The organism is Arthrobacter sp. 260 (assembly GCF_013116745.1).
Lineage (GTDB): Bacteria > Actinomycetota > Actinomycetes > Actinomycetales > Micrococcaceae > Arthrobacter_D.
This window is the reverse complement of sequence record NZ_JABFOE010000001.1, coordinates 1-54,987: the sequence shown is the minus strand read 5'-3', so window position 1 is coordinate 54,987 and position 54,987 is coordinate 1. Positions and strand designations below refer to the sequence as shown.

At 62.3% G+C, this 54,987-nt stretch carries 64 protein-coding genes and 1 tRNA gene (1 of these 65 only partly in view); 11 read left to right on the top strand and 54 right to left on the bottom strand.

Annotated features, from left to right (window positions below; genetic code table 11):
* The 3 genes from HMI57_RS00325 to HMI57_RS00315 form a co-directional block, all read left to right on the top strand.
* Positions 1-796, top strand: partial view of an ABC transporter ATP-binding protein gene (locus HMI57_RS00325; protein WP_171583921.1) — the 3' portion only. Its footprint begins 110 nt before the window's first position; 796 of the gene's 906 nt are visible here — the last part of the coding sequence; the start codon falls outside the window, past its left edge; its stop codon occupies positions 794-796.
* Positions 793-1,509 carry an ABC transporter ATP-binding protein gene (locus HMI57_RS00320; RefSeq protein WP_171583920.1) on the top strand — a complete coding sequence of 239 codons (717 nt, stop codon included), beginning with the start codon at positions 793-795 and terminating at the stop codon, positions 1,507-1,509. The genes HMI57_RS00325 and HMI57_RS00320 overlap by 4 nt, the downstream gene beginning before the upstream one ends.
* A gap of 181 nt (positions 1,510-1,690) precedes the next feature.
* Complete coding sequence (locus tag HMI57_RS00315) at positions 1,691-2,092, top strand: hypothetical protein (RefSeq protein WP_171583919.1); 402 nt, start codon at positions 1,691-1,693, stop codon at positions 2,090-2,092.
* Between the two features lie 32 nt (positions 2,093-2,124).
* Here HMI57_RS00315 and HMI57_RS00310 read toward each other — a convergent pair whose 3' ends face one another.
* Entirely contained in the window at positions 2,125-2,880 is a 756-nt protein-coding gene (locus HMI57_RS00310) for a response regulator transcription factor (RefSeq protein WP_171583918.1), read from the bottom strand.
* Positions 2,881-3,051: 171 nt separating this feature from the next.
* Between HMI57_RS00310 and HMI57_RS00305 the strand changes: the two genes are divergently transcribed.
* Positions 3,052-4,806 carry a PAS domain-containing sensor histidine kinase gene (locus HMI57_RS00305; protein ID WP_216607026.1) on the top strand — a complete coding sequence of 585 codons (1,755 nt, stop codon included), beginning with the start codon at positions 3,052-3,054 and terminating at the stop codon, positions 4,804-4,806.
* A gap of 14 nt (positions 4,807-4,820) precedes the next feature.
* Here the strand turns inward: HMI57_RS00305 and HMI57_RS00300 are convergent, their stop codons facing one another.
* The 42 genes from HMI57_RS00300 to HMI57_RS00095 all read right to left on the bottom strand — a co-directional run bounded on the left by HMI57_RS00300 (position 4,821) and on the right by HMI57_RS00095 (position 40,601).
* A complete protein-coding gene (locus HMI57_RS00300; protein ID WP_171583917.1) occupies positions 4,821-5,753 on the bottom strand; it encodes a tRNA pseudouridine(38-40) synthase TruA in 933 nt (310 codons plus the stop codon).
* A 24-nt stretch (positions 5,754-5,777) separates the two neighbouring features.
* A complete protein-coding gene (gene rplQ, locus HMI57_RS00295; protein WP_171583916.1) occupies positions 5,778-6,386 on the bottom strand; it encodes a 50S ribosomal protein L17 in 609 nt (202 codons plus the stop codon).
* A 64-nt stretch (positions 6,387-6,450) separates the two neighbouring features.
* On the bottom strand, positions 6,451-7,461 hold the full coding sequence (locus HMI57_RS00290; protein ID WP_171583915.1) for a DNA-directed RNA polymerase subunit alpha: 1,011 nt from the start codon (positions 7,459-7,461) through the stop codon (positions 6,451-6,453).
* A 169-nt stretch (positions 7,462-7,630) separates the two neighbouring features.
* Positions 7,631-8,032 carry a 30S ribosomal protein S11 gene (gene rpsK / locus HMI57_RS00285; RefSeq protein ID WP_019481517.1) on the bottom strand — a complete coding sequence of 134 codons (402 nt, stop codon included), beginning with the start codon at positions 8,030-8,032 and terminating at the stop codon, positions 7,631-7,633.
* Between the two features lie 167 nt (positions 8,033-8,199).
* Positions 8,200-8,577, bottom strand: a complete 378-nt coding sequence (gene rpsM, locus HMI57_RS00280) for a 30S ribosomal protein S13 (protein WP_171583914.1) — start codon at positions 8,575-8,577, stop codon at positions 8,200-8,202.
* Between the two features lie 172 nt (positions 8,578-8,749).
* Positions 8,750-8,863, bottom strand: coding sequence for a 50S ribosomal protein L36 (rpmJ, locus tag HMI57_RS00275; protein WP_024475611.1), 114 nt, complete (start codon positions 8,861-8,863; stop codon positions 8,750-8,752).
* 73 nt (positions 8,864-8,936) lie between these two features.
* On the bottom strand, positions 8,937-9,158 hold the full coding sequence (gene infA, locus HMI57_RS00270) for a translation initiation factor IF-1 (RefSeq protein ID WP_019481515.1): 222 nt from the start codon (positions 9,156-9,158) through the stop codon (positions 8,937-8,939).
* 206 nt (positions 9,159-9,364) lie between these two features.
* Positions 9,365-10,189 carry a type I methionyl aminopeptidase gene (gene map, locus HMI57_RS00265; protein ID WP_171583913.1) on the bottom strand — a complete coding sequence of 275 codons (825 nt, stop codon included), beginning with the start codon at positions 10,187-10,189 and terminating at the stop codon, positions 9,365-9,367.
* Positions 10,190-10,196: 7 nt separating this feature from the next.
* Positions 10,197-10,769 (bottom strand): adenylate kinase, encoded by a 573-nt coding sequence (locus tag HMI57_RS00260; protein WP_171583912.1) that lies wholly within the window; start codon positions 10,767-10,769, stop codon positions 10,197-10,199.
* Positions 10,766-12,079, bottom strand: a complete 1,314-nt coding sequence (gene secY / locus HMI57_RS00255; protein WP_171583911.1) for a preprotein translocase subunit SecY — start codon at positions 12,077-12,079, stop codon at positions 10,766-10,768. Before secY ends, HMI57_RS00260 begins: the two co-directional genes overlap by 4 nt.
* Before the next feature lie 194 nt (positions 12,080-12,273).
* On the bottom strand, positions 12,274-12,768 hold the full coding sequence (gene rplO, locus HMI57_RS00250) for a 50S ribosomal protein L15 (protein WP_171583910.1): 495 nt from the start codon (positions 12,766-12,768) through the stop codon (positions 12,274-12,276).
* Positions 12,768-12,980 (bottom strand): 50S ribosomal protein L30, encoded by a 213-nt coding sequence (gene rpmD, locus HMI57_RS00245; protein WP_171583909.1) that lies wholly within the window; start codon positions 12,978-12,980, stop codon positions 12,768-12,770. The genes rplO and rpmD overlap by 1 nt, the downstream gene beginning before the upstream one ends.
* Positions 12,980-13,696: a 30S ribosomal protein S5 gene (gene rpsE, locus HMI57_RS00240; RefSeq protein WP_171583908.1), complete on the bottom strand. Its 717-nt coding sequence runs from the start codon at positions 13,694-13,696 to the stop codon at positions 12,980-12,982. The genes rpmD and rpsE overlap by 1 nt, the downstream gene beginning before the upstream one ends.
* 29 nt (positions 13,697-13,725) lie before the next feature.
* On the bottom strand, positions 13,726-14,109 hold the full coding sequence (gene rplR, locus HMI57_RS00235) for a 50S ribosomal protein L18 (RefSeq protein WP_019481508.1): 384 nt from the start codon (positions 14,107-14,109) through the stop codon (positions 13,726-13,728).
* 2 nt (positions 14,110-14,111) lie between these two features.
* Entirely contained in the window at positions 14,112-14,648 is a 537-nt protein-coding gene (gene rplF, locus HMI57_RS00230; RefSeq protein ID WP_171583907.1) for a 50S ribosomal protein L6, read from the bottom strand.
* Between the two features lie 24 nt (positions 14,649-14,672).
* Complete coding sequence (rpsH, locus tag HMI57_RS00225; RefSeq protein WP_019481506.1) at positions 14,673-15,071, bottom strand: 30S ribosomal protein S8; 399 nt, start codon at positions 15,069-15,071, stop codon at positions 14,673-14,675.
* Between the two features lie 99 nt (positions 15,072-15,170).
* Positions 15,171-15,746: a 50S ribosomal protein L5 gene (rplE, locus tag HMI57_RS00220; protein WP_019481505.1), complete on the bottom strand. Its 576-nt coding sequence runs from the start codon at positions 15,744-15,746 to the stop codon at positions 15,171-15,173.
* The gene (rplX, locus tag HMI57_RS00215; RefSeq protein ID WP_171583906.1) at positions 15,746-16,126 is read right to left on the bottom strand and encodes a 50S ribosomal protein L24; all 381 of its coding nucleotides are present in this window, start codon (positions 16,124-16,126) and stop codon (positions 15,746-15,748) included. The genes rplE and rplX overlap by 1 nt, the downstream gene beginning before the upstream one ends.
* Before the next feature lie 3 nt (positions 16,127-16,129).
* Positions 16,130-16,498, bottom strand: coding sequence for a 50S ribosomal protein L14 (gene rplN / locus HMI57_RS00210; RefSeq protein WP_019481503.1), 369 nt, complete (start codon positions 16,496-16,498; stop codon positions 16,130-16,132).
* A gap of 289 nt (positions 16,499-16,787) precedes the next feature.
* Positions 16,788-17,081, bottom strand: coding sequence for a 30S ribosomal protein S17 (gene rpsQ, locus HMI57_RS00205; protein ID WP_318779119.1), 294 nt, complete (start codon positions 17,079-17,081; stop codon positions 16,788-16,790).
* Entirely contained in the window at positions 17,078-17,413 is a 336-nt protein-coding gene (gene rpmC / locus HMI57_RS19450) for a 50S ribosomal protein L29 (RefSeq protein WP_171583905.1), read from the bottom strand. The genes rpsQ and rpmC overlap by 4 nt, the downstream gene beginning before the upstream one ends.
* A gap of 2 nt (positions 17,414-17,415) precedes the next feature.
* Positions 17,416-17,832, bottom strand: coding sequence for a 50S ribosomal protein L16 (rplP, locus tag HMI57_RS00195; protein WP_019481500.1), 417 nt, complete (start codon positions 17,830-17,832; stop codon positions 17,416-17,418).
* Complete coding sequence (gene rpsC, locus HMI57_RS00190; protein WP_171583904.1) at positions 17,833-18,690, bottom strand: 30S ribosomal protein S3; 858 nt, start codon at positions 18,688-18,690, stop codon at positions 17,833-17,835.
* On the bottom strand, positions 18,690-19,055 hold the full coding sequence (gene rplV, locus HMI57_RS00185) for a 50S ribosomal protein L22 (protein ID WP_024475619.1): 366 nt from the start codon (positions 19,053-19,055) through the stop codon (positions 18,690-18,692). Before rplV ends, rpsC begins: the two co-directional genes overlap by 1 nt.
* Positions 19,056-19,094: 39 nt before the next feature.
* Positions 19,095-19,376: a 30S ribosomal protein S19 gene (gene rpsS, locus HMI57_RS00180; protein WP_019481497.1), complete on the bottom strand. Its 282-nt coding sequence runs from the start codon at positions 19,374-19,376 to the stop codon at positions 19,095-19,097.
* A 12-nt stretch (positions 19,377-19,388) separates the two neighbouring features.
* Positions 19,389-20,228, bottom strand: coding sequence for a 50S ribosomal protein L2 (rplB, locus tag HMI57_RS00175; protein WP_171583903.1), 840 nt, complete (start codon positions 20,226-20,228; stop codon positions 19,389-19,391).
* 31 nt (positions 20,229-20,259) lie between these two features.
* Positions 20,260-20,565: a 50S ribosomal protein L23 gene (rplW, locus tag HMI57_RS00170; RefSeq protein ID WP_019481495.1), complete on the bottom strand. Its 306-nt coding sequence runs from the start codon at positions 20,563-20,565 to the stop codon at positions 20,260-20,262.
* Positions 20,562-21,209, bottom strand: a complete 648-nt coding sequence (gene rplD / locus HMI57_RS00165) for a 50S ribosomal protein L4 (RefSeq protein WP_171583902.1) — start codon at positions 21,207-21,209, stop codon at positions 20,562-20,564. The genes rplW and rplD overlap by 4 nt, the downstream gene beginning before the upstream one ends.
* A gap of 4 nt (positions 21,210-21,213) precedes the next feature.
* Positions 21,214-21,870 (bottom strand): 50S ribosomal protein L3, encoded by a 657-nt coding sequence (rplC, locus tag HMI57_RS00160; RefSeq protein WP_171583901.1) that lies wholly within the window; start codon positions 21,868-21,870, stop codon positions 21,214-21,216.
* A 16-nt stretch (positions 21,871-21,886) separates the two neighbouring features.
* The gene (gene rpsJ / locus HMI57_RS00155) at positions 21,887-22,195 is read right to left on the bottom strand and encodes a 30S ribosomal protein S10 (protein WP_003803825.1); all 309 of its coding nucleotides are present in this window, start codon (positions 22,193-22,195) and stop codon (positions 21,887-21,889) included.
* A 613-nt stretch (positions 22,196-22,808) separates the two neighbouring features.
* On the bottom strand, positions 22,809-23,999 hold the full coding sequence (gene tuf, locus HMI57_RS00150; RefSeq protein WP_171583900.1) for an elongation factor Tu: 1,191 nt from the start codon (positions 23,997-23,999) through the stop codon (positions 22,809-22,811).
* A gap of 151 nt (positions 24,000-24,150) precedes the next feature.
* Positions 24,151-26,265 carry an elongation factor G gene (gene fusA / locus HMI57_RS00145; RefSeq protein WP_171583899.1) on the bottom strand — a complete coding sequence of 705 codons (2,115 nt, stop codon included), beginning with the start codon at positions 26,263-26,265 and terminating at the stop codon, positions 24,151-24,153.
* 42 nt (positions 26,266-26,307) lie between these two features.
* Entirely contained in the window at positions 26,308-26,778 is a 471-nt protein-coding gene (gene rpsG, locus HMI57_RS00140; protein WP_019481489.1) for a 30S ribosomal protein S7, read from the bottom strand.
* Positions 26,778-27,152, bottom strand: a complete 375-nt coding sequence (gene rpsL, locus HMI57_RS00135) for a 30S ribosomal protein S12 (protein WP_019481488.1) — start codon at positions 27,150-27,152, stop codon at positions 26,778-26,780. The genes rpsG and rpsL overlap by 1 nt, the downstream gene beginning before the upstream one ends.
* Before the next feature lie 335 nt (positions 27,153-27,487).
* Positions 27,488-31,378, bottom strand: a complete 3,891-nt coding sequence (locus tag HMI57_RS00130; protein WP_171583898.1) for a DNA-directed RNA polymerase subunit beta' — start codon at positions 31,376-31,378, stop codon at positions 27,488-27,490.
* Between the two features lie 209 nt (positions 31,379-31,587).
* Positions 31,588-35,097 carry a DNA-directed RNA polymerase subunit beta gene (gene rpoB / locus HMI57_RS00125; protein ID WP_171583897.1) on the bottom strand — a complete coding sequence of 1,170 codons (3,510 nt, stop codon included), beginning with the start codon at positions 35,095-35,097 and terminating at the stop codon, positions 31,588-31,590.
* A gap of 272 nt (positions 35,098-35,369) precedes the next feature.
* Positions 35,370-36,260 (bottom strand): prenyltransferase, encoded by an 891-nt coding sequence (locus tag HMI57_RS00120; protein WP_171583896.1) that lies wholly within the window; start codon positions 36,258-36,260, stop codon positions 35,370-35,372.
* On the bottom strand, positions 36,257-36,634 hold the full coding sequence (locus tag HMI57_RS00115) for a lycopene cyclase domain-containing protein (protein WP_171583895.1): 378 nt from the start codon (positions 36,632-36,634) through the stop codon (positions 36,257-36,259). The genes HMI57_RS00120 and HMI57_RS00115 overlap by 4 nt, the downstream gene beginning before the upstream one ends.
* On the bottom strand, positions 36,631-36,963 hold the full coding sequence (locus HMI57_RS00110) for a lycopene cyclase domain-containing protein (RefSeq protein WP_171583894.1): 333 nt from the start codon (positions 36,961-36,963) through the stop codon (positions 36,631-36,633). Before HMI57_RS00110 ends, HMI57_RS00115 begins: the two co-directional genes overlap by 4 nt.
* Positions 36,960-38,618, bottom strand: coding sequence for a phytoene desaturase family protein (gene crtI, locus HMI57_RS00105; protein ID WP_171584297.1), 1,659 nt, complete (start codon positions 38,616-38,618; stop codon positions 36,960-36,962). Before crtI ends, HMI57_RS00110 begins: the two co-directional genes overlap by 4 nt.
* A gap of 19 nt (positions 38,619-38,637) precedes the next feature.
* The gene (locus HMI57_RS00100; RefSeq protein ID WP_171583893.1) at positions 38,638-39,531 is read right to left on the bottom strand and encodes a phytoene/squalene synthase family protein; all 894 of its coding nucleotides are present in this window, start codon (positions 39,529-39,531) and stop codon (positions 38,638-38,640) included.
* A 5-nt stretch (positions 39,532-39,536) separates the two neighbouring features.
* On the bottom strand, positions 39,537-40,601 hold the full coding sequence (locus HMI57_RS00095; RefSeq protein WP_171583892.1) for a polyprenyl synthetase family protein: 1,065 nt from the start codon (positions 40,599-40,601) through the stop codon (positions 39,537-39,539).
* 65 nt (positions 40,602-40,666) lie between these two features.
* Between HMI57_RS00095 and idi the strand changes: the two genes are divergently transcribed.
* Positions 40,667-41,215 carry an isopentenyl-diphosphate Delta-isomerase gene (idi, locus tag HMI57_RS00090; protein ID WP_171583891.1) on the top strand — a complete coding sequence of 183 codons (549 nt, stop codon included), beginning with the start codon at positions 40,667-40,669 and terminating at the stop codon, positions 41,213-41,215.
* 22 nt (positions 41,216-41,237) lie between these two features.
* Here the strand turns inward: idi and HMI57_RS00085 are convergent, their stop codons facing one another.
* Positions 41,238-41,975 (bottom strand): glycosyltransferase family 2 protein, encoded by a 738-nt coding sequence (locus tag HMI57_RS00085; protein ID WP_171583890.1) that lies wholly within the window; start codon positions 41,973-41,975, stop codon positions 41,238-41,240.
* Positions 41,976-41,999: 24 nt separating this feature from the next.
* Here HMI57_RS00085 and HMI57_RS00080 point away from each other — a divergent pair, with 24 nt between their 5' ends.
* A complete protein-coding gene (locus HMI57_RS00080) occupies positions 42,000-42,596 on the top strand; it encodes a hypothetical protein (RefSeq protein WP_171583889.1) in 597 nt (198 codons plus the stop codon).
* A 67-nt stretch (positions 42,597-42,663) separates the two neighbouring features.
* The gene (locus HMI57_RS00075) at positions 42,664-43,866 is read left to right on the top strand and encodes an acetyl-CoA C-acetyltransferase (RefSeq protein ID WP_171583888.1); all 1,203 of its coding nucleotides are present in this window, start codon (positions 42,664-42,666) and stop codon (positions 43,864-43,866) included.
* A gap of 111 nt (positions 43,867-43,977) precedes the next feature.
* Here the strand turns inward: HMI57_RS00075 and rplL are convergent, their stop codons facing one another.
* The 8 genes from rplL to HMI57_RS00035 all read right to left on the bottom strand — a co-directional run bounded on the left by rplL (position 43,978) and on the right by HMI57_RS00035 (position 49,394).
* Positions 43,978-44,355, bottom strand: a complete 378-nt coding sequence (rplL, locus tag HMI57_RS00070; protein WP_171583887.1) for a 50S ribosomal protein L7/L12 — start codon at positions 44,353-44,355, stop codon at positions 43,978-43,980.
* Positions 44,356-44,433: 78 nt separating this feature from the next.
* Positions 44,434-45,042 carry a 50S ribosomal protein L10 gene (gene rplJ, locus HMI57_RS00065; RefSeq protein WP_171583886.1) on the bottom strand — a complete coding sequence of 203 codons (609 nt, stop codon included), beginning with the start codon at positions 45,040-45,042 and terminating at the stop codon, positions 44,434-44,436.
* Between the two features lie 313 nt (positions 45,043-45,355).
* On the bottom strand, positions 45,356-46,471 hold the full coding sequence (locus HMI57_RS00060) for a GNAT family N-acetyltransferase (RefSeq protein ID WP_171583885.1): 1,116 nt from the start codon (positions 46,469-46,471) through the stop codon (positions 45,356-45,358).
* Positions 46,472-46,620: 149 nt separating this feature from the next.
* Entirely contained in the window at positions 46,621-47,328 is a 708-nt protein-coding gene (gene rplA, locus HMI57_RS00055) for a 50S ribosomal protein L1 (protein ID WP_171583884.1), read from the bottom strand.
* Between the two features lie 154 nt (positions 47,329-47,482).
* Entirely contained in the window at positions 47,483-47,914 is a 432-nt protein-coding gene (gene rplK / locus HMI57_RS00050) for a 50S ribosomal protein L11 (RefSeq protein WP_171583883.1), read from the bottom strand.
* Positions 47,915-48,036: 122 nt separating this feature from the next.
* Complete coding sequence (gene nusG, locus HMI57_RS00045) at positions 48,037-48,936, bottom strand: transcription termination/antitermination protein NusG (protein ID WP_171583882.1); 900 nt, start codon at positions 48,934-48,936, stop codon at positions 48,037-48,039.
* 60 nt (positions 48,937-48,996) lie between these two features.
* Positions 48,997-49,254, bottom strand: coding sequence for a preprotein translocase subunit SecE (gene secE / locus HMI57_RS00040; RefSeq protein WP_171583881.1), 258 nt, complete (start codon positions 49,252-49,254; stop codon positions 48,997-48,999).
* A 67-nt stretch (positions 49,255-49,321) separates the two neighbouring features.
* Positions 49,322-49,394: transfer RNA gene (locus HMI57_RS00035), tRNA-Trp, on the bottom strand.
* A 202-nt stretch (positions 49,395-49,596) separates the two neighbouring features.
* Between HMI57_RS00035 and HMI57_RS00030 the strand changes: the two genes are divergently transcribed.
* Entirely contained in the window at positions 49,597-50,844 is a 1,248-nt protein-coding gene (locus HMI57_RS00030; protein WP_171583880.1) for a pyridoxal phosphate-dependent aminotransferase, read from the top strand.
* A 25-nt stretch (positions 50,845-50,869) separates the two neighbouring features.
* Here the strand turns inward: HMI57_RS00030 and HMI57_RS00025 are convergent, their stop codons facing one another.
* Both HMI57_RS00025 and HMI57_RS00020 read right to left on the bottom strand, forming a co-directional pair.
* Complete coding sequence (locus tag HMI57_RS00025) at positions 50,870-51,529, bottom strand: response regulator transcription factor (protein WP_171583879.1); 660 nt, start codon at positions 51,527-51,529, stop codon at positions 50,870-50,872.
* Positions 51,526-52,803: an ATP-binding protein gene (locus HMI57_RS00020; RefSeq protein WP_171583878.1), complete on the bottom strand. Its 1,278-nt coding sequence runs from the start codon at positions 52,801-52,803 to the stop codon at positions 51,526-51,528. Before HMI57_RS00020 ends, HMI57_RS00025 begins: the two co-directional genes overlap by 4 nt.
* Positions 52,804-52,928: 125 nt before the next feature.
* Here HMI57_RS00020 and HMI57_RS00015 point away from each other — a divergent pair, with 125 nt between their 5' ends.
* From HMI57_RS00015 to HMI57_RS00005, 3 genes are read left to right on the top strand one after another with little or no spacing between them, the layout of a single operon-like run.
* Positions 52,929-54,413 carry a PspC domain-containing protein gene (locus tag HMI57_RS00015; RefSeq protein WP_171583877.1) on the top strand — a complete coding sequence of 495 codons (1,485 nt, stop codon included), beginning with the start codon at positions 52,929-52,931 and terminating at the stop codon, positions 54,411-54,413.
* Entirely contained in the window at positions 54,410-54,637 is a 228-nt protein-coding gene (locus HMI57_RS00010) for a hypothetical protein (protein WP_171583876.1), read from the top strand. The genes HMI57_RS00015 and HMI57_RS00010 overlap by 4 nt, the downstream gene beginning before the upstream one ends.
* Positions 54,638-54,694: 57 nt before the next feature.
* Positions 54,695-54,937 (top strand): PspC domain-containing protein, encoded by a 243-nt coding sequence (locus HMI57_RS00005; protein ID WP_171583875.1) that lies wholly within the window; start codon positions 54,695-54,697, stop codon positions 54,935-54,937.
* Positions 54,938-54,987 lie beyond the last annotated feature (50 nt).

The following is a 54,987-nucleotide window of genomic DNA, read 5'->3' as shown; positions in this document are numbered from 1 at the left end:
GACGGCGCTCATTGGGGCCTCCGGGTCTGGAAAGTCGACCCTGCTCACCATCCTGTCTGGCCTGGACACGCCCACCGCCGGGACCGCACGGGTTGCGGGGGTGGACCTGTCGGACCTGACGAGGACCGCCCGCTCGGCGTACCAGCGGGACACTGTTGGCTTCGTCTGGCAGCAAACCCCCCGGAACCTGCTGCCCTACCTGACCGCCGCGGAGAACGTGGCTCTGCCCATGACCATCTCGGGGCGGAAGGACCGGAAACTGAGGGTCGCCGAGCTGCTGGAACTGACGGGCGTCGGGTACTGCGGCGATCGCACACCGGCACAGCTTTCCGGAGGCGAGCAGCAGCGGGTGGCGATCGCCGTCGCGATAGCCAACTCGCCCCGCGTCATCCTTGCCGACGAGCCCACCGGTGAACTCGACGAACAGACCTCAGCCGATGTGCTCGAGGCCATGCGGTCCGTCAATGAAGGGCTGGGAACCACCACCCTAATCGTTACCCACGATCCGGCAGTTTCGGAGCATGTGAAACGGACGGTCCAGATCCGCGACGGGCGTTGTTCCACCGAGACCCTGCGCCGTTCAGGTACCGCTGACAACGGTGATCATCATCTAATCGCTGAAGAGTTCGCGGTCATCGACCGGGTGGGGAGGCTCCAGCTGCCCCAGGACTTCATGCGGTCCCTGGATATTCGGGATCGGGTCCGTCTCGGTCTGGAGGACGACCATGTGCGGGTGGCCCCGGCGACCCCTGACAATGCCATCCCTGCTGTGACCACCACCAAGGACACCCCATGACCGTCCTCCCGAACGACTCAGTTCCCGCCCTGCGCGCCTCATCGCTGCACCGCACCTACGGCGTGGGGAGTGCTGCGGTCCATGCCTGTCGCGACGTGAGCCTGAGCGTCTTTCCCGGTGAGCTGCTGGTGGTCCGTGGCCGCTCCGGCTCGGGCAAGACCACCCTGCTGAACTGTCTCGGTGGGCTGGATGAACCCGACAGCGGCACGGTGTTCCTCGGTGACCGTGACCTAACCATTCTCAGCGAGGACGAACGGGTGGCGCTGCGCCAGACCAAGGTGGGATTTGTTTTCCAGTCCTTCGGGCTGATCTCCATCCTGTCGGCGGCGGAAAACGTCGAGGTCCCGATGCGGCTGATCGGGCTTCCCGTCGCTGAACGGCGGGCCCGGGTGGACGAACTCCTGGATCTGGTTGGCCTCGCCGATCACCACCACCAACGTCCCGCCGAACTCTCGGGGGGTCAACAGCAACGCGTTGGGCTGGCACGGGCGCTGGCCAATCGTCCCCGGGTGCTGATCGCTGATGAGCCCACCGGTCAGCTGGACAGTGTCACTGCCGGAACGATGATGGACCTCATCAGTGACCTCGTCCACACCCAACAGGTCGCTGCGGTGGTCTCGACCCACGATCCGCTCATGATCCAGCGGGCCGATCGACTGGTAGAGCTCCATGACGGCGAACTGGTCCGCGATCTGGACCTGTCGTTGCGGTAAAACCGGCGCTTGATCCGCTCCATTTGTAGGAATGACGAAGCTTTTCCGCAGGGTCTCGGCGGAGGCACCCCAACCGGGTATTTCGAACGTATCCTTGGGAAATGTTGAAGATAGGCTACGCCGGGCGTGAGGCGGTGATCATGGCAATTTCGGTGGCTGCGTCTGCGGCGGATTCCGCGAAATGCGAGCCGTGACCGTCCCGGAACGCAGACGACTTCCCCTTGTTGACCGCGAAACGCTTGACCGCCTGCAGGACCACCTCGACCATCCGACAGCCGTGAGATCGTTTGTCCTCGAGTTCGTTCAGGCCTGGGATGAAAGGTACCTGCGGCTGTCCACCGACATTGAGCAGTGCAACAGTGTCAGCGCACTGGATGCCATTCTCAGCATCAAGACCACTTCGACGATGGTGGGCGCGGTCAGGCTCGCCCAGCTGGCTTCCGGCGTGGAGGACCTGATCAGGGTCGACGAGTTTTCAGCGGCCGCAGAGCTGCTGCCCCGTCTGAACTCCTGCGCTCTGGAGACTACCGAAGAACTGTTGCTCGGCGGGGAAGCGGCCAGCGACGAGGAGACTCCCGGGTGACGATCGGGGCACAACGACACAGTTCGGGCGGTTCAGTCCTGGCGGGGCGCCAGCCGGTAGCCGACGCCGCGGACCGTGAGCAGCCACTTCGGTTCCCGCGAGTCCTCACCCAGTTTTCTTCGCAGATTGCCCATGTGGACTTCGACCGCCCGTTCGTCGGCGTCACTGATGAAGGCATCGTCCCGGTAATGGTGCCCGCGCACCACTCTTACCAGGTTGGCCTTCGTGCGAACCGCCCCTCCGCTGCGCAGCAAGTCATGCAGTAGGTCGAATTCGCTGCGGGTCAGGCTGAGTGTGGTACCTGGAAGGCTGGCCGTCCGAGTCTCGTGGTCGAGCGTCAGCCCGTTGTGCTTCAACAGTCCAGACTCGCTATCGACCGTTTCCAGGGGCGCGGCGCTTGCACCGATCGGGCCCTGGCCTCGCGGGCGGCGAAGCATCGCGGCGATCCGTGCCCTCAGTTCCCGCGGGCGAAACGGTTTGGTGATGAAGTCGTCGGCCCCGGATTGCAGTGCCGTCAAAGTGTCGAGTTCGTCAGTGCGGGCGGTGAGCATCAATACATAACAATCGCTCGTCGAACGAATCCGTCGGAGCACCTCGTAGCCGTCAATGTCAGGGAGCCCCACGTCAAGGGTCACTATCGTGGCGCTGTGCTGGGCGACCAGTTCAACACCCTCGCGTCCCAGACCCGCCGAATGAACCTCGAAGCCGGACTGGGTGAGAACAGCGTCGACCAGGTTCCGCACATCGTCATCGTCCTCAATGACAATTGCTACTCCGGGATCGCTCATATCTCATTCCCTAGTCTTCGCTGGAACCCAACCCGAGGGGGTGGCGCCCTGTCAAGGATGTACCTCTCATTTCACAATACTCACCTTTGGCTCCCAGCATACTCGTTTGGGACCGGGTACTGATCCCCTGCGGTGGCTATCGCTCAGGGAATCCGGGAGGATAATGGACGCATGCATCGCTTACGGCCAGGGGACGCCGACATTGCACCACCAGAGCACACACCTTTCACGGCGCCCACCACCTCGACATCGCAACAGTTCTGGCTGCTCGGGGACAAAGTGTTCGAACGAAAGCTGGGTCTGCGCGGGAAGACGGCACTCTTCCAGCTGCCACTTACCCTCATCATTGTGTTGATCGCCGCATCGGCGCCCTTCCTCAACCCGGAGGTTTTCGACAACGGTGCATTTCTGGTAGGCCTGGGCCTCCTCCTCCTGCTGTTCGTCGCGTGCCTGCTTATGCCGTGGGAGCGGTTCCCGCCGGAGGCCATCCTCGCCATCCCGCTACTGGACTTCATTGCCATCGGTTTTGTCCGTAACGGTGCCTACGAGTCCCTTCCCGGGCTTGGGGCGCTATCTCTGTTCCCGGTGATCTGGCTCGCTGTGTCGGGGCGAATGGTCGTGGTTTCAGCGCTGATCAGCTTTGTTGCGCCCTACCTGATCGTCCACTATCCGCTGCTTTCAACCTTTTCGATGACCGGGCTCAAGGCAGTCGAAACGCTGTTGATCCCCACCGCAATGCTTGCCGTCTTTCTCACAATGCGCCTCTCAAGTACCCGGTTGATGCAGCAGATCGTCGAGCTGGACCGGAAGAATCAGGCTGTGAGCGTCTTGGAGGCTGAGAGCGGGAACCGGGAGCGGTTGCTGGCCGCGATCCTCGACACGGTCGGCGTCGGCGTAGTCGCGGTGGACACGGAGGGAAGGACGCTCCTTTCCAACCGGCAACAACAGCTTTTCCTCCAGGCTGCAGACCAATCGGATGCCAAGGACGAGGATGTGCTGCCGTTCTCCGGCAGCAAGGGCGGGGCGCCCCTGCCCGGCTCCATGCACCCAATCCGCCGCGCGGTCAACGGAGAATGCTTCTCCAACAATTTGCTCTGGCTAGGCGAGGGCGACACCCAGCGCGCCGTCTCCACCGCTGCACGGCCAATGATCGACACCGAGGGGAACTTCGCCGGATCGGTCATCGTGTTCAACGACGTTACCGAACTGGTCGGATTGCTCACCGTGAAGGAGGACTTCGTTGCCAACGTCACGCATGAGATCAACACCCCACTGACCTCTATCGTCGGCCACCTCGACCTTGTCCTGGAATCGCAGGAACCCCTGACACCGGCGGCCCACCAATCACTCATCGTTGCCAGACGGAACGCAAAAAGGCTGTCGGTGTTGGTCTCCGACCTCCTATCCTCCACCACCCAAGCGATGAGCCTGCATCCGCAACCCACCGAATTATCGGAGCTCGTCGCTTCACGGGTGCGTTCCGCCAAGGCACAGGCCGACGTTGCTGGCGTGAACCTGGTATCCGAACTGCCCGACCGCTTGTGGGTGATCGCCGATCCGCTCCGCATCGGCCAGGTCGTGGACAACCTGCTCTCCAACGCCATCAAGTACTCCCCCGGCGGTGGGGATATCGTCGTGCGGGCCCACGCAGGTCAGGACACCGTCCAGATTGAAGTTCAGGACCGCGGGATAGGGATGACCCAGCGGGAGGCCAGCCTGATCTATGGCCGCTTCTTCCGCGCACGGGGCGCACGTGAGGCAGCTATTCCCGGTGTCGGGTTGGGCCTCGCGGTGACCAAGGCCATTGTCGATGGTCATGGCGGGACAATCAGGTGCGCCAGTTCACCCGGCGTCGGGACCACGTTCACCGTCACACTTCCGAGGACTATCGCTGATACTGCGGCAGCCACCAGCGCGGAACCCTGATCCCCCGCAGCGTGTCAACGGAGGGGTGACACTCCCACTGTGCCGTCGCGCCGGGCGCGGGTCTCCTCGGCCCGTCGACCAATAGACGCGTCGTCGGGATAGCGGACCTCCTCGAGGATCAACGGATGAGGGGCGGCAAGCACCGAGCGCGCTTCCTTCGTGCGGGCGTGCAACCGTTCAAGAAGCCAGGACGGCTCCTTCTCCCCGGACCCCACCCGTAGGGTCGACCCGATCAGTCCACGAACCATGTTGTGGCAGAATGCATCGGCCTGGATGGCAACGGTTATGGTCCCGTCCTCCGCTCGTTCGAAATCGAACCGCTGCAGTTCACGGACGGTTGTCGCCCCGGGGCGGGGTTTCACGAAGGAGCGGAAGTCCTGTAACCCGAGGAGCTGCCGTGCGCCGTCGTTCAGGCGGTCGACCTGCTGTTCTTCAGGGTGCCAGAGGGTGACCCCGCGGACCAGCGGATCACGCAACCCGGGCCGGTCGGCGATCCGGTAACTGTAGCGACGCCACAGCGCCGAGAACCGGGCATCGAAGCCGGGAGGGGCAAGCGAAACCTGCCGGACGACGACCGCCGGAACCTGGTGGCGCTGACGGTCCGATCTTCCAAGTTCGCGGCTGATCGTGGCGCCCAGCCTCCGCAACATTGCGGTTTCCGGCGTCATTTCCTTGCCCCTGCTAAGGCCGCGCCACTCCTCGGGTGTGAGGTCCACGTGCGCCACCTGGCCCCGGGCGTGGACGCCGGTATCGGTGCGGCCCGCGACCGTCAGGCGTGCTGGTCTACGAAGCAGGGTCTGAAGACCGGCCTCGATCACCCCCTGAACCGTCGGCAACCCTGGCTGGACAGCCCACCCGGAGAAGTGCGCCCCGTCGTAGGCGAGATCGAGCCGGACACGCAAAAGCCCGCCATCCTCAACAGGGACAGCGGGCTTTTGCTCAATCACAGTGCTTACACAGCGGCAGAAGAATTACTTCTTGCCGTCGTCCTCAGTGGTGCCCTCTTCGATGACGACAACCTCGTCGGCGCCGGCCTCGGCGCTGACGTTCGTGTCTTCAGCGGCTACCTCTTCGGCCGACGGCGCTGATTCGGCTGAATCCACTGAGTCAGCTGACTCGGGCGAGTCCGGCGAATCGGCTGACTCGGCCTGGACCGGCGCGGCAGGAGCTGCGTTGGCCTTGGACTGTTCTGCTTCTGCAACGACTGACTGCTTCGCTGACATTGGCTCGAGAACCAGTTCGATGACGGCCATCGGGGCGTTGTCGCCCTTGCGGTTGCCGATCTTGGTGATGCGGGTGTAGCCACCTTCGCGCTCAGCAACGGCTGGGGCGATGTCCGTGAACAGTTCGTGGACAATGCTCTTGCTGCTGATGACGCCAAGGACGCGACGACGTGAGGCGAGATCGCCCTTCTTCGCGAAGGTGATCAGGCGCTCGGCGTAGGGACGAAGCCTCTTCGCCTTGGTCACCGTGGTGGTGATGCGCTTGTGCTCGAACAGTGAGGCGGCCAAGTTGGCGAGCATCAGGCGTTCGTGCGCCGGACCGCCTCCGAGACGTGGGCCCTTTGTTGGTGTGGGCATGATTGTTTCTCCTCTAAGTGGTCCTGTCCGCCGCTAGGGGCGGCGGACAGGTCGTTCTAAGTTGTTAGAGCTCTTCGTCGCTGTAAGCGGCGTCGTCCTCTTCAATGGCTGCTGCGCGAGCCGCGAGGTCGAACCCTGGAGGGGAATCCTTCAGGGACAGGCCCAGCTCAACGAGCTTGGCCTTGACCTCATCGATGGACTTCGCACCGAAGTTACGGATGTCCATCAGGTCTGCCTCGGAACGGGCAACGAGTTCACCCACGGTGTGGATGCCCTCCCGCTTGAGGCAGTTGTACGAACGAACGGTCAGCTCAAGATCTTCGATCGGAAGCGCCATGTCGGCTGCCAGGGCAGCGTCAGTGGGCGACGGGCCAATCTCGATGCCTTCAGCGGCGGTGTTGAGCTCGCGGGCCAGACCGAACAGTTCCACCAGGGTGGTGCCTGCCGAGGCCACGGCATCGCGGGGGGCGATGGCGTCCTTGGTTTCGACGTCGACAATCAGACGGTCGAAGTCGGTGCGCTGTTCAACACGGGTTGCTTCAACCCGGAAGGTGACTTTCAGGACCGGTGAGTAAATCGAGTCGACCGGGATACGGCCAATTTCGGAGTCACCGGACTTGTTCTGGGAAGCCGATACATAGCCGCGTCCACGCTCGATGGTCAGTTCGAGCTCGAACTTGCCCTTCGAGTTCAGGGTGGCAATGTGCAGATCCGGGTTGTGGAATTCGACGCCTGCTGGAGGCGCGATGTCCGCTGCCGTGACGACGCCGGGCCCCTGCTTGCGCAGGTAGGCGACGACTGGCTCGTCGTGCTCGGAGGACACAGCCAGGTTCTTGATGTTCAGGATGATCTCAGTGACATCTTCCTTGACACCGGGAACCGTGGTGAACTCGTGCAGCACGCCGTCGATGCGGATGCTGGTTACAGCTGCACCCGGGATCGATGACAGCAGGGTGCGGCGGAGTGAGTTTCCGAGGGTGTAGCCGAAACCGGGCTCAAGCGGCTCGATGACAAACCGCGAGCGGTTGTCGGCGACGACTTCTTCAGTCAGGGTGGGGCGCTGTGCAATAAGCACTTACATTTCCTTTCAGGGAGCATCCGCTATATGACGCAACACAAATGGTGGAAAGGGACAGCTAGCAAGCAACGCTTATTAGCTTAAGGATCTGTGTCGAACGCCGCCCTGGAATGATCCCGGAACCCGGAACCACACTCAGGGCGGCATTCGACGCCGGAAAAGCTAATTAGACGCGGCGACGCTTCGGAGGCCGGCAACCGTTGTGGGCGCTGGGAGTGACGTCCTGGATGGAGCCAACCTCCAGGCCGGTAGCCTGCAGCGAGCGGATAGCCGTTTCGCGACCTGAGCCTGGGCCCTTGACGAAAACGTCGACCTTCTTGACGCCGTGCTCCTGTGCACGCTTGGCAGCAGCCTCGGCTGCCATCTGCGCGGCGAACGGCGTCGACTTGCGAGAGCCCTTGAATCCAACTTCACCAGCGGAGGCCCAGGAAATAACTGCGCCTGACGGGTCCGTGATGGACACGATGGTGTTGTTGAAGGTGCTCTTGATGTGCGCCTGTCCAAGCGCGATATTCTTCTTATCCTTGCGACGCGGCTTACGTACCGCTCCACGAGTCTTGGGGGGCATTGCTTCTCCTACGAAAGGTGATGGGTGAGGTGCCGGGACCGGTGAGGGCCCTGATGGCGAGCAAGCGGCTGGCTAGAACCATTAGCCCCAATTCACAGGGGCCTCCGCTGGCGAGGGTTCCCTGGCTTAGCGAGCGAAGCGAGCTAAGTTAGGGAGCCAGTGGGGATCTAGCGCGCGGCCTTCTTCTTGCCGGCTACGGTGCGCTTGGGGCCCTTACGGGTACGCGCGTTGGTCTTAGTACGCTGTCCGCGCACTGGAAGACCGCGGCGGTGCCGGATGCCTTCGTAGCTTCCGATCTCCACCTTCCGGCGGATGTCGGCGGCTACCTCACGGCGGAGGTCACCTTCGACCTTGTAGTTGACTTCAATGTAGTCACGCAGCTGCAGCAGCTCCGCGTCGGTGAGGTCCTTGACGCGCGTATTCGGGCTGATCCCGGTTTCTGCCAGCGTCTGGTCTGCACGGGTCTTGCCCACGCCATAGATATAGGTAAGCGCTATCACTACCCGCTTTTCGCGGGGAATGTCTACGCCAGCGAGACGTGCCATAGTGGCGGTTCTCCTTTGGTGTTACTGGAGGTCTGAAACAGAGCGGCCTGCTGAGGTTTTCAGCTCCCCGGCCTCCGTGCCCGGGGGTGTGCTCCCATCTAAAGAAGGGAACTGCTCTGCCTTTATGGATGTACTGCTGCTGCGTGAGGGGTTTCTCTCGGAAGGAGAAGAACTATCCCTGACGCTGCTTGTGGCGCGGGTTTTCGCAGATCACGAGTACGTTGCCCTTGCGGCGAACCACCTGGCACTTATCGCAGATCCGCTTGACGCTCGGCTGGACCTTCATGGTTTTCCTTTGCGTTGTTTGCAGATTGTGCTGTAACTACACTCCCTACCCTGAGGCAGGATGGGAGAATTCCTTATTTGTAGCGGTAGACAATGCGACCTCGGGTGAGGTCGTAAGGGCTAAGCTCCACTACCACCCGGTCCTCGGGGAGGATCCGGATATAGTGCTGACGCATCTTGCCCGAGATGTGGGCAAGGACAATGTGACCGTTGGCCAGCTCAACGCGGAACATCGCGTTGGGCAGAGCCTCGTTCACAGTGCCTTCAATCTCAATGACACCGTCTTTCTTGGCCATATCCTCCGCTAACGTCTATGCCCACCGCTTGCGCGGCGAACGAATGGGGTGGTAATTGTTGGCTTACTCCCACCGCAGCAACAGATCCGGACATCCCGGATCGTGCACGCGTGGGCGCCCTAAATGGGCACAGGAGTAGAGACAACCAACAGGCAACTCTACGCTAACGAAGGTGAAATGTTAAATCGCGCGGTGCGTCCGAACCACTACGACAGCGGAACGGGTGTGACCCCCAGCGGCTCCAGCTTTGAGGCACCGCCATCGGCTGCACTGAGGACCCAGATGCCGCGGTCATGCACAGCGACTGTGTGCTCCCACTGGCAGGAGCGACGGCCATCTGTGGTGACGACCGTCCAGTCGTCGTCGAGCAGGGTTGTCTCAAGGCTGCCAAGAACCAGCATCGGTTCAATCGCGAGGCATAACCCGGGCCGGATCTTCGGACCGCGGTGTCCGCTCCGGTAGTTCAGGACGTCTGGCGGCTGGTGCATCTGGGTCCCGATACCGTGCCCTACATAGTCCTGCAGGATCCCCAGAGGGGCGCCGTCGAGCCCGGTGACATAGTCGTCGATCGCATTGCCGACGTCGCCAACGTTGCGTCCGCCGGCCAGGGCCGCGATGCCATGCCACATGGCGGATTCGGTGGCGTCAGAGAGGCGCTGATCTTCAGCACGGGGCTGCCCGACGATGACAGATCGTGCGGAATCCGAGTGCCACCCGTCCACCACTGCGCCTCCGTCGATGGAGAGGATATCGCCGTCCTGGAGTACGTAGTCCCCGGGTATGCCGTGAACCACTTCGTGGTTGACGGAAGCGCAGATGGACGCCGGAAAGCCGTGGTACCCCAGAAAGTTCGAGGTTGCCCCGGCCGACTTCAGTACGTCAGCGAATACCGAGTTCAATTCAGCAGTAGTGACACCGATGGCCGCTGCACCAATAGCCTCGTCCAGGGCCGTCGAAAGCACCAACCCTGCCTTGCGCATCGTGAGGATCTGTTGGTTGCTCTTGTACTCAACCTTTGACTGGCGGAACATCGACAAGTTAGCGCGAACCGTTCAGGGCACTGACCACACGCTCGGTCACCGTGTCGATTGCGCCGATGCCGTCGACGCGCTTGACGATGCCGCGCCCTTCGTACTGTGACACCACGCTCTCCGTCTGCTCGTGGTAGAGGTCCAGACGGTGCCGGATGACAGCCTCGTTGTCGTCGCTGCGCCCGTCAAGCTGCGCACGGTTGGTCAAGCGACGGACCAGTTCCTCGTCGGGGGCTGTCAACTGCAAAACCGCATCGAGCGTCAGTTCGTTCTGGTGCAGAATGTCATCAAGCTCGGTCACCTGGGCGGCGGTCCGTGGGTAGCCATCCAGAAGGAAGCCATCGCGGACGTCATCTTCCTTGAGCCGGTCGCGCACCATCGAGTTGGTGACGCTGTCGGGGACGAAATCTCCGGCGTCCATGAACTTTTTGGCTTCCACGCCAAGCGGGGTTTCGCGCTTGACGTTGTCCCGGAAGATGTCCCCGGTGGAGATTGCTACGACGCCGAGCCGTTCGGAGATCCGCGCCGCCTGTGTGCCTTTACCGGATCCGGGAGGACCGATTATGAGCATGCGTGTCATCGCAACAACCCTTCGTAGTGACGCTGCTGTAGCTGAGCGTCGATCTGCTTCACCGTCTCGAGTCCAACGCCCACCATGATGAGGATTGAGACGCCGCCGAAGGGGAAGTTCTGGTTAGCGTTGATCAGCACGAGGGCGATCAACGGGATCAGTGCTACCAAACCGAGGTAGATGGCTCCGGGGAGGGTGATACGGGACAGCACGTACTGGAGGTACTCGGCCGTTGGCCGGCCGGCCCGGATCCCGGGGATGAACCCGCCGTACTTCTTCATGTTCTCTGAGACCTCGTCCGGGTTGAACGTGATCGCTACGTAGAAGTAGGTAAAGAACACGATCATGGCGAAGTACAGGGCCATGTAGAGCGGGTGGTCGCCGTTTGCCAGGTAGGTGGTGATGAAGTTGACCCATTCCGGTGGCGGTGTCTGCCCATCGGTTGGGGTGTTGAACTGCGCGATCAGGCTGGGCAGGTACAGCATCGACGAGGCAAAGATGACCGGGATAACGCCAGCCATATTCACCTTGATCGGGATGTAGGTGCTGCTGCCGCCGAGGGTGCGCCGGCCGACCATCCGCTTCGCGTACTGCACAGGAATTCTTCGCTGCGACTGTTCGACGAAGATCACCAATGCGACAACGACCAGCCCGATGGCGATAACTGCCACGAAGACAGTCCAGCCCTGGGTGCGGAGGATCTCGCCCAGTGAGGTGGGGAAGCCTGCAGCGATGGCGGTGAAGATCAGCAGTGACATGCCATTGCCGACGCCGCGCTCGGTGATGAGCTCGCCCATCCACATGATGAGGCCGGTGCCTGCGGTCAGGGTGAGGATCAGCAGCAGGATGGTGATGATGCTGTCATCAGGGATGATCGGCACCGGGCAGTCACCCAGCAGCGCACCGGATCGCGCCAGGGAGACAAGGGTGGTGGCATTCAACAGGGCGAGTGCGATCGTCAGGTAGCGCGTGTACTGGGTCAGAGTGGACTGGCCCTGCGCGCCTTCCTGGTGCAGTTCCTGGAAGCGCGGGATCACAACGCGCAGCAACTGCGTGATGATGCTCGCGGTGATGTAGGGCATGATCCCCAGGGCAAAGATGGAGACCTGGAGGAGTGCGCCACCACTGAAAAGGTTCACGAACTCGTAGAGCCCGCCCTCGGTGTTACCGAGTTGCAAGCACTGCTGGACGTTGCCGTAGTCAACACCGGGCGCGGGAATGAAGGCACCCAGGCGGAAGATGGTGATGATTCCCAGCGTGAACAACAGCTTGCGCCGTAAGTCTGGCGTCCGGAAAGCCCGGCCAATAGCGCTAAGCAAGCGTCCTCCTGAAGGTCTTGGTGTCCATGGCGGACAGATACTCAACAACCGAGTCTAACGGTTGAAACCCGGTGCATTGGACCCGGGGGCGCGATTGATGCGCTGATAGGGCGTAAAAAAACTCTTGGTGGGCCGGATTGTTCCGGCCCACCAAGAGTCTAGTTGCTAGATCGGGTAGATCACAGCGGATCTATCTAGAGCCCGGTGACCGAACCGCCGGCTGCAGTGATCTTCTCTGCAGCGCTAGCTGAGTAGGCGTGTACCGTGACATCGACCTTGACGGTGATCTCTCCGGTGCCCAGTACCTTCACGGGCTGGTTCTTGCGAACCGCGCCGTTGGCGACCAGGCTGTCAACCGATACCTCGCCACCGTTGGGGTAGAGCTCCGAGATCTTGTCCAGGTTCACAACCTGGAACTCGACCCGGAACGGGTTCTTGAAACCGCGCAGCTTCGGAAGGCGCATGTGCAGGGGAAGCTGTCCACCTGCGAAGCCTGCCTTGACCTGGTAGCGGGCCTTGGTACCCTTCATACCCCGGCCTGCGGTCTTACCCTTGGAGCCTTCGCCACGGCCCACGCGGGTCTTGGCGGTCTTGGCTCCTGGAGCTGGACGCAGGTGGTGGACCTTGAGCGCGTGAACGCGCTCCGAGTCCCCTGTAACCGTGGCTGCTGCCACATTCTTCTCTGCCATTAGTTGGCCTCCTCAACCTTCACGAGGTGCGGAACCGTGTTGACCATGCCAACGGTAACGGCATCGGCGGTACGGACAACTGTGTGTCCGATGCGCTTCAGGCCGAGGGACCGCAGGGTGTCGCGCTGGTTCTGCTTGCCGCCAATGGCGGACTTGGTTTGGGTGATCTGAAGCTTCGCTGAGCTTACTAACACGCGCTTGGGAGTTGCCATTACGCACCTGCCTTTTGTTCCTGCATTGCGCGCAGCATCGACGAGGAAGCGACCTGGTCCAGTGGCAACCCACGACGGGCGGCTACTGCCTGGGGCTCTTCCAACCGCTTCAGGGCGTCAACGGTTGCGTGAACAATGTTGATGGCGTTCGAGGAGCCGAGTGACTTCGACAGCACGTCGTGGATACCGACGCACTCCAGTACGGCGCGCACCGGGCCGCCGGCGATAACACCGGTACCTGGGGAGGCCGGGCGGAGCAGGACTACGCCCGCAGCCGCTTCACCCTGCACCAGGTGGGGAACGGTGCCGCCAATGCGAGGGACCTTGAAGAAGGACTTCTTGGCCTCTTCAACACCCTTGGCGATGGCTGACGGAACTTCCTTGGCCTTGCCGTAACCGACACCGACCATACCGTTACCGTCACCGACGACAACCAGGGCGGTGAAGCTGAAACGCCGCCCACCCTTGACTACCTTGGATACGCGGTTGATGGCGACGACGCGTTCGACGAACTTGTCCTTGTCGTCTCCGCGACCGCCGTCACGGCCACCGCGGCCGCCGTCGCGACCGCCACGGCCGCCGTCGCGGCCACCGGCGCCGCTGTTGCGGCCACCGCGTTCTCCACGGGCACCACCCTTGCGGTCGTCGGCAGCTGCCGTTGCGGGTGCCTCTGCAGCCGGCGCTGTAGCAGCAGGCTGTTCAGTACCTGTACTCAATTCAGGTTCCTTTGCGTTGTTTTCCTCGGTCACAGTGCCAACCCACCTTCGCGGGCGCCATCTGCGATGGCGGCGATGCGGCCGTGGTACTTGTTGCCGCCGCGGTCGAAGACGACTGCTTCGATACCAGCGGCCTTGGCACGCTCTGCGACGAGGTTGCCCACGCGCTTGGCCTTGGCGGTCTTGTCACCGTCGAATGCACGGAGATCCGCTTCGAGGGTGGATGCCGAAGCAACCGTGACGCCCAGTCCGTCGTCGACAACCTGAACGAACATGTGCCGTGCGGACCGGTTGACTACCAGACGCGGGCGAACCGCTGTTCCGGTGATGCGCTTGCGCACACGGAGGTGGCGGCGTCCACGCTGGGCGGACTTGCTCTTGGAGCTTCGCTTCTTATTAATGCTGATAGCCATGATTATTTACCAGACTTTCCGACTTTACGGCGAACAACTTCGCCTGCGTAGCGCACGCCCTTGCCCTTATAGGGGTCCGGCTTCCGCAGCTTGCGGATGTTTGCGGCGACTTCGCCGACCTGCTGCTTGCTGATGCCGGAGACGGAAACCTTGGTAGGTCCCTCAACGGTCAGAGTGATGCCCTCCGGTGCCTTGACGGCTACCGGGTGGCTGAAGCCCAGTGCGAACTCCAGGTCGGAACCCTTAGCCTGCACGCGGTAACCGGTGCCGACAATTTCGAGGTTCTTCTTGTAACCGTCGGTGACACCGATGATCATGTTAGAGATCAGGGTGCGCGTCAGGCCGTGGAGCGAACGCGATTCGCGCTCGTCGTTCGGCCGGGTGACGGTCAGTGTGTTCTCGTCGAGATCAACCAGGATCGGGCTGGGCACGGTGTGGCTCAGCTCCCCCTTGGCTCCCTTGACGGACACCAGGTTACCGGTGACTTTTACCTCAACACCCGCGGGAACGGAGATGGGGAGACGTCCAATACGTGACATGTGTTTACTCCTTCTCTGTTCCGGCTACCAGACGTAGGCGAGGACTTCCCCACCCACGCCCTTCTTGGATGCCTGGCGGTCTGTCAGCAGTCCGGAGGACGTGGACAGGATTGCGATACCAAGGCCACCCAGCACGTGCGGCAGGTTGGTGGACTTCGCGTAAACGCGGAGTCCGGGCTTGGAAATGCGGCGGATGCCGGCGATTGAACGCTGGCGCTCAGGACCGAACTTGAGGTCGATGGTCAGCTTCTTGCCGACCTCCGCTTCCTCTTCCTTCCAGCCCGCGATGTAGCCTTCAGCCTTCAGGATGTCGGCGACGCGAGCTTTGAGCTTGCTGTATGGCATGCTCACGGTGTCGTGGTATGCGGAGTTTGCATTGCGCAGACGTGTCAGCATGTCTGCCACAGGATCTGTCATTGTCATGTGGGCTCTTGCCCTTCCTCGTAACGGTTTCCGGGGCCCGGTTTAGGGTGTCGGACTTGCGTCCTGCCCTGCCCGGTACGGACCTGGAACGTAGTTAGATTAATCTTCGGATTTGAACGGGAAGCCAAGCGCCTTCAGCAGCGCGCGGCCTTCGTCGTCGGTCTTTGCGGTGGTGACAACGGTGATGTCCATGCCACGTACGCGGTCGATCTTGTCCTGGTCGATCTCGTGGAACATTGACTGTTCCGTGAGTCCGAAGGTGTAGTTGCCGTTCCCGTCGAACTGGCGGCCGCTGAGGCCACGGAAGTCGCGGATACGCGGAAGGGCAAGCGAGACCAGGCGGTCAACGAATTCCCACATGCGGTCTCCGCGCAGAGTTGCGTGGCAGCCGATGGGCATTCCCTCGCGCAGCTTGAACTGTGCGATGGACTTGCGGGCCTTCGTGACCTGAGGCTTCTGACCGGTGATCTGGGTCATGTCGCGGACGGCACCATCGATGAGCTTGGAGTCCTTGGCGGCATCTCCAACACCCATGTTGACAACAACCTTGACCAGGCGAGGAACCTGGTTGACGTTGGTGTAACCGAATTCTTCCTGCAGTCCTGACTTGATTTCAGCGGCGTAGCGCGTCTTCAGGCGCGGGGAGATCTTTGTCTCTACGGCTTCGGTAGTCATTAGAGATCCTTCCCTGATGCCTTGGCGACGCGGATCCGGACCGTGCGCTCTTTACCGTCTTTTTCTACGGTATCGATGCGGTAACCGACGCGGGTCGGCTTGTTGGTCTCGGGGTCAACCACTGCAACATTGCTGATATGGATGGGGGCTTCAATGACCTCGATGCCGCCGGTCTTGGAGCCGCGCTGCGACTGTCCAACCTTGGTGTGGCGGGTAACGCGGTTGATTCCTTCGACGAGGACCCGGTTGTTCTCCCGGAATACCTTCAGAACCTTGCCCTGCTTGCCGCGGTCTCCGCCGCGTTCCTGCTTGGCTCCACTGATGACCTGAACCAGGTCACCCTTCTTGATCTTGAACTTCACTGCTTTGTTCGCTCCCATGGGTTAGAGCACCTCCGGCGCCAGCGAGATGATCTTCATGAAGCGCTTGTCGCGGAGTTCGCGACCAACGGGACCGAAGATACGCGTACCGCGTGGGTCGCCGTCTGTCTTCAAGATCACCGCAGCGTTCTCATCAAACTTGATGTAGGAACCGTCCGCACGGCGGCGTTCCTTCTTGGTGCGGACGATAACCGCCTTGACGACGTCGCCCTTCTTGACGTTACCGCCGGGAATTGCGTCCTTGACGGTGGCGACGATCACGTCGCCGATGCCTGCGTAGCGGCGTCCAGATCCACCGAGAACGCGGATGGTCAAGATTTCCTTGGCACCCGTGTTGTCGGCGACCTTAAGCCGCGACTCCTGCTGAATCACTTATTACTCCTGTCGTCGCGCTGGTTCTCTCTGCGAGCCTTGCGGAACGGATATGGGTTGGCCCCGTAATACTGGTCCTCAGCCTGTGCAGGCACGCGAACACGCCGGCACAAAGAAGCTGAACAAGATTATCGGGCTTTTGTCTCAATCGCCGGTGTGGAAGCTCATACCTCTAACCCACCGGACAGACAAGATTTTCATCTTATCGCGAAAGCGCCCCGGACGCGAAATCGCGGCTGCGAGATCACGACCGGGGCGCAGTCGTTTAGTGCGTGGAAATCGAGTGTGCCTACTTGGCGCGCTCGATAACCTCGACCAGGCGCCACCGCTTGGTAGCGGACAGCGGCCGGGTTTCGCTGATGAGAACGTGATCGCCGATGCCGGCGGTGTTCTCTTCGTCGTGGACCTTCACCTTGGTGCTGCGGCGAAGAACCTTGCCGTAGAGCGCGTGCTTCACGCGGTCTTCAACCTGCACCGTAATGGTCTTGTTCATCTTGTCCGAGACTACGTACCCGCGACGGGTTTTGCGGTAGCCGCGAGCAAGATCGTCCGACGTCGTTGCTTCACTCTTCTGTTCACTCACTTGGCGTCCTCCTTAGTTGCCTCGGTGCCCGCATCCGGGGCGTCTTTGGTGGAGGCCTTCTTGGACTTCTTGGCCTTCTCAGGCTTTGCTTCCTCAACGGGAGCAACGTAGTCAGGCCGAATGCCGAGCTCACGCTCACGCATCACCGTGTACAGGCGTGCGATATCGCGCTTCACTGAGCGCAGACGCCCGTGATTTTCCAACTGACCCGTAGCGGACTGGAAGCGGAGGTTGAACAACTCTTCCTTGCCCTTCCGGAGTTCCTCGACCAGGCGATCACGATCGAAGCCGTCCAGCTGCTCGGATGTCAGTTCCTTTGAACCTATAGCCATGTCTATTCACCACCCTCACGACGCACAATGCGTGCCTTCAACGGCAGCTTGTGGATTGCTAGGCGCAGGGCTTCGCGGGCTACCTCTTCTGATACACCGGAGAGTTCGAAGAGAACCCGACCCGGCTTGACGTTCGAAACCCACCACTCGGGCGAACCCTTACCGGAACCCATGCGGGTTTCGGCAGGCTTCTTGGTCAGTGGGCGGTCCGGATAAATGTTGATCCAGACCTTGCCGCCACGCTTGATGTGGCGGGTCATGGCAATACGTGCAGCTTCAATCTGACGGTTGGTGACGTATGCCGGGCTCAGAGCCTGGATACCCCATTCACCGAAGCTGACCTCAGTGCCACCGGTTGCAGCGCCGGAACGACCCGGGTGGTGCTGCTTACGGAACTTGACTCGACGTGGGATAAGCATTTAAGCCTGTCCTCCTTCCGCTGCTGCCGGAGCTGCAGCTTCAGCCGGTGCGGCAGTTGCCTGCGCCTCGGCGGGAGCGGAACCGGCCGGGTTACGACGACGACGGTCTGCACCGCGGTCACCGCCACGGTCAGCTCCTGCTGGTCCACGGCTTGGGCGGTCGCTTCCGCCGCCACGTCCACGCGATGGTGCTGCTGCAGCCTGAGCTGCGAGCTCCTTCGCGGTGATGTCGCCCTTGTAGATCCAGACCTTGACGCCGATGCGGCCGAAGGTGGTCTTCGCTTCGAAGAAGCCGTAGTCGATGTTCGCACGGAGGGTGTGCAGGGGCACACGGCCTTCGCGGTAGAACTCGGAACGGCTCATTTCAGCGCCACCCAGACGACCGGAGCACTGGACACGGATGCCCTTGGCGCCGGCACGCTGTGCCGACTGCATTGCCTTTTTCATCGCACGGCGGAAGGCCACACGTGAGGAGAGCTGCTCAGCAACACCCTGGGCAACAAGCTGAGCTTCCATCTCGGGGTTCTTGACCTCGAGGATGTTCAGCTGAACCTGCTTGCCGGTCAGTTTCTCCAGCTCGCCGCGGATGCGGTCTGCTTCGGCGCCGCGGCGGCCGATCACAATGCCGGGACGTGCAGTGTGGATATCCACACGGACACGGTCACGGGTGCGCTCGATCTCTACCTTGGCGATACCGGCGCGGTCCATACCTGTAGCCATAAGCTGACGGATCTTGATGTCCTCGCGGACATAGTCCTTGTACCGCTGTCCGGGCTTCTTGCTGTCGGCAAACCAGTGCGAACGGTGGTCCGTGGTGATACCGAGCCTGAACCCATGCGGGTTTACTTTCTGTCCCACTAGCGGACCTGCGCTTTCTCAGGGGTTGCTACTACAACTGTGATGTGACTGGTCCGCTTCAAGATGCGGAACGCACGGCCCTGAGCGCGCGGCCGGAACCGCTTCATCGTGGGGCCTTCATCAACAAATGCCTCGCTGATGATCAGGTTATCTTCGTCGAATGCGATGCCGTCCCGGTCCGCGAGGACCCGGGCGTTGGCGACCGCCGACTGTACTACCTTGAATACCGGCTCTGAAGCTGCCTGTGGGGCGAACTTCAGTATTGCCAGAGCCTCATTCGTCTGCTTGCCACGAACCAGGTTGACGACGCGCCGGGCCTTCATAGGCGTGACACGCGAAAAACGCGCAACTGCCTTGGCTTCCATTGCTTTCCTTCTCTCGTCTTCTGCCGCTAAGAGCAGCGCCTAGCGGCGCTTGCCCTTGCGGTCGTCCTTTACATGGCCGCGGAAGGTCCGCGTCGCAGCGAATTCGCCGAGCTTGTGCCCGACCATTGACTCTGTGACAAACACCGGGATGTGCTTGCGCCCGTCGTGCACGGCGATCGTGTGCCCCAGCATGTCGGGGATGATCATTGAGCGGCGGGACCACGTCTTGATGACGTTCTTGGTGCCCTTGTCGTTTTCACGAGCTACCTTTACGAAAAGGTGCTGATCGACGAAGGGGCCTTTCTTCAGGCTGCGTGGCATGTCTCCAGGCTCCTATCGCTTGTTCTTGCCGGAACGACGGCGACGCACAATGAGTGAATCGCTCTCTTTGTTTGGACGGCGGGTACGGCCTTCGGCCTTACCGTTCGGGTTCACCGGGTGACGGCCACCAGAGGTCTTACCTTCACCACCACCGTGTGGGTGGTCAACCGGGTTCATGGCAACGCCACGAACGGTTGGGCGGACGCCCTTCCAGCGCATACGGCCGGCCTTGCCCCAGTTGATGTTGGACTGTTCTGCGTTTCCAACTTCACCAATGGTGGCGCGGCAGCGTACGTCGACGTTGCGGATTTCACCGGAGGGAAGGCGGAGCTGCGCGAAGCGGCCCTCTTTCGCAACCAGCTGTACCGACGCACCGGCTGAACGGGCCATCTTGGCCCCGCCGCCTGGACGAAGTTCCACGGCGTGGATCACGGTACCAACCGGGATGTTCCGCAGTGGCAGGTTGTTGCCTGGCTTGATGTCAGCGCCGGCTCCGGCTTCCACCATGTCGCCCTGCTTCAGGCGGTTTGGTGCAACGATGTAGCGCTTGGTGCCGTCGACATAGTGGAGCAGTGCGATGCGGGCCGTGCGGTTGGGATCGTATTCGATCTCAGCAACACGGGCGTCAACGCCGTCCTTGTCGTGGCGACGGAAGTCAATCAGGCGGTACTGGCGCTTGTGGCCACCACCCTTGTGACGGGTCGTGATCTTACCGGTGTTGTTACGACCACCCTTTTTGGGGAGGGGACGTACCAGGGACTTCTCCGGTGTCGACCGAGTGATTTCTGCGAAGTCAGCAACGCTGGAGCCGCGGCGGCCAGGCGTTGTTGGCTTGTATTTACGAATAGCCATGTGTCATTTCCTCGTTAAAGTGGTCTCCGCCCTAACCGAGCGGACCGCCGAAGATGTCGATCGTTCCTTCTTTGAGGGTCACGATGGCACGCTTGGTGCCCTTCCGCTGACCCCAGCCGAAGCGGGTGCGCTTGCGCTTGCCCGAACGATTGAGTGTGTTGATCGAGTCGACCTTGACGGAGAAAATCTTCTCCACCGCCAACTTGATCTCTGTCTTGTTCGAGCGAGGGTCGACCAGGAAGGTGTACTTACCTTCGTCGATCAGGCCGTAGCTCTTTTCCGAAACGACCGGCGCAAGGACGACGTCGCGGGGATCTTTGGAGATGGTCGCGCTCACTTGGCGTCCTCCGTAGCTGTTGTGCTCTCGTCAGCATCTACGGTCGTGTCGGCTGAGCCGATAAACGTGTCGTAAGCGGCCTTCGTGAAGATCACGTCGTCCGAAACCAGCACGTCATACGTGTTGAGCTGGTCAACGTAGAGGACGTGTACTTCCGGGACGTTCCGCACGGACAGTGCCGTGAGATCGTTGGCGCGCTCGATAACGATGAGCAAGTTGGGACGCTCCGAGATGCTGCGAAGCGCTTCGATTGCACCCTTGGTGGACGGCTTGTCGCCGGACACGAGGGACTCGAGGACGTGGATACGGCCGTTGCGTGCCCGGTCAGAGAGGGCACCGCGCAGGGCGGCAGCCTTCATCTTCTTGGGGGTGCGCTGGCTGTAGTCGCGGGGGGTGGGTCCGTGGACGACGCCACCACCGGTCATGTGAGGGGCACGGATCGAACCCTGACGGGCACGACCTGTTCCCTTCTGCTTGAACGGCTTGCGGCCTGCGCCGGATACCTCTGCACGAGTCTTCGTCTTGTGCGTACCCTGACGGGCAGCAGCAAGCTGTGCCACGACGACCTGGTGCAGCAAGGGCACGTTGGTCTGCGTGTCGAAGATCTCTGCGGGGAGATCGACCTTTACAGTGTTGACAGCCATCTGGCTATGCTCCCTTCACGGCAGTGCGTACGAGTACGACCTGGCCGCGGGCGCCGGGAACGGCACCCTTGATCAGCAGCAGCGACTTCTCGGCATCCACACCGTGAACCGTGAGGTTCAGGGTGGTCTGACGAACGGCACCCATACGGCCTGCCATTTTCATACCCTTGAAGACGCGGCTAGGGGTGGACGCGCCACCGATCGAGCCGGGCTTGCGGTGGTTCTTGTGGGCACCGTGGGATGCGCCGACGCCGTGGAAGCCGTGACGCTTCATGACACCTGCGAAGCCCTTACCCTTGGTGGTGCCGATGACATCGACCTTCTGGCCGGCTTCGAAGATCTCAACAGAGAGCTCCTGGCCCAGCGAGTAGGTGTCAGCATCGGAGGTACGCAGCTCAACCACGTGGCGGCGAGGCGTGACGCCTGCCTTTTCGAAGTGACCGGCCAGAGGCTTGGTCACCTTGCGGGGATCGATCTGGCCGAAGCCGATCTGGACGGCGCTGTAGCCATCCTGGTCCGCCGAGCGGAGCTGGGTAATGACGTTGGAGTCAGCCTGGACGACAGTAACCGGCACCAGCAGGTTGTTCTCGTCCCAGACCTGGGTCATGCCGAGCTTGGTGCCCAGGAGACCCTTTACCTGACGCGTAAGTGAAGTAGACATTATGATCCGCTCTCCCTTACAGCTTGATTTCGATGTTCACGTCCGCAGGCAGGTCGAGACGCATCAGCGAATCAACGGCCTTGGGCGTGGGGTCAATGATGTCGATCAGACGCTTGTGAGTACGCATTTCGAAGTGCTCGCGGCTGTCCTTGTACTTGTGCGGTGAGCGGATAACGCAGTACACGTTCTTCTCCGTCGGCAGCGGCACTGGGCCAACAACCGTAGCGCCTGCGCGCGTCACCGTCTCAACGATCTTCCGTGCTGATACGTCGATGACCTCGTGGTCATACGACTTCAGCCGGATGCGGATTTTTTGTCCCGCCATGGCGTCTCGACTCTCTCTCTCAAGAATTCTTGAATATCTGTCAGTTCCTGCACGTGCTGCGCCCGTTGCACTGGCGCTCCTCCCACAGACTGAATCCGGATAGTTCCGGGTTCCTCACCCTGTGGAGGTACCGACCCCCGCGCTCGGGCGTGTCGCGGATTCTTCGCAAACTGATCCACCGGTTTGCATCCACGTTTCCAGCCGAACTGAAGTGAGGGTGGTTATATTTGGGCTAACCGCCCGGTGAACACTGACCCTGCATCAGGCATTATCCTGATCGGGACGGTATCTCAAACCGCGCGCGCAAGCGCTTGAACAACTTGTCCAGTTTGCCAGATATCAGGGCAGAAGGCTAATTGGCGACCCGACACGCCTTCCGCTGTGATGAACTTGACCCCGCCCCCTCCCCCGCCGGCCGACGTCGTCCCTACGGAAAGTGCCCGCCGTGCAGGAACGCTGTAGCGCGATCGCTCTCCTGCAGCTCCGCCACTTTCCTGCCGCCAGCCCGCAGCGCAACGCGGGATCTGCAGCCGCGCCACTTTGCTACTCCCCGCAAAAAAGGGAAGGCCCCGCTGCAGCGCAGCGGGGCCTTCCCTCAGTGACTCGTAAGGAGTTACTTGATGATCTTGGTAACGCGTCCTGAACCTACGGTCCGGCCGCCTTCGCGGATAGCGAAGCCGAGGCCCTCTTCCATAGCGATCGGCTGGATGAGCGCAACGGTCATCTCAGTGTTATCGCCAGGCATAACCATTTCAGTGCCCTCGGGGAGGGTAATGACGCCGGTTACGTCAGTTGTGCGGAAGTAGAACTGCGGGCGGTAGTTGGAGTAGAACGGGTTGTGACGCCCGCCTTCGTCCTTTGCCAGGATGTAGACGTTGGCATCGAAATCGGTGTGCGGGGTGATTGAACCCGGCTTGACGATAACCTGTCCACGCTCAACATCTTCACGCTTGATTCCACGGAGCAGGAGACCACAGTTCTCGCCTGCCCATGCTTCGTCGAGCTGCTTGTGGAACATCTCGATACCGGTAACCGTGGTCTTCTGGACCGGACGGATGCCGACGATCTCGATTTCCGAGTTGATCTTCAGGGTTCCACGCTCGGCGCGGCCCGTTACAACGGTGCCACGGCCGGTGATGGTGAAGACGTCTTCAACAGGCATCAGGAACGGCTTGTCCTTGTCGCGGACGGGGTCCGGAACGCTGTTGTCGACGGCGTCCATCAGGTCCTCAACGGACTTGACCCACTCGGCGTCGCCCTCAAGTGCCTTCAGGCCGGAGACGCGCACCACTGGTGCCTCGTCGCCGTCGAAGCCCTGCGCGCTGAGGAGCTCGCGGACCTCCATCTCGACGAGGTCAAGAAGTTCCTCGTCGTCGACCATGTCGGACTTGTTCAGCGCGACCAACAGGTAGGGAACGCCAACCTGGCGGGCAAGCAGAACGTGCTCGCGGGTCTGAGCCATCGGGCCGTCGGTCGCAGCAACCACGAGGATTGCTCCGTCCATCTGAGCAGCACCGGTGATCATGTTCTTGATGTAGTCAGCGTGACCGGGGGCGTCTACGTGTGCGTAGTGGCGCTTCTCGGTCTGGTATTCAACATGCGAGATGTTGATCGTGATGCCGCGCTGCTTCTCCTCGGGGGCCGAGTCGATGGACGCGAAGTCGCGTGCCTCGTTGAGATTGGGGTACTTGTCGTACAGCACCTTCGAAATGGCAGCCGTCAACGTCGTCTTTCCATGGTCAACGTGACCAATGGTTCCGATGTTAACGTGCGGCTTAGTCCGCTCGAACTTTGCCTTCGCCACGGGTTCCTCCTAGAACGTTTTGAGAAGATTTGCTTCCCAGCCGCGCTGTTCGCGGCTGAAACTGTTGCAAGTCTACTGGGGGCTTTTACTTTGATGAAATTACTGCATGCTTCAGGAGCCGGATGGCTCCGTCAGCTGGTCTGCGGAAAAGTTATTCGCCGCGGGTCTTCTGGATGATCTCGTCGGCAACTGCCTTCGGAACCTCCGAGTAGCTGTCGAACTTCATCGAGTACACCGCACGGCCCTGGGTCTTCGACCGCAAGTCACCGATGTATCCGAACATACCCGACAGGGGCACCATGGCCTTGATGACCTTGACGCCGCTGGCATCCTCCATGGACTGCATTTGGCCACGGCGGGAGTTGAGGTCACCGATAACTTCACCCATGTATTCCTCAGGGGTGCGGACTTCAACTTCCATCAGTGGTTCGAGCAGGACAGGGTTAGCCATCCGCGCAGCTTCCTTGAACGCCATCCGGCCGGCAATTTTGAACGCCATTTCGGATGAGTCAACGTCGTGGTAGGCGCCGTCAAGCAGTACTGCCTTGATGCCGACGACAGGGTAGCCGGCGAGCACGCCGTCGTTGAGGGCATCCTGGATGCCCGCATCGACGCTCGGGATGTATTCGCGAGGGATACGTCCACCGGTGACCTTGTTGTCGAATGCGTACAGGACGCCGTCTTCAACTTCCATCGGCTCGATGGCGATCTGGATCTTCGCGAACTGGCCGGATCCACCCGTCTGCTTCTTGTGGGTGTAATCGTGCTTGGCCACGGCGCGCTTGATGGTCTCGCGGTAAGCAACCTGGGGCTTGCCCACGTTGGCTTCGACGCGGAACTCGCGGCGCATGCGGTCCACGAGGATGTCCAGGTGAAGCTCGCCCATGCCGGCGATGATGGTCTGACCGGTGTCAACGTTGAGGGAGACCTGGAAGGTCGGGTCCTCAGCGGAGAGCTTCTGGATAGCCGTGGACAGCTTCTCCTGGTCACCCTTGGTCTTCGGTTCAATCGCAACCGAGATCACGGGGTCAGGGAAGCTCATCGACTCAAGCACGATCTGGTTGGCACTGTCGGAGAGGGTGTCGCCGGTAGTGGTGTCCTTCAGACCGATAGCCGCGTAGATGTGACCGGCAAGGGCTTCCTCAACTGGGATTTCCTTGTTGGCGTGCATCTGGAACAGCTTGCCGATGCGCTCCTTCTTGTTCTTCGTGGAGTTGGTCACCTGCGTGCCGGCTGAGATCTGGCCGGAGTACACGCGGATGAACGTCAGCTGTCCGAAGAACGGGTGGGTAGCAACCTTGAACGCCAGAGCCGAGAACGGCTCTTCGGTGCTCGGCTTACGAGTCAGTTCGACTTCCTCGTCCCGGGGATCGTGACCGATCATCGGGGGAACATCCAGGGGGTTAGGCAGGTAGTCGACGACGGCGTCAAGCATCGGCTGGACGCCGCGGTTCTTGAACGCAGAGCCACACAGGACCGGGTAGATCTCGGAAGCGATGGTCAGCTTCCGGATTCCGGCCTTGATCTCCTCAACGGACGGCTCTTCGCCAGCCAGGTACTTCTCCATGAGCTCGTCGTCAGCTTCGGCAACGGCCTCGAGCAGGCTTGCCCGGTACTCGTTGGCCCGATCCACGAGGTCAGCAGGGATCTCTTCGATCTCGTACTTGGCACCCATGGTGACGTCACCCTTGGAGTCGCCACGCCAGGTCAGCGCGCGCATTTCCACGAGGTCGACGACGCCTTCGAAGTCGTTCTCAGCACCAATGGGCAGCTGGATAACCAGCGGCTTGGCACCGAGGCGGCTGATGATGGTGTCAACGGTGAAGTAGAAGTCAGCGCCCAGTTTGTCCATCTTGTTGACGAAGCAAATGCGGGGAACTTCGTACTTGTCGGCCTGGCGCCAAACGGTCTCGGACTGAGGCTCTACGCCTTCCTTACCGTCGAACACTGCGACAGCCCCGTCGAGGACGCGCAGTGAGCGCTCAACCTCAACGGTGAAGTCGACGTGACCGGGGGTGTCGATGATGTTGATCTGGTTGTTGTTCCAGAAGCAGGTCACGGCGGCGCTCGTGATGGTGATGCCGCGTTCCTTTTCCTGTTCCATCCAGTCAGTGGTCGAGGCGCCGTCGTGCGTCTCACCAATCTTGTGGTTGACACCCGTGTAGAACAGGATGCGCTCGGTAGTAGTGGTCTTGCCAGCATCGATGTGGGCCATGATGCCGATATTGCGGACCTTGTTAAGGTCGGTAAGCACGTCCTGTGCCACGGTGTCTCCCTTATTCTTGGGTTTCTAGAAGTCGGAGTCTGGTTACCAGCGGTAGTGTGCGAAGGCCTTGTTCGACTCGGCCATCTTGTGCGTGTCCTCGCGGCGCTTCACAGCTGCTCCGAGACCGTTCGAGGCATCCAGAATCTCGTTCATCAGACGCTCGGTCATGGTTTTCTCGCGGCGAGCCTTCGAGTAACCAACGAGCCACCGCAGGGCAAGAGCCATGGAGCGGCCCGGCTTGACCTCGACGGGTACCTGGTAGGTCGCGCCGCCGACTCGGCGGGAGCGAACTTCGAGGGAAGGTTTGACGTTGTCCATAGCTTTCTTGAGTGCTGCGACGGGATCGCCACCACTCTTGGCACGGGCACCCTCAAGTGCGCCGTACACAATGCGTTCTGCTGTGGACTTCTTGCCGTCGACGAGCACCTTGTTGATCAGCTGAGTGACCAGGGGTGAACCGTAAACGGGATCTACAACGAGCGGCCGCTTCGGGGCCGGGCCCTTACGTGGCATTACTTCTTCTCCATCTTCGCGCCGTAGCGGCTGCGAGCCTGCTTGCGGTTCTTGACACCCTGGGTATCAAGCGCACCACGGACGATCTTGTAGCGGACACCGGGCAGATCCTTCACACGACCACCGCGCACCAGCACGATGGAGTGTTCCTGAAGGTTGTGACCGACACCTGGGATGTAAGCGGTAACTTCGATGCCGCCGTTGAGGCGCACACGTGCGACCTTCCGGAGCGCCGAGTTCGGCTTCTTCGGGGTGGTCGTGTACACGCGGGTGCAAACGCCGCGCTTCATGGGGCTGCCCTTCAATGCGGGCGCCTTGGTCTTGACGACCTTAGGTGTCCGGCCCTTACGGACCAGCTGGTTGATAGTAGGCACTTCTGCGTTCTCCGTAATGTCTAGAGATATTGGCTGTCGTTTGCGCCGAACCACAGGGGTAAGCCGGAACGACTTGACCGTAGGCGTGCGAAAATGTGGCATTCGTTGTACAAGTTCCCTACAACGCGGAGATACGTCCGCTAGGACGCCGATCCTCTGCCACACAAACAATTACCTCTACTCTAGCAGAGATCGGGCTGCGCCCCGATTCCGGGCGGGGACACCCGCCTGCCCCCCACTCCCTCTGCGGTCGCCAGACCCTGCCGAAGCAGTCGGTTAACGCGGTCGGCCCCGCACACCCGAAGGTGTGCGGGGCCGACCAGGAACAGTTCCGTTTAGCGGAACTCGGAACCCATGTCGTAGTCATCCAGAGGGATGGCGTGGAACTCGGGAGTCATCGAGCCCTCGACACCTGCGTAGTCGAAGTCGCTGAACGCGCTAGGACCGGTGAACAGGTTGGCCTTCGCTTCCTCAGTCGGCTCCACAGTGATCTTCGTGTAGCGATCCAGACCGGTACCGGCCGGGATCAGCTTGCCGATGATCACGTTTTCCTTCAGACCCAGCAGAGGATCGCTCTTTCCTTCCATGGCGGCCTGCGTGAGAACACGCGTGGTCTCCTGGAACGATGCGGCGGACAGCCACGACTCGGTGGCGAGCGACGCCTTGGTGATACCCATGAGCTCGGGACGGCCTGAAGCCGGCTTCTTGCCCTCGGACACCACGCGGCGGTTCTCGTCCTCGAAGCGGCGGCGTTCCGCCAGCTCTCCGGGAAGGAGGTTCGACTCGCCGGACTCGATCACCGTGACGCGGCGAAGCATCTGGCGGACGATAACCTCGACGTGCTTGTCGTGGATACCCACACCCTGGCTGCGGTACACGGTCTGTACCTCATCGACCAGGAATTCCTGGGCCTTGCGGGGGCCGAGGATCCGGAGGATCTGCTTCGGATCGACAGCGCCGAAGACCAGCTGCTGTCCAACCTCAACGTGCTCGCCGTCCGTGACCAGCAGGCGTGCACGCCGCAGGACAGGGTAGGCGATCTCTTCGGAACCATCGTCGGGGGTGACAACCAGCCGAAGCTGCTTCTCGCCGTCCTCGATGTTGACACGACCGGCAACCTCGGAGATCGGAGCGACACCCTTGGGGGTACGCGCTTCAAAGAGCTCCTGGATACGAGGCAGACCCTGGGTGATGTCCTCTGCCGACGCGATACCGCCGGTGTGGAACGTACGCATGGTCAGCTGCGTGCCTGGCTCACCGATCGACTGTGCAGCGATGATGCCAACGGCCTCACCGATGTCGACGGTCTTGCCGGTGGCCAGCGAGCGGCCGTAGCAGAGGGCACAGGTGCCCACGCTTGACTCGCACGTGAGCACGGAGCGCACCTTGATGTCGGTCACGCCTGCGGCAAACAGCTCGCCAATCAGGACGTCGCCGACGTCGGAACCTGCTGGTGCGAGCACCTTGCCCTTGGAGTCAACGACTTCGCTGGCCAGGGTACGGGCGTAGGCGGAGTTCTCGACCTCTTCGTGCAGGACCAGCTCGCCATCGCTGTTCGGCACCGCAATGGTGACGTTCAGTCCACGCTCGGTGCCACAGTCGTCTTCGCGAACGATGACGTCCTGCGACACGTCCACCAGACGACGGGTCAGGTAACCCGAGTTGGCGGTACGCAGTGCGGTGTCAGCCAGACCCTTACGGGCACCGTGGGTTGCGATGAAGTACTCCAGCACCGACAGGCCCTCACGGTACGAGGACTTGATCGGCCGGGGGATGATCTCACCCTTGGGGTTAGCCACCAGACCACGGATACCCGCGATCTGACGGACCTGGAGCCAGTTACCACGTGCACCGGAGGACACCATACGGTTGATGGTGTTGTCCTTCGGCATCGCGCCGCGCATGGACTCGGCTACCTCGTTGGTGGCCTTGTTCCAGATGTCGATCAGTTCCTGACGGCGTTCCTCATCAGCGATGAGGCCCTTGTCGAACTGGGACTGAACCTTGGCGGCCTGCTTTTCGTAGACCTCCATGATTCCGGCCTTGTTGATCGGGGCGGAGATGTCGGAGATCGCCACTGTCACACCGGAGCGGGTTGCCCAGTAGAAACCGGCATCCTTCAGGTTGTCCAGCGTTGCCGCCGTAACTACCTTCGGGTACCGCTCGGCGAGATCGTTGACGATGGTGGACAGCTGTCCCTTGTCGGCAACCTTCTCAACCCACGGGTAGTCGGCTGGCAGCGTGTCGTTGAACAGGACCTGCCCGAGGGAGGTTTCGATCAGCGCTGGCGTTCCTTCTTCCCAGCCTTCAGGCGCAGCGACATCAGCGCTGGGCACGAAGTGTGGGATACGGATCCGGACTACCGAGTTCAGGTGCAGGACACCCATGTCGAAGGCCATGATGGCTTCGGCCGGGGTGCTGAACACGCGGCCCTCCCCTGCTGAGCCCTCACGCTTGGTGGTGAGGTGGTGCAGGCCGATGATCATATCCTGCGAAGGCAGGGTCACCGGACGGCCGTCCGAAGGCTTCAGGATGTTGTTCGAGGAGAGCATCAGGATGCGCGCCTCGGCCTGGGCCTCTGGGCTCAGCGGCAGGTGAACTGCCATCTGGTCGCCGTCGAAGTCAGCGTTGAACGCACCACAAACCAGTGGGTGCAGCTGAAGGGCTTTACCTTCAACCAGCTGCGGTTCGAACGCCTGGATACCCAAACGGTGAAGGGTAGGTGCGCGGTTGAGCAGCACTGGGTGCTCGGTGATGATCTCTTCGAGAACGTCCCAGACCTGCGGGCGGTAACGCTCGACCATCCGCTTGGCGCTCTTGATGTTCTGTGCGTGGTTGAGGTCAACCAGGCGCTTCATCACGAACGGCTTGAAGAGCTCCAGGGCCATCTGCTTGGGCAGACCACACTGGTGCAGCTTCAGCTGAGGGCCGACGACGATTACCGAGCGTCCCGAGTAGTCAACGCGCTTACCCAGAAGGTTCTGGCGGAAACGACCCTGCTTGCCCTTGAGCATGTCAGAGAGCGACTTCAACGGACGGTTGCCCGGCCCGGTGACGGGACGGCCACGACGACCGTTGTCGAACAGGGAGTCAACAGCTTCCTGGAGCATGCGCTTTTCGTTGTTCACGATGATCTCGGGGGCACCGAGATCGAGCAGGCGCTTCAGGCGGTTGTTGCGGTTGATCACACGGCGGTACAGGTCGTTGAGGTCGGAGGTCGCGAAGCGGCCACCGTCCAGCTGAACCATGGGGCGCAGTTCCGGCGGGATCACTGGAACGGCGTCGAGCACCATGCCCAGAGGGCTGTTGGTGGTGGTGAGGAACGCGTTGACAACCTTCAGGCGCTTCAGGGCACGCGTCTTGCGCTGGCCCTTGCCGTTCTGGATGATGTCGCGGAGCATCTCGGCCTCGGCTGGCATGTCGAAGTTCTCAAGACGCTTCTTGATCGCTTCGGCGCCCATGGAGCCTTCGAAGTACAGTCCGTAGCGGTCGCGCAGTTCGCGGTACAGGCCCTCGTCGCCTTCAAGGTCAGCAACCTTGAGGCTCTTGAACCGGTCCCAGACCTGTTCGAAACGCTCGATCTCGATGTCGGCACGCTTGCGCACGTTCGCCATCTGACGGTCGGCGGAGTCGCGTGCCTTCTTCTTCTCGGCAGCCTTAGCGCCTTCACCTTCCAGCCGTGCAACCTCATCCTCAAGGTCCTTGGCAATGGTGGCGATGTCGGAGTCGCGCTGGTCGATCATCTGCTTCTTCTCAAGGTCGTGCTCGGCCTGGAGGTTCGGCAGTTCGGCGTGACGGTTTTCCTCGTCGACGGCGGTGATCATGTAGGCAGCGAAGTAGATGACCTTCTCGAGGTCCTTCGGTGCCAGGTCCAGCAGGTAACCCAAGCGCGAGGGAACGCCCTTGAAGTACCAGATGTGGGTGACGGGTGCAGCCAGTTCGATGTGGCCCATGCGCTCACGGCGTACCTTGGCGCGGGTAACTTCTACACCACAACGCTCACAGATGATGCCCTTGAAACGGACACGCTTGTACTTGCCGCAGTAGCATTCCCAGTCGCGGGAAGGTCCAAAGATCTTCTCGCAGAAGAGACCGTCCTTCTCAGGCTTGAGGGTACGGTAATTGATGGTTTCCGGCTTCTTGACCTCGCCAAAAGACCAACCACGGATTTCGTCCGCAGTGGCTAGGCCGATTCGCATGAGGCCGAAGGAGGATTCGCTGGACATATGGTCCCTGTTCTCTCTTTGTTCTCTAAATTCTTGAAGTCTTCATAAGGGGCGGGGAGGAGGCGTTCACGGGGTCACCGGTCTTCGCAGACCTGGCGACCACCGGCGCCATCCGGACCGGTGTTCGAAGGAGCGGCCTTTAATATTTCTAGGCCGTCCGCGGCCGACGAAATTTCGTTGGCCGCTTTTCGAACACCGGTGCGGGTGAACTAAACCTCTTCGACAGAACTTGGCTCGGCCCGTGACAGGTCGATACCCAGTTCCTCCGCGGCCCGGAAGACTTCTTCATCCGAGTCACGCATCTCTATCGTGGTTCCGTCGGTGGAGAGTACTTCCACGTTCAGGCACAGCGACTGCATTTCCTTGATCAGCACCTTGAAGGATTCGGGGACACCCGGTTCTGGGATGTTCTCGCCCTTCACGATCGCTTCGTAGACCTTCACGCGGCCGTGGATATCATCCGACTTGATCGTCAGAAGTTCCTGCAGCGTGTAGGCGGCGCCGTAGGCCTCGAGGGCCCAGACTTCCATTTCACCGAAGCGCTGTCCGCCGAACTGTGCCTTACCACCCAGCGGCTGCTGGGTAATCATGGAGTACGGTCCGGTCGAGCGTGCGTGGATCTTGTCGTCCACCAGGTGGTGCAGCTTCAGGATGTACATGTAGCCGACCGAAATGGGGTCCGGGAACGGTTCGCCGGAGCGGCCGTCAAAGAGCAACGCCTTGCCGGAACCGCCGATGAGGCGCTTTCCGTCGCGGGTTTCCCGGGTGGAGTTCATCAGACCGACGATTTCGTCCTCGGTTGCGCCGTCGAAGACGGGGGTCGCAACGGTGGTCGAACCGCTTTCGCGGGGCAGGTTCGGGAGGTTCTTCAACCATTCCGGCTCGCCATCAATCTTCCAGCCCTGCTTGGCCACCCAACCGAGGTGGATTTCCAGGACCTGGCCCACGTTCATGCGGCCTGGCACGCCCAGCGGGTTGAGCACGATGTCGACGGGGGTGCCGTCTTCCATGAACGGCATGTCCTCGATCGGAAGGATCTTGGAGATGACGCCCTTGTTACCGTGACGACCGGCCAGCTTGTCACCGTCGGTGATCTTGCGCTTCTGTGCCACGTAGACGCGGACCAGCTGGTTCACGCCGGGGGGCAGTTCGTCGTCGTTGTCGCGATCAAAGATGCGCACGCCGATGACCGTACCGGACTCGCCGTGGGGAACCTTCAGGGAAGTGTCGCGGACTTCGCGGCTCTTCTCACCGAAGATGGCCCGCAACAGGCGTTCCTCCGGGGTCAGTTCGGTCTCACCCTTGGGTGTGACACGGCCAACCAGGATGTCGCCTGCTTCAACCTCGGCACCGATGTGGATGATGCCGCGCTCGTCCAGGGCCCCCAGGACCTCTTCGGAGACGTTCGGGATGTCGCGGGTGATTTCCTCGGCACCAAGCTTGGTGTCGCGGGCGTCAACCTCGTGCTCCTCGATGTGGATCGAGGTCAGGACATCGTCGGAGACGATGCGCTGGGAGAGGATGATCGCGTCCTCGAAGTTGTGACCTTCCCAGGACATGAACGCGACGAGCATGTTCTTGCCCAACGCGAGCTCGCCCTGGTCGGTTGAAGGACCGTCGGCGATGATCGTGTTGTATTCAACGCGGTCACCGTCGGCAACCAGCACGCGCTGGTTGTAGGCGTTGCCCTGGTTGGAACGGGCGAACTTCATGATCGGGTAGTTCGTCTCGGTGCCGTCGTCGTTCAGGATGCTCACCATGTCGGCTGAAACTTCCTTGACCACGCCAGCCTTGACAGCGGTGACTGCGTCGCCGGCGTCGACTGCCGCGTTTTTCTCCATACCGGTGCCCACCAGGGGACGCTCGGAGCGGAGCAGCGGGACGGCCTGACGCTGCATGTTCGCACCCATGAGGGCACGGTTCGCGTCATCGTGTTCCAGGAACGGGATCATGGCCGTGGCCACCGACACCATCTGGCGCGGGGAAACGTCCATGTACTCGACCTCGATGGCCTCGACCAGCACAGGCTCGCCTGAACCACCGCGGGTACGCACCAGAACCGTAGGTTCGATGAAGTTGCCCTTGTCGTCGAGCGGGGCGTTTGCCTGAGCAATCAGGCGCTCCACCTCGTCGTCGGCGGTGAGGTAGTCGATCTGCTCGGTCACGATGCCGCCAACTACCTTGCGGTAGGGGGTTTCGATGAAGCCGAAGGTGTTGATGCGTCCGTAGGATGCCAGCGAACCGATCAGACCAATGTTCGGGCCTTCAGGGGTTTCAATGGGGCACATACGTCCGTAGTGGGACGGGTGAACGTCTCGAACTTCCATGCCTGCACGGTCACGGGACAAACCGCCCGGGCCCAGCGCTGACAGGCGACGCTTGTGCGTCAGACCGGCCAGTGGGTTGTTCTGGTCCATGAACTGCGACAGCTGGGACGTTCCGAAGAACTCCTTGATCGCAGCGACGACCGGACGGATGTTGATCAGGGTCTGGGGCGTGATGGCCTCAACGTCCTGGGTGGTCATCCGCTCACGGACAACGCGCTCCATCCGGGACAGGCCGGTGCGGACCTGGTTCTCGATGAGCTCGCCGACCGCACGGATACGACGGTTGCCGAAGTGGTCAATGTCGTCGACCTCGACGCGCAGTTCGACGTCGCCGCCGTCGCGCTTGCCGGTGAGGGTCTTCTCATTGGCGTGCAGGGCTACCAGGAACTTGATCATCGCGACGATGTCGTCGATGTTCAGGACCGAGGCGTCCTTGTCGTCAAGGCTCTTGTCGATGCCGAGCTTGCGGTTGATCTTGTAACGACCAACCTTGGCCAGGTCGTAGCGCTTGGGGTTGAAGTACAGGTTGTCGAGGAGCGTCTTGGCGGCCTCGACCGTGGGTGGCTCTCCCGGGCGAAGCTTCCGGTAGATGTCCAGCAACGCGTCTTCCTGCGTTTCGGTGGTGTCCTTCTCCATGGTGGCGCGGATGGAGTCGTACTCGCCGAAGGTCTCGAGGATCTGGCCCTCGGTCCAACCCAGTGCCTTCAGGAGCACAGTGACTGACTGCTTGCGCTTGCGGTCAAGGCGGACGCCGACCTGATCACGCTTGTCGATTTCGAGTTCGAACCAGGCGCCACGTGACGGGATGATCTTCGCACTGAAGATGTCCTTGTCACTGGTCTTGTCGGCGGTGCGCTCGAAGTAGGCGCCCGGCGAACGGACCAGCTGTGAAACGACGACACGCTCGGTGCCGTTGATCACAAACGTGCCCTTCTCCGTCATCAACGGGAAGTCGCCCATGAACACTGTCTGCTGCTTGATTTCGCCAGTGTTGTTGTTCATGAACTCGGCCTTGACGTACAGCGGGGCCGCGTACGTAGCGTCGCGGTCCTTGCACTCGGCCATGGTGTACTTCGGATCGGCGAACTCCGGCTCCGAGAAGCTCAGGGACATGGTGCCCTGGAAGTCCTCGATGGGGGAGATCTCTTCAAAGATGTCAGCGAGACCGGATGTGGAGGCCACACCCTGGAGTTTCTGTTCCAGAGCTTCCTGCACGCGCGCCTTCCAGCGGTCGTTTCCAACCAACCAGTCGAAACTGTCAGTTTGGAGCGCGAGGAGGTTAGGAACATCCAGCGGTTCGTGAATCTTTGCGAATGAAAGCCGGGGGGCGACGCCGTCGGCGTCGACCTGGCTGGTAGCGGTTGCATTATTAGAGGTGCTCGAGGCGACCAAGAGGGATCCTTCCACAGACCTTCGGCTTGTTCAGCTATATCCGCCCTCTTTGCACTGCCGCCGCGTATCAACGCGGGGATTGTGTGTGCGAACCAATTGCCTGCGGTCATACCGGACAGTGAATCTGCCGTTAAATGAGTAACGCAAGACAAAGCCCACCGCTATATGAAGGCCGAGGTTAAGAGGAAAGACGCAAATATCTACTGTACTGCAGAGCGCCCATCCTGTCCAGCCCGGGTGTGGTATACGTGATCCGGGTCAACCCATCCCGGTCAACCTGCCTGGGTCACCCAGATCAGGAGCATGGTCACCAGGAACCCGGTGAGGAAGTTTAGCCTGATGAAACGCCGCCATCCCCGGTTGGCGGTTTCGCAGTCCTCGTCGCTGAGATTCGCGAACGGCAGGATGCTCAGGATGTAGGGCAGGGCCAGCAGCCCACCCAGCGTTGCCGGCCAGGGCACTAGCAGCATGAGCAGTCCGCTCAGCAGATAGGCGACGGCGGCGAAGCGTACTACGGCGCGTGCCCCGAGGACCGTGGCAATCGAGGCGATGCCGCCTTCTCGGTCGGCCTGGATGTCCTGCACCGCGCCGAACGCCTGGCTGGCGACTCCCCAGAGGAAGAACGCTCCCAGCACCGCCCAGAGGCCGACGTCGAAGGTGGCGCCAGCAAGCACCAGCCCGAACACGGCAGGGCTTACGAAGTGGGTACTGGACGTGACCGAATCGAGGAAGGGGCGCTCCTTGAACCGGAGTCCCGGAGCGCTGTACGCGATCACCGCGAACACGCTCACCGCGAGCACCAGCGCAGACAGCGGGTTGCCGAGCAGCAGCAGTGCCACCAGGAACGGGACATTCGTCACCACAGCAGCCCACAGCGTGACGCGATGGAAGCGGCGGTCCAGGACAGCACCCTCCACCCCACCCTTGCGGGGGTTCCGGAGATCCGACTCGTAGTCGAAGACGTCATTGATGCCGTACATGGCCAGGTTGTAAGGGATCAGAAAGTACAGCGTCCCCAGCACGAAGGCCAGGTCGATGGACCCGGTCGTGAGGAAGTAGGCGGCTGCAAAGGGGAACGCCGTGTTCACCCAGGAGACGGGGCGGGAGGAGACCAGCAGCATTTTCATGGTGCCGGACAGGCTGGTCCCGGCGTGGGCGCTCATGGGTGGCTCCGTTCAGCCGGGGCCGAAGTGGCCGATGGCGTGAAGAGGGTCCACAGCGCGGGCAGAAGCACCACCGCCGCGAGGGGGTAGGCAAAGTCCTCGAGGGGTGCGACTCCCACAAACACGCCGGAAATCCAGTCGGGGTTGTAGCCGAAGAACCCCAGCCGGATCATCAGGTTGTCGAAGACGGCTGTAAGGAGGAGCAGAATGACAGCAGACAGGGTTACCGCCCACCATGACAGGGTGGCTGCACCCGCGCCGGGTCCAGCCCCGGCGACAGCGGAACGGGCACGACGGCGGGAGCCCACCTCCGCCACGATGGCGACGACCGTGACGGGGACCAGGAAGATGGCGTTGAGTGTCCAGTAGGTCACTGAGCCACCTGCGTTCGCGAGTCGACGATCCGTTTCATCAGCAGGTACAGGTTCATGGCCATCCAGCAGAGGAAGGCCAGGAAGAACAGCTCCTCCAGCGGAAGCTCGGGGGCGAGCATAACGCCGATCATCAACTCGGAATCCCCCTTGTAGAAAATGTCCGACCCAATGCCGCCGAGGTCCCAGGCCAGGAAGAACGCCACCCCCAGCGCGAGGACCAGGGCCGCCCGGCGCGGCGCTGCCCAGAAAAACAACCCGTACCGGTAGTCCATCAGGGCCGCGCAGGCCAGTCCGCCCAGCAGGGAGATCAGGTAAAGCGCTGAGATCATTGCCGGGCCTTGCGATCGGCGGCCCCTGATCCAAGCACCGGGGCAACCAGTGGTTCAGCCAGCGGGCCGGTGCTGGTGTCTGAACGCAGCCGCTTGATCAGCAGTTCGGCGCTGATCAGGCACATGGGGATGCCGATGCCCGGAATGGTGGAGCTGCCCGCGTAGTAGAGTCCCTCGACCTTGCGGCTCTTGTTGCGGCCCCTGAAGAATGCGCTCTGCTTGAGAACGTGTGCTGGGCCAAGCGAGGTGCCCTGCCAGGCGTTGAAGTCCCCCACGAAGTCCTGCGGCCCGTAGGTGCGCCGGACCACAATGCGGTCGGCGAGATCGGGGATATCCGCCCACTTGCTGATCTGGTCGATCACTGTGTCGGCGAGGCTTTCGATGCTGCTGTCCCCCGCGCCGTCGATCCCGCCGGCTCCCAGTCCGGGGTCAGCAGGCAGCGGCACCAGCACGAAGACGTTCTCGTGCCCCTCTGGGGCCACACCGGGATCGGTGGCACTTGGCCGGCATACGTACAGCGATGCGGGGGTCGGCACCGAAGTGGTCTTGCCGAAGATCCGGGAAAAATTGTCCTCCCAGTCAGCAGTGAACAGGAGGGTGTGGTGTTCCAGTTCAGGCAGTCCGCCTCTGACGCCCAGATACATCAAGAGGGCACTGGGCCCAGCCGTCCGCCGCGACCAATACTTCTCCGGGTAGGTCTGGTCGGCGGGTTGCAGGAGCTGTGTTTCCGCATGGTGCAGGTCGTTGGCTGCGATCACCGTGTCCGCGGCAGTGGTGTGCACGGTGCCGTCGGCCGCGACCCAACGGACGCCGGTCACCCGCGCCTTCTGGGACCGTCCGTCACCGGGCAGGGTGAGGATTTGCTCTACCCGGGCCCCGGTGATGATCTCGACGTTTCGATTCCGGGCCTGTGAGTCGATGGCTTCGGTCAGCCGGGTGAACCCACCCATCGGGTACAGGACCCCGTCGTCGAGGTCCAGGTGGCTCATCAGGTGGTACATGCTGGGCGCTTCGAACGGGGAGGTGCCCAGGAAGACCGCCGGGTATCCGAGGATCTGGCGCAACCGGTTATCAGTCACCGTGGCGGCGGCGAGCCTGGACAGCGGCTGCAGCAGCAGGCGGACCAGCTTGGGGACCCGGCTGAGCACATCGGGGCGGAGCAGCGGCAGGAATGACTGGAAGGTGGTGTAGAGGAAACGCCGGGTGGCCATGGTGTAGGTCTCGCCAGCCGAATCCAGATACTTCTCCAGTGCCTCCCCCGCGCCCGGTTCGATGTCATTGAACAGCTTGACGACGTCGGCCCGCTCAGCAGGAACGTTGATGGGCTGGCTGTACCCCTCGGAGTACACCCGGTACCCCGGATCAAGCTTGACCAGGTCCAGCTCCGCTGAGGCGCTGGTGCCGAGCAGTTTGAAGAAGTGGTCAATCACCTCGGGCATCAGGTACCAGGACGGGCCGGTGTCGAACCTGAACCCGTCGCGCTCCCACAGGCCTGCACGCCCGCCCGTGGCTGCCTGCTTCTCCAGCACTGTGACGTCATGGCCCTCCTCGGCGAGCAGTGCCGCCGATGCGAGGCCAGCAATCCCGCCGCCGATGACTACTACCTTCCGGCGTGGGCCGTTCACTTGGCTGTTCAGGGGTGCGTGGGAGTTCATGGCAGCCTTCCGGTGGTCATCAGAGTGTTTCATCAGGCTGCGGGACACTGCCCGCCAGCGCCCGGGCGGCGATCCGGAGTTTCACCGGGTTCGGCACCCGGACCCGCGTCGAGAGGAGTTCCTCGGCAGGAGTGTTGCGGAGTCGAGCGGAGAGCTCGGCGAACAGCCCCTGGGCCAGGGCGACGGCGCGACGGCTGGACCCCGGCAGGTCCCGAAGGGCCGCGGCGGACACGGAAAGGTCAGCGGCGATGTCGTCGAGGAGCCGGTTCTTGTCCGCTTCACCGAAGTTTCCGGGCCTGATGCCAGGGAAGTAGCTGCGTCCCAGGGACTCGAAATCGTCGGCAAGGTCGCGCAGGAAGTTGATCTTCTGGAAGGCAGCGCCCAGCCGGCGGGCTCCATCAACGAACTTTTGTTCCTGGGCGGCGGTTGGCTGGGGCACTTCCCGATACAGGAAGCATTTCAAGCACATGAGTCCTACCACCTCGGCTGAGCCGTAGACGTACTCGTCGAAGGACTCCTGGGTGTGCTCGGTGCGGTCCAGGTCGGCACGCATCGAGGCGAAGAAGGGACGGGTCAGCTCGGCGGTGATACCGGTTTCCCGTGCGGTGTTGGCAAAGGCGTGGACCACCGGGTTGGCGCTGTACCCTGCGGCCATGGCCCGCTCGGTCTCACTCTCCAGACCGTCGAGCAACTCACGCGTCTGGTCGGGGCTGAGCCCGGCGGCGGCGGCAGCGCCGTCCACCACCTCGTCGGCGACCCGGACCAGTGCATAGACCGTCTCGACGTGCTGGCGGACGTCGCCGCCCAGCAGTCTGGAGGCCAGACCAAACGAAGTGGAGTAGGACTTGATTACCACCGCCGAGGTGCGGTGCGTGACGGAAGTGTAGAACGCAAGAGCGTCGCGTGGCTGCATGGGGGTTACCGCACCCTCGCCAGGACGGCCGTGGCAACCGGGGCCAGCCCGTCACGCAGTTCGGCCGGGACGTGGGAGGCACCCAGGTGGTCCTGCGCCCGCTGTGCATAGTCGCCGGCCAGGGACACCACGTGATCCAGTGCCCCGCTGGACCGCAGGACTCCACGGATCTTTTCTGCCCCGGCGGCCGAGAGCTCCGGCGATCCGACCAGCGAGGAAATCTGCTCCCATTCGTCCCGCTGGGCAACGTAGGAGATCAGGGCGGTCCGTTTGCCTTCCCGCAGGTCGCCCCAGGTGGTTTTCCCGGTGGTCTTCTCGTCGCCAAACACGCCGAGAATATCGTCGGCCAGCTGGTAGGCGATCCCCACGTCCCTGCCGAAGTCGCCGAGTGAGTCGATGACCGCCTCATCGGCGCCCGCCAGCACGGCGCCAGCCTTGAGCGGGCTTTCAAAGGAGTAGACGGCCGTTTTGAGCCGCGCCATCTGGAGGGTTTCCTCGGACGTAGCCGTCTCGGAGGTTGAGGCGTCGACGTCGAGCAGCTCCCCCGCCGCCGAGGCAAACACTGCGTCATCGAGGAGCTCGCCGAGCCGTTCCCGGGTAGCGGGGTCCGTGCGGACGCCGTCGAGCAAACGGTGCGCACTGGACAGCGCCAGGTCGCCGGCGATCAGCCCCATCGACAGTCCGCGGTGCGCGGCGTCGTCGGGCGCGAGGCCTGCATCCTCAGCCAGCAGGCGATAGGTACCCGAAACGTTGGGGATCCCCCGCCGGACAAAATCCCTGTCGATCACATCGTCGTGGACGATCAGTGCTGTGTGGAGCATCTCGAAGGACGCCGCCACCAGTGCTGCGGTGGCCCGGTCGGTTCCGGACAGGCAGTCGTAGGCGGTCATCACCATGCGCGGGCGGAAGCGCTTCCCGCCAGCTGCACAGTTCTCGAGTGTTTCCCACAAGTGGTGGTACGTGGGACCGAGGGTCGCGGCACGGGCCTTCGAGCGAGCGAAACTATTTGCGAGGACACTTTCCACCTGCTCCAAGCCACGGGAGTCGACCAGCAAGGTTTCCATGTCCATAGGTAAAGTAAACACTGACCCCGCATTCATTAGCTAAACGACTTTGGTCAGAAAGCGGTCAAACAGTGCTTGTAACAGACGGCAGTTCCGGATCCGGTGCTGAACTGGTGGTGCTCGTTGACGAATCCGGCACTCCCACCGGGACCCAGGACAAGGCGGAGGTGCACCACACGTCGACGCCGCTGCATTTGGCCTTCTCCACCCACGTGTTCGACGACGACGGCAGGATCCTCGTGACCCGCCGGGCGCTGTCCAAGCGCACCTGGCCGGGGGTCTGGACCAACTCGTTCTGTGGGCACCCCGGGCCGGGCGAGTCCACCGTCGACGCGATTGCGCGGCGGGCGGACTACGAGCTGGGGATCTCCGTGACTGACCTCTCCCTGGCGCTGCCGGATTTCAGGTACCGGGCGGTGGACTTCTCGGGCGTTGTCGAGAACGAGATCTGCCCGGTGTACACCGCGCGCGTCGTAAGCCCCCTGTCCCCGCGGGACTCGGAGGTCAGCCAGTGGGAGTGGGTTGACCCCCACCAGCTCGTGGAAGCGGTCCGTCTCACTCCCTGGGCCTTCAGCCCCTGGCTGACGCTTCAGCTTCCGCAGCTCTACCCTGCAGGGTAGTCCCGCCGGATCGGTCGTCCCACTACCTGGCCGCCGGGCGGAAACGCTTCGCCCAGCGCTCCCACGGCGGTGAGACCGTCCAGTGCAGCGCGATCGTGCGGAAGGCACGCACGAAGCGGCGTCGCAGGTCGGCTCCCCCGATGAGCGCCCGGGGTGAAATCCCGACACGCAGCGAGAAGTCGCACGCCGTCCGATGCCCCGGAGCCAGCGCAAACGCGAGGTCGACGTCGTCGTGTACCTCGGGGTCGGCCGAATGCACGCGGGCACGCACCGCTTCCCACACCTCGGAGCGGAGTGCCATATTGGAACCGAACAGCGGCCAGTGCGCCATGGCGGCCCCCATCAGGACCAGGTAGGCCCGCATGTACAGCAGGTCTGCGGCAGCGGCCCGCCATCGGGAGACGTCGTAGAACTGTCCTGGTCCGGTGAGGGCGGCGAGCCCGGCGTCGTCGGCGAAGCGGGTGGCGATCTTCTCCAGCCAGTCAGCTGACGGCATCGAGTCTGCATCGCACCGGACAATGATGGTGCCCTGCGCCGCATTGTAGCCAGCTGCTGCGGCCGCTCCGATTCCGATCACAGGTTCGGTGACTACCCGTGCCCCGTGGGCCTTGGCGATCGCGACTGTCGAGTCGGTTGAACCATTGTCGACCACGATCACCTCCAGCGGCTGCCGGGTCTGGGCATCGAGAGCCCGCAGACACAGGGCCAGAAGGTCACCGTCGTTGCGGCACGGGATGACCACTGAAAGCGTTGGGGGCATGCCATTGATACTAGGGTGTTTTACATGATTGACGATCTACTTCGACCTCCGTCAACTGCCTGGGGGGTGGCGGCCGACCTGGTCCGCCTAGCGGCTCTGCTCAGCGTCATCGCGGTCCTGCTCTGGTGGGGGCCAGTTGAATTTGCAGTGCTTTTTCTGGTGCTTGGCGGAGTCCTCGTGTCCAGGATGGTCCAGGTTGACCCCCGGATCGATGCGGCCTACGGGATGGCACTCCTCGTGGCGGCCTGGAGCGCCGTGGTCGACCTGTACGAGCGGATCTCCTGGTGGGACCTCGTCATCCATACGCTTGCCACAGCTGCCATTGCGCTCATCGCCTACCTGCTGCTGCTGCGGATGCGGTATCTCCCTCGACCTGGCCCGGGCCGCCGGGCCGCGACAGGAGTCACGATCATCACCCTTGCCCTCGGCCTCAGCCTCAGCGTGGTGTGGGAGTTTGCCGAGTGGGCCGGAAACAAATACATCACCAATGAAATCAATGTGGGCTACGAGGACACATTGGGTGACATTGCTGCCGGTGGGTTCGGCTCATTGGTGGCCGGGATGGCGCTGGCATCAACGCTGTCCCGGAGCCGTCACCCAATTTCAGTTAATGCTCACTAGCTGAGCTGGGCCGGACAGAGTAGCCTTGACGCAACTGCTTCAAAGACGAAAGTGAGCGTTCCCCTCGATGAACACTGAAGAAAAGTCACCGGCCGACGTCGTCATCGTCGGGGGTGCGCGAACCCCGCAGGGCCGCCTCAACGGGCAGCTGTCCTCCTTCACGGCTGTTGATCTGGGTGCCATGGCCATTGCCGGCGCTCTGGAAAAGGCAGGGGTTGACGCCGGCTCGGTACAGGCAGTCATTATGGGCCATGTGATCCAGGCCGGGTGCGGTCAGAACCCTGCACGCCAAACCGCGCTCAAGGCGGGCATCGGCTGGGACGTCCCCACCGTGACCCTCAACAAGGTCTGCCTCTCAGGCCTCACCGCCGTCATCGATGCCGCCCGGTTGATCCGGAGCGGCGAGGCGACGGTGGTCGTCGCAGGCGGCCAGGAGTCAATGACCCGCGGCCCGCACCTCCTGCCGGGATCCCGGCAGGGCTGGACCTATGGCAACATCCAGGCGATCGATTCGGTGGCCAATGACGGCCTCACCGACGCGTTCGACAACGAGTCGATGGGCGCGTCGACCGAACGGGGCAACGGCAGCCTTGGCATCAAGCGGGAAGATCAGGATGCCGTCGCTGCAGCATCGCACCAGCGCGCCGCCGCCGCCATGGAATCCGGCGTGTTCGACGTCGAGATTGTTCCGGTTTCTGTCCCCCAGCGCAAGGGGGATCCGGTGGTCCTCACCCAGGATGAAGGAGTTCGCCCGACGACGACAGTCGAGTCCCTGGCGGGGCTTCGCCCGGCCTTCGACAAGGCAGGGTCGATCACTGCAGGTAATTCGTCGCCACTCTCCGACGGTGCCGCAGCACTCGTGCTCACCACCAGGGCTCACGCGGAGGAGCATTCGCTGACCATCCTGGCGGTCGTGGGGCAGCCTGGTCAGGTGGCCGGGCCGGATAACTCACTGCACTCGCAGCCATCCCGGGCCATCGAGCAGGCCCTTGGCCGCGCTGGCTGGGAAACCTCGGACCTTGACTTCGTCGAGATCAACGAGGCGTTCGGCTCGGTGGCGTGCCAGTCGCTGAAGGACCTGGACTATCCGCTGGAGAAGACCAACATCCATGGCGGTGCGATTGCCCTCGGGCATCCCATTGGCGCCTCGGGAGCGCGTCTGGCGTTGCACGCGGCGCATGAGCTGGGCCGCCGCGGCTCGGGCAAGGCTGCCGTGTCGCTGTGCGGTGGCGGCGGACAGGGTGAGGCGCTGCTCCTGTACCGCAACTAGGCGGCGAGGTGGTCACCCCGGGTCCGACAGCCCCGGGTGATCACCTCAACCGGGCACAACGAAGCCCCGGACTCGTGGAGTCCGGGGCTTCTTTGTGTAGAGCTGAAAAGCCTACTTCAGGGTTACCGTCGCGCCAGCGGCCTCGAGGGATTCCTTGGCCTTCTCGGCAGCTTCCTTGGTTGCGCCTTCCAGCACAGCCTTGGGGGCGCTGTCGACAACGTCCTTGGCTTCCTTCAGACCCAGTGAAGTCAGGGCACGAACTTCCTTGATCACTGCGATCTTCTTGTCGCCTGCTGCTTCGAGGATAACGTCGAAGGAATCCTTCTCCTCTTCAGCAGCTTCGCCTGCGCCGCCGCCGGCGGGTGCAACTGCAACTGCAGCAGCGGTGACGTCGAAGGTCTCTTCGAACAGCTTGACGAACTCGGAGAGTTCGATGATGGTCAGTTCCTTGAAAGCTTCAATGAGCTCTTCGTTGGTGAGCTTCGCCATGGCGAGAGCCTTCCTTCCTATAGTGGTGCCGTGCATCGAAGGTGATGCCTGGTACCGGAGTTTGGTGGATGAAGAGAATTACTTCTCTTCAGGCGCTGCGGCAGCTTCGGGAGCGGCCTCTGACTCGGCGGCCGCGGGTGCAGCTGCTTCCTCTGCAGCAGGAGCGTCAGCGGCTGGCGTCTCTGCTGCTGCAGGCGCTCCACTTTCCTCCTCTTGCTTGATGCGCAGGGCATCGAGGGTGCGGGCAAGTGCCGCCATGGGTGCTTGCAGCACTCCGGCAACGCGGGCCAGCTGAAGTTCACGCGACTCGAGAGCAGCGAGAGCCTTGACACCGGCTGCGTCGAGGGCTTTGCCCTCAAAGACACCGGTCTTGATGATGAGCTGTGGGTTGGACTTCGCGAAATCCGTGAGGCTCTTTGCCGCCGCGATGGCGTCACCCTTGATGAAGGCGATTGCAGTTGGTCCGGCGAGCTGGCTGTCGAACGCGTCGATGCCGGCTTCCTTGGCTGCAATGCCCGTCAAGGTGTTCTTGACGACAGCATATTTGGTGTCCTGGCCGAGTGAACGGCGCAGTTCCTTGAGCTGTGCGACGGTGAGCCCGCGGTATTCGGTTAGGACTGCAGCATTTGAGTCTTTGAAATCGGTGACGATTTCCTCAACTGCGCTTACCTTGATTGCGGTTGCCATAACCCTCCTTCCGGGGAATTGATGCCGGCTGTGACTGCCCCAATAAAAAACGCCCCGCGCAGATGCACGGGGCTTGATTCAAAACTACGGCCGGGCCGTCTATTTGAGAAGCTTCGTTCACCTGCGCTGGCCGCCCTGTTACGGGAACCTTCAGACGCATGCCCCGAACCTCACACAGGAAACCTGCAAGCTGAGGGTGGGATACGCATCGACCGACGGTCTTTGGTTCTTCAAGGGTACGTCACGGTCCGGAAAGTAGCCAAATCCCCTCGCCGGGCCGCGCCACTCGTGCGGCCCAGGCCAGGGAAGTGGCCTACTGCGAGGCTGTACCGCCGTCGCCGGGCTTCTTCTGCCACGCGGCGGTGTACCCGGCTGGGACGAATCCCATCTGGACGTTCACGGCCAGCATGTGGGCGTTCTCCTCGGCGTTCCAGGTGTAGACCCGCTGGGCGTTCGGCCATACCGCCGGCACGTCCAGAAGGTTCGCGGCCTTGAGCCACATACCCAACCGCCGGCCCCGGTGTGCCCGGAGAACCAGCGTGTCGTCCTGTGAGACCACCTCGGGTTTCGCCGGCTGGTATTCAAGGATGGTGTGACCGGCAAGCAACCCGGTGGGACGGTGGCGGACGGCCCTCACCAGGGAGAACCCGCCGGTTCGCAGCAGACGCTCCTCCCCCTCACGGATTCGTGCCGTATCCCACACCTCTTCCTCCCAGTCGAGATCCCCCATCGGCACATCGGTGCTCATCGTCTGGCGCAGGAGAGCGTACTGCTCCACCAGGTCGTCGGGGCAGTGATCCTGCCATCGCACCAGTTCGTAGTCCGGGCCTGCCGCGGCCTGCGCGGCCTGGGCAAGGGAATCCGCCTGGGGCAGGGAAGTCGCGAGATCCAGCACACTGCACCGGTCGATCTGCGCCAGCTGGAATCCGTTCCGCAGGGCCAGCGCGGTCGTCGCGCTGTTCCGGGGGAATGCTCCGGCGCCCGTCGCGGGGACCAGCACCTTGTCCGGCGTCAGATCAAACCCTGCTGGCTCGTCAGTCCACGCCATGATGGTCGAGCGGCCGATCCCTGCTGCGTGATCCTCAAGGGCGCGGTACAGCCGGGAGCCGATTCCCTGCCCGCGATAGTCGGGATGCACTTCAACGAACACGTAGCAGGTGCCTAGGTTGTCGGTCAGCGGGATATCGATGATGCCCTTCCCGACGACGCTGTGGCCATCGCGCGCCACAAACATCACGCGCTCCTCGTAGTCGCTGGGCTTCGAGGACTCATACCGCGCCTGGGGACTGTAATAGTGGTCGTCATTCCCCCAGAGCACGCGCTCGATAAGGTTGCTCAGCTCAGCGGCGGCGATAAAATCCGCGGCGCCCGGAAGGTCAAGGGATGACGGGCGGGGGAGAACGTCGATGGTGATCGCTGAGGTTTTCATGATCAAAGTCTAGCCCAGTGATTGGCAACTGCCAATCACTGATTTGCCTGATGGACTCAATGGTTAAACGGCGAAGGGCCGCAGCTGTGCGCTGCGACCCTTCACTTGTTCAGCAATGAAGCTGTGGATGCCGGACGGCGTCCGGTACCTTATGCGTCGGCAAGAACCTTGGTCACGCTTGGGTCCACGGTGATGCCGGGACCGAAGGTGGTGGAGACAGTTGCCTTCTGGATGTAGCGGCCCTTCGAAGCGGAAGGCTTCAGGCGCAGGACCTCTTCCAGTGCTACCGCGTAGTTCTCGGCGAGCTTCTGCACATCGAACGACACCTTGCCGATGATGAAGTGCAGGTTGGAGTGCTTGTCCACGCGGAAGTCGATCTTTCCGCCCTTGATGTCGGTGACAGCCTTGGTGACGTCGGCGGTAACCGTGCCGGTCTTCGGGTTGGGCATGAGGTTACGGGGACCCAGTACCTTACCCAGACGGCCAACCTTGCCCATGAGGTCAGGGGTGGCCACGGCGGCGTCGAAGTCGACCCAGCCGGCGGCAACCTTCTCGATCATGTCATCGGAGCCAACGAAGTCGGCGCCGGCGGCGATTGCCGCTTCAGCCTTTTCGCCGGTTGCGAAGACCAGGACGCGCTTGGTCTTGCCGGTGCCGTGAGGAAGGTTGACGGTGCCGCGGACCATCTGGTCTGCCTTACGTGGGTCAACGCCCAACCGGAATGCAACCTCGACGGTTGCGTCGAAGCTGGAGGGGTTGGTTTCCTTGGCCAGAACTACTGCCTCGAGCGGGGCGTACTGCTTGTCTGCCTCGATCTTGGCTTCGGCCGCCTTATATGCTTTGCTGCGCTTTGCCATCTGCTTTTTCTCCTTATGCAGTTGTGGTCTGCGGACCGCGCGGGCCCTGCCACACTCCGACGTCCGATTCCGCCTGACTGGCGGCCTAAGACGTCTACGTTTTGTTGTTTGGGGTGCACGGTGAATTGCTCTGCCGTGCGGTGGGTGGAAAGGGTTAGCTTTCTACCGTGATGCCCATTGAGCGGGCGGTGCCAGCGATGATCTTGGCAGCAGCCTCGATGTTGTTGGCGTTGAGGTCTTCCATTTTCATGGTGGCGATCTCGTTGACCTGGTCCTTGGTCAGCTTGGCAACCTTAACGGTGTGCGGCGTGGCCGAGCCCTTGGCAACTCCGGCAGCCTTCTTGATGAGCTCGGCGGCTGGAGGGGTCTTGGTGATGAACGTGAATGAGCGATCCTCATACACAGTGATTTCAACGGGGATGACGTTTCCGCGCTGTGATTCTGTCGCAGCGTTGTACGCCTTGCAGAATTCCATGATGTTGACGCCGTGCTGGCCAAGTGCTGGACCAATGGGGGGCGCCGGGTTGGCAGCGCCTGCATTGATCTGCAACTTGATCAGGCCGGAGACCTTTTTCTTGGGGGCCATGAAGGGTCCTTCTTTCACATTACGTCCACAGGACAGGAGCGTCCCATGGGTTGTTGGTCACCATGGCGTGATGACCTACCGCACCACCTGGGCTAAGCCGGCCCTGGCGGTACGAAGCTTGGTTACTGCAGCTTGGTGACCTGGCTGAACGAAAGCGTCACCGGAGTTTCGCGTTCGAAGATCGATACCAGGACAACAAGCTGCTGGGACTCCGGCTTGATCTCGGAGATGGTGGCCTGCAGCGTCTCGAATGGGCCTTCGTTGACCGTGACCGGCTCGCCGACCTCGAAGTTGACCGTTGCTGGTGTCAGCTGGTTCTTCGCTGGCTTACCGGATTCGGGGTCGGTGTGGACAACCGTGTGTTCCAGCATGGAGAACACTTCACCCAGGCTCAGCGGGACGGGGTTGTGGGCGTTGCCCACGAAACCGGTGACTCCCGGGGTGTGGCGGACGGCGCCCCACGATGCGTCAGTGAGGTCCATGCGCACCAGGACATAACCCGGGATGCGGACCCGGTTGACGATCTTCCGGGTGGTGTTCTTGATCTCCACCACTTCTTCCATCGGCACCTGGATCTCGAAGATGTGCTCTTCCATGTCCAGGGTCTGGATGCGGGTTTCGAGGTTCGCCTTCACCCGGTTCTCGTACCCGGCGTAGGAGTGAATGACATACCAGTCACCCTCCTGGCGGCGGAGCTTGGCCTTGAAGGCTGCTACCGGATCTTCGGCTTGGACTGCTTCTGCAGCGGCTTCGTCAGCTTCAAGAGCGTCGCCGTCAGCGGCATCTCCTTCAGCAGCGTCTTCGGACGAGGAGGCACCGTTGTCGTCAGAGTCGTCGGAGGAGGCGTCCGCAACAGCGGAAGCCTCACCATCGACGTCGTCTGCAACGGTCTCGGTCTCGCTATCTGCCGGGGCATCACTGTCAACCGGGGTCGTTTCGACACCGGAATCAGCTACCTGATCCTCGTTCTCCAGATCATCCTCAACAGAAGTGATCTGCCGTTCGAGTTCTTGCTCGGACACCTAGCCGCCTGCTTTCTAAGATTCATCAGCTTCGTTTACTGCATTACCGTGCGGGTCCAGCTATGCGCCGCCGAAGACCCACACCGCAGCCGTCCCGAACAGGAAGTCCAGGGCGGTCACGATCAGCATCATGATGATCACGAAGACCATCACGGTGATGGTGTACCGCACGAGTTCCTTGCGGGTCGGTACGACTACCTTCTGGAGTTCAGAGATAACCTGCCGCACGAAGAGGATGATCTGGCCGAAGAAGCCCCGCTTGGGAGCCTTCTTGTCGGAAGGGCTACCCTGTGAGCTGCCCGCAGCCGTTTCGGTCACCTTCAACCTCTTCCATCTGTGTCGGTTTCTGAAGTCCGCAAAGGACTTTATATTTACGCCTAATGCGCAGGGCAGACAGGACTCGAACCTGCAACCTGCGGTTTTGGAGACCGCTGCGCTACCAATTGCGCCACTACCCTATGGAGAGAATCCGCCGATCCCGCTGCGCTGGCGCAGGCATGGACCATCATGGCGATTTCAACACCGAGGAACAAGTCTACGCAATCACTGCCCCAACGTCGAACCGGCGTGCCTTGGCTTCCGGAGCAGGCCCAGATCGCGGCTACCGCCTAAGCTGGGATGACGTCACAGTCCACAGCACATCGACCCTAAGGGAACACTATGACTGCCACCCCTGACGCCACCACACCTGATGCCCCGGCCGCGCCTTCGCGGCGAATTTCGCAGCGGATCGCTGCGATCGCGGAATCGGCCACCCTGGCGGTCGATGCGAAGGCCAAGGCACTGAAGGCTGCGGGCAGGCCAGTCATCGGGTTCGGTGCCGGTGAACCCGATTTCCCGACCCCTGACTACATTGTCCAGGCAGCGATCGACGCGGCCCGGCAGCCACGCTTCCATCGGTATTCCCCTGCCGGGGGCCTCCCCGAACTGAAGCAGGCCATTGCCGAGAAGACCTTCAGGGACTCGGGTTACACAGTCGATCCGTCCCAGGTGCTGGTCACCAACGGTGGCAAGCAGGCCGTGTACGAGTCCTTCGCCACCCTCCTCGACCCGAATGATGAGGTACTGGTACCCACCCCGTTCTGGACCACCTATCCCGAGGCCATTCGGCTGGCTGGCGGTGTTCCGGTGGAGGTCTTCGCCGGACCGGAGCAGTCCTACCTGGTCACTGTCGACCAGCTGGAGGCGGCACTGACCCCGCGTACCAAGATCCTGCTGTTTGTTTCCCCCTCCAATCCCACGGGCGCGGTCTACAGCCCGGAGCAGGTCAAGGAGATTGGTGACTGGGCTGCCGAGCGGGGGCTGTGGGTGGTGACTGACGAGATTTACGAGCACCTCACGTACGACGGCGTCCCCTTCACCTCGATTGCCACGGCCTCTCCCGCCATCGGGGATCGGATGGTGATCCTCAACGGGGTTGCCAAGACCTACGCCATGACCGGTTGGCGGGTGGGCTGGATGATCGGACCGAAGGACGTGGTCAAGGCGGCCACCAATCTCCAGTCCCACGCCACCTCCAACGTGTCGAACGTGCCCCAGATGGCCGCGCTGGCCGCCGTCGCCGGCCCGCTGACCGCGGTGGATGAGATGAAGGTGGCGTTCGACCGGCGCCGGAAGGCAATGGTCGAGGGCCTCAACGCGATCGACGGCATCGAGTGCCCGGTCCCGAAGGGCGCCTTTTACGCCTACGCCGACGTGCGCTCACTGCTGGGTCGCGAACTGGCCGGTGTCCGGCCGGCGACGTCGGCGGAGCTCGCGGCGCTGATCCTCGACAAGGTTGAGGTTGCGGTGGTTCCGGGTGAGGCCTTCGGGCCCAGCGGTTACCTTCGCCTCTCCTACGCCCTGGGCGATGCCGACCTGGCCACCGGCGTCGGCAGGCTCCAGGAGTTCCTCGCGACCGCCCGGTAGCGCTTAGAGGTGTCGAACGTGGCCGTCACAGCAGGCGCCGCTCCGCCGCCCACCGAGTGAGTTCGTGGCGCGAGGACAGCTGCAGTTTGCGGAGCACCGCTGACACATGGGTCTCGACCGTCTTGATGGAGATGAATAGTTCCTTCGCCACCTCCTTGTAGCTGTACCCGCGGGCGATCAGGCGCATCACCTCAAGCTCACGGGCGGAAAGTCGGTCGAGCTCACTGTCCACCGATGCCACCGCCGCAGTGCCGAAGGCGTCCAGCACAAACCCGGCCAGGCGCGGCGAGAACACAGCATCGCCTGAGGCAACCCGGAGGACGGCGTCCGAGATTTCGGCGCCGGAGATGGTCTTGGTGACATAACCGCGGGCACCGGCCCGGATAACGGTGACCACGTCCTCGGCTGCGTCCGAGACGCTCAGCGCCAGGAACTGCGTTCCGGCCAGCAGCGCCGTGCACCCAGCGATCACCTCGGCTCCCCCTCCACCGGACCCGCCGGGCAGATGCACATCCAGCAGGACAACCTGTGGCCGGTGCTCGTGAATGGTGGCAATTGCCTCGGCCACCCCCGCGGCTTCGGCCAATACGGTGATTCGGCTGTCCAGGTCAGCGCGCAGCCCGGAACGGAAGATGGCATGGTCATCAACCACCACAACGGTGACCGGCTCCTGGGTAGTGTTCACTGCGCTCCATCCGCGACATTTTCGGGCATAACCAGTTTAACCTCGGTGCCCTCGGCGTTGCTCCTGATGGAAACGTCGCCGCCGTGGCGGTGCATCCTGCTGTACAGGGAGACCCGTATTCCCATCCGGTCAGCGGGAACCGCGTCAGGGTCGAAGCCGCTCCCCCGGTCCCTGACAAAGATGGTGGAACCGGTGGGGCCCGCCTCAAGGTAGACGGAGATATTGCCGCCGGCGTGTTTGGCAGCGTTCAGGACCGCCTCCCTTGCTGCCTGCGCCAGGACTTCCTGCTGCGCCGACAACTCGGTATCGCCCACTACCACCACGTTGATCGGGGTGCCGTAGCTGTCCTCGATCTCAGCCGCCACAGCGCGGATTCGTTCGGCAAGGTTCCCGGACTGGTGGGTGGCGTCGGCGTACAGCCAGTTCCTCAACTCCCGCTCCTGGGCACGGGCCAACCGGATGACGTCCTGCTCCGAGCCTGCCCGGTTCTGGATCAGGGCGAGGGTCTGCAGCACCGAATCGTGGAGATGGGCGGCTATTTCCGCCCGCTCGGTCTCCCGTGCCCGCCCTGATCGCTCGGTTTCGAGATCCCGCCAGAACTTCAGCCCCCAGGGCGCCAGCACCAGGAAGACGCCGGCCAGTACGGCACCCGTCGCAATCAGGGTGGACCAGGTGATCTCCCAGGCAATGGAACCGGAGACCAGGATCAGCACTCCGACGGTGACCAGCAGTAGCCCGGCGACGAGACGCGCCAGGCCACCGGCCTGCGAGGCGCCGGCGCCGTTCATCAGGCCAGCGCGGCGGCTCTCATCCAGCTGGGTCCAGGCCAGGACAGCCCCGGCCGCGACTACCCCCACCGGGAGCAGCGTATCCAGTGGCAGGTTGGCGCCGAGCTGCTGGGCAATCGCCACCGCCGCGACCAGCAGGAGCGCCGTGCCCAGCAGTACCTCACGTTTGCCGATCCAGGACTGGGTGCCGTTCTGGAGACCGTCCGGCTGGCCAGTCGTCGCCGCGCGGGTGCCCTCCGCCTGCTCAGGGGGCTTCGGGAAGGTCAGGCGCGGACCTACCGGGGTGGGTCCCTTGCGGAGCTGTTCTTCCTGGGTAGGAACCAGCACCCACAGCCACCCGTACAGGAAGATCCCGGCCCCGCCGGCGAGCGCCAGGCCCACCATCCCGATCCGTGCCACATTCACGCTGACACCAAGGTGGGCGGCCAGTCCCGCGCAGACACCGGCGATCATCGCGTCATTGGAACGGAGCAGGGCTTCTCGCATACCCCCAATCCAAACACGATCACTGCCGCGTCGGGGTGGGATTCAGGGAAAGACCCGCACCGTTCAGGGGCAGGTCAGGGTAGGCCCCGATAGCAACCGCCCTCTACGGCCGACAGGATTGAGGTATGAACTCGCATCAGGACCCGAATGATCCCCGGCCGGAGCAAACGCCGGAAACGCCACAGGACCCCGGTGAGTCCTCGACCGGGGAACCACCCTCGTCGCCCGGGAGGACTGGGGACGACCCCGCTCCCCCAACTCTCCCCGCCGGGCAGACCCCCGCCACCGAACAACTGCCCCCGCAGGCCACCCGTCCGTCGTCGTCGACATCTTCGTCGTCGTCGTCCTCGGCCTCACCCACCAACTTCTTTGGCTGGCTCCGTGGCCTCGGCGTGATCAGGGGCGAGGACCGCTGGATCGGCGGCGTCGCGAGCGGCGTCGCCACCCGGACCGGCCTGGACCCGGTCCTGATCCGCGGTGGGTTCGTCCTGCTGGCCATCTTCGGCGGAGTGGGGATCCTGCTCTACGGCCTCGCCTGGGCACTCCTGCCCGAACCTGACGGACGCATCCACCTTGAGTCCGCAACCCAGGGAAGCTGGACCTCGGGAATGACCGGCGCACTGATCCTGACCATTGCGGGGATCGGGCGCCCCAACTTCCCCTTCTTCGTCGACGACGGTGGTGGCGGAGCGTTCTTCTGGACCATCTTCTGGGTCGGTGCGATCGTTTTCGGGATTTATGTAGTAGTCGCCATATCGAACAAGAAGGCGGACGATTCCGGGACCACCAGTGCAACCCACGCCGGCGCGGCCCACACGCTAGCCACCGACAAGCCGGGACAGGCCCGCCGTTCGAGCACCCTCACTCCACCCCCGTTGTACTCCGAGCTTCCACCGCTCCCCGCACCACGGAACAACCCACCCGCGCCGCGCAAACCCTCCATCCCCAAACCAAGCGGGGCCGAGCTGGCCCTCTACCTTGGAGGCGCACTCATCGCCGTCGGCGCGGTACTCGCCCTCGATTACACAGGAATTTTCAGCCTCGGCAACGCCGCAATCCCGGTGGCAATCGCCGCGGGCCTGATCCTTCTGGGGGTGGGCATCGTTGCCCTGGGGCTACGCGGTCGTACCTCGGGCTTCCTCGGATTCATGGCGGGGGTCGGCATGGTGGCCGCGGTCGTGACCGGTTCCACCTTCGCCACCGGAGCACTCACTGTCGGCAGCAGCGCCGTCTGGTCCGCCACCACTGAGGGGCCGGCCAGCGAGGGATACACAGTGGTAGCTGGCCAGGGCACGATCGATCTCAGCAACCTCACCGCCCTCGACGAGGACATCGTGATCCCGGTGAACTCGCTCGCCGGCAACGTCGGCATTCTGATTCCCGACGACGTCCCGGTCGAGGTGCGATCCTCGATCGCCCTCGGAGCGCTCAGCACCGTGGACAACGGCCAGGAGGCTACGGCCGGCGGCATGTGGCACCCGGCCCAGATCGACCTCAACGAGAATGCCTCCGGACCCTCGATCATCCTTGAGATCCGAGGCGCAATGAGCCACACCACCGTTGCTGCCAGCCAGACTGAACTTGAAGACGTAGGAGGTATCTCGCGATGAGCACACCTGAGCACACCACCAGGAACAACAACGACGGCGACAGGTCAGTCCGCGCCGGAACCGTGGTCTGGGGGCTGATAGCGATCGCCGTGGGTGTCTTGGTGCTGTTGTCGCAGCTCGTCGACATCAACCTGGACACCGGCCTGGTCCTGATGGGTCTGCTGGTCGGCACCGGCGTCGCCTTGGTGGTTGGCGGCCTGGTCTCGATGGCCAACCGCAAATAGTGCCGGGCAGCTCTCAACCATTCATTCGTCGACTACCGAAACGGGTTAGCCTTAACCATGGACAAATTCTTTGAAATCCTCCGCAAGTCCCCTATCAAGCGTGCACCGGGCGGCTGGCTCGGTGGGATCGCCTCAGGCATCGCCGCCCAGTTCAACTGGCCGGTGGCATATGTCCGGATTGGCATTCTCCTCAGCTTCCTCCTCCCGTTCGTCAGCATCCCCATGTACTTCGTACTCTGGCTGCTCCTGCCCAAGACCGATGGCACCATCGCCCTGCAGAAAATGATCGCGAGCAACTAGGGCGTGTCTGCTAAACATCCGGCTTGCCGTGTTTCAAGCTGGATAGATGC

Excerpts from the sequence above, each read along its gene's own strand:
- rplP (WP_019481500.1), bottom strand. The coding sequence starts at position 17,832 with ATGCTTATCCCACGTCGAGTCAAGTTCCGTAAGCAGCACCACCCGGGT.
- HMI57_RS00030 (WP_171583880.1), top strand. The coding sequence starts at position 49,597 with ATGACTGCCACCCCTGACGCCACCACACCTGATGCCCCGGCCGCGCCT.
- HMI57_RS00100 (WP_171583893.1), bottom strand. The coding sequence starts at position 39,531 with ATGCAGCCACGCGACGCTCTTGCGTTCTACACTTCCGTCACGCACCGC.
- map (WP_171583913.1), bottom strand. The coding sequence starts at position 10,189 with ATGTTCCGCCAGTCAAAGGTTGAGTACAAGAGCAACCAACAGATCCTC.
- rplL (WP_171583887.1), bottom strand. The coding sequence starts at position 44,355 with ATGGCGAAGCTCACCAACGAAGAGCTCATTGAAGCTTTCAAGGAACTG.
- rpsH (WP_019481506.1), bottom strand. The coding sequence starts at position 15,071 with ATGACAATGACAGATCCTGTGGCAGACATGCTGACACGTCTGCGCAAT.
- rplO (WP_171583910.1), bottom strand. The coding sequence starts at position 12,768 with ATGGCAGAGAAGAATGTGGCAGCAGCCACGGTTACAGGGGACTCGGAG.
- HMI57_RS00120 (WP_171583896.1), bottom strand. The coding sequence starts at position 36,260 with ATGAGCGCCCACGCCGGGACCAGCCTGTCCGGCACCATGAAAATGCTG.
- rplK (WP_171583883.1), bottom strand. The coding sequence starts at position 47,914 with ATGGCCCCCAAGAAAAAGGTCTCCGGCCTGATCAAGTTGCAGATCAAT.
- rplV (WP_024475619.1), bottom strand. The coding sequence starts at position 19,055 with ATGGAAGCCAAGGCAGTTGCGCGTTTTTCGCGTGTCACGCCTATGAAG.
- HMI57_RS00075 (WP_171583888.1), top strand. The coding sequence starts at position 42,664 with ATGAACACTGAAGAAAAGTCACCGGCCGACGTCGTCATCGTCGGGGGT.
- rplB (WP_171583903.1), bottom strand. The coding sequence starts at position 20,228 with ATGGCTATTCGTAAATACAAGCCAACAACGCCTGGCCGCCGCGGCTCC.
- HMI57_RS00320 (WP_171583920.1), top strand. The coding sequence starts at position 793 with ATGACCGTCCTCCCGAACGACTCAGTTCCCGCCCTGCGCGCCTCATCG.
- rplJ (WP_171583886.1), bottom strand. The coding sequence starts at position 45,042 with ATGGCAACCGCAATCAAGGTAAGCGCAGTTGAGGAAATCGTCACCGAT.
- rpsG (WP_019481489.1), bottom strand. The coding sequence starts at position 26,778 with ATGCCACGTAAGGGCCCGGCCCCGAAGCGGCCGCTCGTTGTAGATCCC.
- rpmJ (WP_024475611.1), bottom strand. The coding sequence starts at position 8,863 with ATGAAGGTCCAGCCGAGCGTCAAGCGGATCTGCGATAAGTGCCAGGTG.
- rpmC (WP_171583905.1), bottom strand. The coding sequence starts at position 17,413 with ATGGCTATAGGTTCAAAGGAACTGACATCCGAGCAGCTGGACGGCTTC.
- crtI (WP_171584297.1), bottom strand. The coding sequence starts at position 38,618 with ATGAACTCCCACGCACCCCTGAACAGCCAAGTGAACGGCCCACGCCGG.
- HMI57_RS00080 (WP_171583889.1), top strand. The coding sequence starts at position 42,000 with ATGATTGACGATCTACTTCGACCTCCGTCAACTGCCTGGGGGGTGGCG.
- HMI57_RS00315 (WP_171583919.1), top strand. The coding sequence starts at position 1,691 with ATGCGAGCCGTGACCGTCCCGGAACGCAGACGACTTCCCCTTGTTGAC.
- HMI57_RS00020 (WP_171583878.1), bottom strand. The coding sequence starts at position 52,803 with ATGCGAGAAGCCCTGCTCCGTTCCAATGACGCGATGATCGCCGGTGTC.
- rplE (WP_019481505.1), bottom strand. The coding sequence starts at position 15,746 with ATGACTACCGAAGCCGTAGAGACAAAGATCTCCCCGCGCCTGAAGACG.
- rplX (WP_171583906.1), bottom strand. The coding sequence starts at position 16,126 with ATGGGAGCGAACAAAGCAGTGAAGTTCAAGATCAAGAAGGGTGACCTG.
- HMI57_RS00060 (WP_171583885.1), bottom strand. The coding sequence starts at position 46,471 with ATGAAAACCTCAGCGATCACCATCGACGTTCTCCCCCGCCCGTCATCC.
- HMI57_RS00005 (WP_171583875.1), top strand. The coding sequence starts at position 54,695 with ATGGACAAATTCTTTGAAATCCTCCGCAAGTCCCCTATCAAGCGTGCA.
- rplF (WP_171583907.1), bottom strand. The coding sequence starts at position 14,648 with ATGTCACGTATTGGACGTCTCCCCATCTCCGTTCCCGCGGGTGTTGAG.
- rpsJ (WP_003803825.1), bottom strand. The coding sequence starts at position 22,195 with ATGGCGGGACAAAAAATCCGCATCCGGCTGAAGTCGTATGACCACGAG.
- rplQ (WP_171583916.1), bottom strand. The coding sequence starts at position 6,386 with ATGCCCACACCAACAAAGGGCCCACGTCTCGGAGGCGGTCCGGCGCAC.
- rpmD (WP_171583909.1), bottom strand. The coding sequence starts at position 12,980 with ATGGCAACTCCCAAGCGCGTGTTAGTAAGCTCAGCGAAGCTTCAGATC.
- HMI57_RS00015 (WP_171583877.1), top strand. The coding sequence starts at position 52,929 with ATGAACTCGCATCAGGACCCGAATGATCCCCGGCCGGAGCAAACGCCG.
- rpsK (WP_019481517.1), bottom strand. The coding sequence starts at position 8,032 with ATGCCCCCCAAGACTCGTGGAGCGGTACGTAAGCCGCGTCGCAAGGAT.
- rplA (WP_171583884.1), bottom strand. The coding sequence starts at position 47,328 with ATGGCAAAGCGCAGCAAAGCATATAAGGCGGCCGAAGCCAAGATCGAG.
- rplC (WP_171583901.1), bottom strand. The coding sequence starts at position 21,870 with ATGTCTACTTCACTTACGCGTCAGGTAAAGGGTCTCCTGGGCACCAAG.
- HMI57_RS00305 (WP_216607026.1), top strand. The coding sequence starts at position 3,052 with ATGCATCGCTTACGGCCAGGGGACGCCGACATTGCACCACCAGAGCAC.
- HMI57_RS00095 (WP_171583892.1), bottom strand. The coding sequence starts at position 40,601 with ATGGACATGGAAACCTTGCTGGTCGACTCCCGTGGCTTGGAGCAGGTG.
- HMI57_RS00260 (WP_171583912.1), bottom strand. The coding sequence starts at position 10,769 with ATGACACGCATGCTCATAATCGGTCCTCCCGGATCCGGTAAAGGCACA.
- rpsM (WP_171583914.1), bottom strand. The coding sequence starts at position 8,577 with ATGGCACGTCTCGCTGGCGTAGACATTCCCCGCGAAAAGCGGGTAGTG.
- rpsS (WP_019481497.1), bottom strand. The coding sequence starts at position 19,376 with ATGCCACGCAGCCTGAAGAAAGGCCCCTTCGTCGATCAGCACCTTTTC.
- infA (WP_019481515.1), bottom strand. The coding sequence starts at position 9,158 with ATGGCCAAGAAAGACGGTGTCATTGAGATTGAAGGCACTGTGAACGAG.
- HMI57_RS00110 (WP_171583894.1), bottom strand. The coding sequence starts at position 36,963 with ATGATCTCAGCGCTTTACCTGATCTCCCTGCTGGGCGGACTGGCCTGC.
- HMI57_RS00130 (WP_171583898.1), bottom strand. The coding sequence starts at position 31,378 with ATGTCCAGCGAATCCTCCTTCGGCCTCATGCGAATCGGCCTAGCCACT.
- HMI57_RS00010 (WP_171583876.1), top strand. The coding sequence starts at position 54,410 with ATGAGCACACCTGAGCACACCACCAGGAACAACAACGACGGCGACAGG.
- HMI57_RS00085 (WP_171583890.1), bottom strand. The coding sequence starts at position 41,975 with ATGCCCCCAACGCTTTCAGTGGTCATCCCGTGCCGCAACGACGGTGAC.
- rplD (WP_171583902.1), bottom strand. The coding sequence starts at position 21,209 with ATGGCTGTCAACACTGTAAAGGTCGATCTCCCCGCAGAGATCTTCGAC.
- HMI57_RS00310 (WP_171583918.1), bottom strand. The coding sequence starts at position 2,880 with ATGAGCGATCCCGGAGTAGCAATTGTCATTGAGGACGATGACGATGTG.
- rplR (WP_019481508.1), bottom strand. The coding sequence starts at position 14,109 with ATGGCTATCAGCATTAATAAGAAGCGAAGCTCCAAGAGCAAGTCCGCC.